The following is a 57671-nucleotide window of genomic DNA, read 5'->3' as shown; positions in this document are numbered from 1 at the left end:
AAGCGGTCAAATTATACGGTGCGCCCTCGTGATTTCAAACAATAAGTAGCTAAAAGGTGAATAAATGTTTAAATATTTTTCCCTGGCCCACATTTATGACTTTTAGCCAAACTGTGAACGATCATGCAAAACTGCAAATAGCGCGTAAACACTGGTGTTAAAGCGTGCTTCAGATCACATATTGAGCATATTCGCGCCGACGGTATTTATTTACTTGGCAAATGATGCCTTTTCAACTTTCTGATATTTAAGCCTAAAATCAATCACTCTTTTAAAAACGACCGATTACATCTCAAAAACCAACCATTGACATTTTTAATAAAAATTCAACACCCGAGAGTGATTCTATGCCTGGATTTTTAGCAGCCTGATATTTTCAGTGTTGACTAATTTTGTCTTTAGCCAAAAAAGCCACGTTGCTCTGTTGATAATAGACAGTAAACGTGGCGTTAAGTGTAACGACTTATATCGGCAAAAATGTCTCAGTGTTTTAACAATAAAAAGACCGATTTTTCTCTATTTTTTTTGATAAATATTAAATTTTGTTTGGCTTAATCACCACCAGATGACGCTCACCTTCCAGATTTGGAACCTGCAGTTTAACCACAGATTCAACGCAAAACACCGGGGGAAGCGACGCAATCTCGTCTTCCGGGAGCTGGCCTTTCAGCGCATAAAAACAGCCCTTCTCGCCCGGAAGGTGGTGACACCAGCTCACCATGTCATTGAGTGAAGCGAACGCCCGGCTGATCACGCCATCAAACGGCGGCTCTGCGGGAAATTCCTCTACACGACTTTGCACTGGCGTGATGTTATCCAGTTTCAGCTCATGCTGGACCTGACGCAGGAAACGCACGCGTTTACCCAGACTGTCGAGCAAGGTGAAATGCGCTTGCGGAAGCACAATGGACAACGGAATGCCCGGCAGCCCTGGTCCGGTACCGACATCAATAAAACGCTCACCCTGTAAATGCGGCGCAACGATAATGCTGTCGAGAATGTGACGAACCAGCATCTCGTTGGGATCCCGCACAGAGGTCAGGTTGTACGCTTTGTTCCATTTGTGCAGCATTTCAACATACGCAATCAACTGATTTTTCTGGTGATCGGTAAGCGAAATGCCGGCGTCTGCCAGCAGGCGTGAGAGTTTGTTGAGCACGGTGATTACCTGTTTTAACTAATTTGCCCGGTAAGCAATGCACCACCGGGCAACGTTCAACACATTAAGCGCTGCGGCGCAGCATACCTTGTTTTTTTAGCCACACCAGCAGAATGGAGATAGCGGCTGGCGTAACGCCGGAGATACGCGACGCCTGACCGATCGAAACCGGTTTGTGATCGTTCAGCTTGGCAATCACTTCGTTCGACAGGCCGGATACCTGGCGGTAATCCAGCGTGGCAGGCAGCAGCGTGTTTTCATTGCGCAGCTGTTTATCAATCTCATCCTGTTGACGCGCGATATAGCCTTCGTACTTGACCTGGATTTCGACCTGCTCAGCAGCCTGCACGTCTTCCAGTGCGGGGGCAAACGGCGTCAGGGTCGTGAGCTGTGCATAGGTCATTTCCGGACGACGCAGCAGATCTTCGCCACTGGCTTCACGAGACAGCGGCGCAGTAAGGTGAGCGTTCACTTCGTTGGCCGATTCCGCCGCAGGCGTCACCCAGGTGGATTTCATGCGCTGACGTTCGCGTTCGATGTTCTCCAGCTTCTCGTTGAAGCGAGCCCAACGCACGTCATCCACCAGACCCAGTTCACGCCCCATTTCGGTCAGACGCAGATCGGCGTTGTCTTCGCGCAACATCAGACGGTATTCGGCACGCGAGGTGAACATGCGGTACGGTTCTTTGGTCCCCAGCGTGCACAGGTCATCAACCAGTACGCCGAGATATGCCTGAGAACGCGCCGGCGCCCACCCCTCTTTGTCTGCGGACAGACGCGCGGCGTTGAGCCCTGCAAGCAGGCCCTGCGCGGCAGCTTCTTCGTAGCCGGTTGTGCCGTTAATTTGTCCAGCGAAGAACAGACCCTGGATAAATTTGCTTTCCAGCGTCGGTTTCAGGTCGCGCGGGTCGAAAAAGTCATACTCAATGGCGTAGCCCGGACGAACGATTTTCGCGTTCTCCATCCCTTCCATGGAGCGGACAATCTGCATCTGCACGTCGAAAGGCAGGCTGGTGGAGATCCCGTTAGGGTAAATTTCGTTTGAGGTTAGTCCTTCCGGCTCCAGGAAGATCTGGTGCTGGTTACGATCGGCAAAGCGCATCACTTTGTCTTCGATCGACGGGCAATAACGCGGCCCGATCCCTTCGATCACGCCGGCATACATTGGGCTACGATCGAGATTATTGCGGATCACGTCATGGGTTTTCTCGTTGGTGTGCGTGATATAGCACGGCACCTGTTGCGGATGCTGGGCAGCATTGCCCATGAACGAGAAGACCGGCATTGGGTTGTCGCCATGCTGCTGCGCCAGTACGCTGAAATTAATCGTGCGCGCATCGATACGCGGCGGGGTGCCGGTTTTAAGACGGCTTACGCGCAGCGGCAGTTCGCGCAGACGGCGAGAGAGCGGAATGGACGGCGGATCGCCAGCACGGCCACCGCTGTAGTTATCCAGACCAATATGAATTTTGCCGTCAAGGAAGGTTCCAACGGTCAACACGACCGCTTTGGCGCGGAATTTCAGCCCCATCTGGGTCACGGCACCAACGACACGATCGTTTTCAACAATCAGATCTTCAACCGCCTGCTGGAAGATCATCAGGTTGGGTTGGTTCTCCAGCGCGGTACGTACCGCCTGACGATACAGCACACGATCCGCCTGAGCACGGGTGGCGCGAACCGCCGGTCCTTTGCTCGCGTTTAGTATCCTAAACTGGATACCTGCCTGGTCGATTGCTTGTGCCATCAGCCCGCCGAGCGCATCCACTTCTTTTACCAGGTGTCCCTTCCCAATACCGCCAATCGCCGGGTTGCAGCTCATCTGCCCCAGTGTGTCGATATTGTGTGTCAAAAGCAGGGTTTGTTGACCCATACGCGCTGCGGCCATCGCGGCCTCAGTGCCTGCATGACCCCCGCCAATGATGATGACGTCAAAAGGATCCGGATAAAACATGGTAATTGCCTCGCATAACGCGGTGTGAAAATGGATTGAAGCCCGGGCGGTGGATTCTACTCAACTTTGTCGGCTTGAGAAAGTCCCCGGGATCCTGGGTATTAAAAAGAAGATCTTTTTATTTAGAGATCTGTTCTATTGTGATCTCTTATTAGGATCGCCATTGGCTGTGGATAAGCCGGATCCAGGTATTAAGATCAATACGTTGGTAAGGATCATTAGCTGTGAATGATCGGTGATCCTGGTCCGTATAAGCTGGGATCAGAATGAAGGGTTATGCACAACTCAAAAACTGAACAACGGTTATTCTTTGGATAACTACCAGTTGATCCAAGGTTCCTGACAGAGTTATCCACACTCGATCGCACGATCTTTACACTTATTTGAGTAAATTAATCCAGGATCCCAGCCAGGCTTCTGCCGGATCTTCCGGAATATCGTGTTCAAGGATGTTGATCTTCAGCGTTTCGCCGATCTGTCTGGCACCGGAATGCTTCAGTTCGGCTTCGATCTTCTCGATAGCGCCACAGAAGGTGTCATATTCGCGACTGCCGATACCGATCGCGCCAAAACGAACCTGCGACAGATCCGGTTTTTGCGCTTGAAGATCTTCATATAAAGGAACAAGGTTATCCGGAATGTCTCCCGCACCGTGCGTGGAGCTGATGACCAGCCAGATCCCGGAGGTTGAAAGATCCTCTAACAGCGGGCCGTGCAGGGTTTCAGTAGAAAAACCGGCATCTTCCAGCTTTTCAGCCAGGTGTTCTGCAACATATTCAGCGCCGCCGAGGGTGCTGCCGCTAATAAGAGTTATGTCAGCCATACGAGCCCATCCTGTTAAAGAAGGGCTATTGTACGCTGTGAGTGAGCTGGGATCTACCTGTGGAAAAATGTGGGATTAAAAAAGGCGATCACGGCTTGATGGTACGCATGATCGGGTTCTGCAGGACGATCAGCGTCTCGGTGGACTGAATTTCATCAATTGTTTGGATCTTGTTGATAAGTACATGCTGGAGCGCATCAATCGACCGGCACATGACCTTAATAAAGATGCTGTAGTGGCCGGTGGTGTAGTACGCCTCAGTGACTTCATCCAGGCTTTCCAGTCTGGCCAACGCTGAAGGATAGTCTTTGGCGCTTTTGAGAATGATGCCGATAAAGCAGCCGACGTCATAACCGAGTTGCTTCGGGCTGACGTCAATGCGCGCGCCGGTGATGATCCCCGCCTGTTTCATTTTCTCCACGCGCACGTGAATAGTCCCCGGACTGACGCCAAACTGTTTTGCCAGTTCGGCATAGGCGGTACGGGCATTTTCCATTAAGGCATCAAGAATGCCGCGGTCCAGATTGTCGATCTGATAATTTTCCATAGGTTTTTCTTATGTGTATTGATGATTCACTCTATTTTAGCGGGTAATTTTAACGAATCAAAATCGAATTCGGCTTTTTGTTTGTTGATTATTGAATGTTGACCCCATTCTGTTGCTTAATCATAGGCAACAGGACGCAGGAGTAAAAAAATGAAAACCGCTTATATTGCCAAACAACGCCAAATTAGCTTCGTGAAATCTCACTTCTCTCGTCAACTGGAGGAGCGTCTGGGTCTGATTGAAGTCCAGGCACCGATCCTCAGCCGTGTAGGGGATGGCACGCAGGATAACTTGTCGGGCTGTGAAAAAGCGGTGCAGGTGAAAGTGAAAGCGCTGCCAGATGCCCAGTTCGAAGTGGTTCATTCGCTGGCGAAGTGGAAGCGTCAAACACTGGGACAACACGACTTCAGCGCCGGCGAAGGGCTTTACACGCACATGAAAGCCCTGCGCCCGGATGAAGATCGTCTCTCCCCGCTCCACTCGGTGTATGTCGATCAGTGGGACTGGGAACGCGTGATGGGCGACGGTGAGCGTCAGTTCTCCACTCTGAAAAGCACGGTAGAGGCTATCTGGGCGGGAATTAAAGCGACCGAAGCGGCGGTAAGCAAAGAATTTGGTCTGGCACCGTTCCTGCCTGAGCAGATCCACTTTGTGCACAGCCAGGAATTACTGAGCCGTTATCCGGGTCTTGATGCAAAAGGTCGTGAACGTGCGATCGCTAAAGAGTTAGGCGCGGTCTTCCTGGTGGGGATTGGCGGCAAGCTCAGCGACGGTCACCGCCATGACGTTCGTGCGCCGGACTATGATGACTGGAGCTCCGCATCCGATCTGGGGTATGCCGGTCTGAACGGCGATATTCTGGTCTGGAACCCGGTGCTCGAAGATGCGTTTGAACTCTCTTCCATGGGGATCCGTGTCGATGCCGACGCGCTGAAACATCAGCTGGCGCTGACCGGTGATGAAGATCGCCTGAGTCTGGAATGGCATCAGGCACTGCTGCGCGGTGAAATGCCGCAGACTATCGGCGGCGGCATTGGTCAGTCGCGCTTAACCATGCTGCTGCTGCAACTGCCGCACATTGGTCAGGTTCAGTGTGGCGTATGGCCTGCGCAGGTCCGTGAAAGCGTTGCTTCGCTGCTGTAATCTTATCGCCGCCAGCGTCTGAGCAGGCGGCTTCGCATCCCGGTATCAAAGCGCCAGATATGATCGAAAATGCGCATGATGCCGGGTTTGCCATGTGCTGACATCGCTACGGCATGAAAGCGATGTTGATGAACACGCTGTAGCTCTCCGACTTTACTCACTATGTCGTCAGGCAACCGCTGGGCGATAAAATCTGAAATCACCACCGCATCGGCATCAAACCACTCCCGTCCCTGCATGCGTTCGATAATGGCGCGAAAACAGCTGGCGATATCCGTACCACCGCGAAAGCGTTGGCTCAGAAAGCGGATTGCCTGCTCAATGCCTTGTGGACCGGAAAGCTCATAGCGCACCACTTCGGTGGAAAACAGCATGATGAAACAACGACGGTTATCGGCAAGAGCAATGCGCATCAGGGCAAGGCAGAAGGCCTTCGCGCACTGTTCATTAAATCCGCCCATTGAGCCGGAGGTGTCAACGCACACAATGAACGGCCCGCGCGGCTGTTCGTCGAAATCCTGATGAATCACCGGCCGTTCAGTGACCTTCTCGCGCCAGGCTTCACCGTGCAGACGATAAGTGAGCAGTTGTTTTTCCACCAGCCGCCGGTAGAACTCATATTCCAGTTCTGTTATGCCGAGCGTGGCCAGTTCCGGCGGCAACAGACGCAGAATATCGTCACTTTGCTGAATACCATCAACCTGCTCAGGAACCGTTGCGGGCTCGCGCACCAGCGTGCGGAAGGTCTCCATCGGCGCATCTTTTCGCGGAACGGATTTGGCTTCTCTGGAACGCCCCAGTTGCTCTGCCAGTCGCATCAATTCCGGCTGTTCACTCAGAAAATCGCCATACTTCACAATCAACTGATAATCACCGCGTTTGAGCTGGCCTGCGCTCATATCCCACAGGCGGCCTGCAGCGGTTTCGTTTTCTGCCAGAACCGGATCCAGTTGACCGCTCAGGGTCATTCGTTCCTGAACTTCACTGAGTAACTGCTCACGCTCCTCTTCAAGTAGCTGCTGATTAAGCGTGGTGGCCTGTACCACCAGACTTAAGCGCCAGCGTTGTAAAAAGAGCGTGTGCAGGGCGGGGGTGAATACCGCATTGCTGTCCACCAGTTGCTGTGCCTGTCCGGCATATGGCGAGTGTAGCCGGTGTAACAGCGTCAATATTTGCGGTAGCTGGACGATGAACTGCGGGGTGGAGAGGAGCTGGCTTTGCTGATAGCACATGACCTCTTCCGTCAGCTCAGGCGGTACGCGTGCATCTTTCAGTCGACTACGAAGCGCTTCGCGCCAGCGCGGCAGATCGTCTGTGATTGCGGCTTTCAGACGGGGAAATTTTTCAAAAAAAACCGCCAGCTGTGGCGAGGCCAGTAGCGCGAGGATCATCTCTTCGATCATCCCCTCTTCACTGACGGCTAACATGACATTGAGTGTATCCAGTGTCAGCATTGTTGCGCCTGACGGATCTGCTCACCAACATCCTGAAGGCTGGCCTCAATACGACCTAACCAGTCGCTATGAATAAACAGGCACTTTTGCTGTTCGCTAAAGCGGGTATGCTGCTGGCGCCAGTCATTTTCCAGCGCTTCCAGTTGTTGCTTGATTTCGCCGGGCATCGCTTCTTCCGACGAACCAGGAAGCGCCAGTCGCGTGCCTTGTAGACTGACATCACGCACTACCAGATGCTGGGCGCTATCGACTTCCATATTCAGCGTCTGGGCAAAACCGATCCCGTTAAGTTTGCCGCGGATTTCGCCCCCTTTCGTCAACCATTGCTCCAGCGCGCTGCGATCAAAAGCGATGTGGATCACTTCCATATCATGCAATTTCAATGGTTTTTGCAGGAGTAGCGTTAGCGTTGTCGCGGTGACCTCGGCGGGCAAATCGTAATGCGGACGACGACTGAACATGCCTCCCTGACGCAGCACGGTAAAAGCGGTTTTATCGCTTTGTTGTTGCTGCAACTGAATGCGTTGCTGAACGATGCCGCCGAGGCGCGTCAGCATGGTTTGCTGTTGCCAGGCGTGTCCGGTCATCAATATTTCGAGCTGTTGCTGCATCAGGTTCAGGCTCTGGGCGTCATACCACAGGCAATCCTTCAGCAGAATGAGATCGATAGGGGCAACAGCGTCACGCCCGCTAAAGAAGGCGCTGGCCTGTAACAGACGAATCGCTTTTTTCCAGCGACGGTCTGAGACGTAAGGCGCATTCGGTAGATTATCCAGTTGCTGGCGCAGCGTAAAAATCAGCTCAAAAACATGATCGGGCAGCGTAATCGCGCCAATCTCCTTCTGCCACCGGTAATACTCTTCATCGCTCACCTGCAGTGAGGTGGGGACCGGGTTTTCGCTTTCGTCCTGTTGGCTGATCAGCAGGGAACGAAAGTTAGCTTTGTCCTGCACTTTGTCCAGCCACAGACGGATCAGCATACGGTCGTACAGCGCTTCCAGACTGCTGTCTGCTTCCGGCAGTTCGTTGGAGGCGGCCACCAGCAGGCGCATGGGGATTTTTTCTTCGTGCGCGCCGTTACGGAAATGACGTTCGTTAATCGCAGTCAGCAGCGTATTGAGGATTGCCGGACCCGCTTTCCAGATCTCATCGAGAAAGACGATTTCCGCTTCGGGAAGATAACCAGTGGTTAAGCGTTCGTAACGACCTTCATCTTTAAGCGCCTGAATAGAGAGCGGGCCAAAAACCTCTTCCGGCGTGGAGAAACGCGTCATCAGATATTCAAACGCGCGCGCATTCTGGAAGGCAAATTTCAGCCGACGGGCGATCAGGCTTTTGGCTATCCCCGGAGGACCAAGCAAGAAAACGCTTTCGCCGCTCAGGGCGGCCAGCAGGCAAAGCCGAATGGCGTGACTGCGCTCATAGAGACCTTTTTCCAGCGCGATGCTCAGGCGGGAAATTCTTTCCGCTAATAAATGTGGGTGAGCCATAATAGAGTGGCGTCCTTTCATAAAATGTACTGCGTTAACAGCGAGTATAGACGTTTCGCTCCAGAGGCTGAACTTGTCTGAGAGGCTGTTTATTTTTCTTTGAGCCAGGTTAATCTGGGCTCATTTAGGGGTACGATTTTGCTTTGAATCGTGCATACTGTGCGCTTTTTGTGGGCCAAGGGACTACGCACACATTTCTTTATATATGAAAGACTAGTCTATGAGCACTGATAATAAGCAATCATTGTCTGCGATAACCCTCGCAGCCATTGGGGTTGTCTACGGTGATATTGGTACCAGCCCACTTTATACACTTCGTGAATGTTTGTCCGGTCAGTTTGGTTTTGGCGTTGAACGCGATGCCGTTTTTGGTTTTTTGTCGCTGATTTTCTGGCTACTTATCTTTGTTGTTTCCATTAAGTATCTGACCTTCGTCATGCGTGCTGATAACGCTGGCGAAGGGGGGATCCTGACGCTGATGTCGCTGGCGGGGCGTAATACCTCCGCTCGAACGACTTCTATGCTGGTCATCATGGGCTTAATCGGCGGCAGCTTCTTTTATGGCGAGGTGGTGATCACCCCGGCCATCTCGGTGATGTCGGCCATTGAAGGGCTGGAGATCGTCGCGCCGCAACTGGATACCTGGATTGTCCCGCTGTCGATAATCGTCCTGACGCTGCTGTTTATGATTCAAAAGCACGGAACCGGGATGGTGGGGAAGTTATTTGCGCCAATCATGCTGGCCTGGTTTTTGATTCTGGCCGTGCTTGGCCTGCGCAGCATTATTGCCAACCCCGAAGTGCTGCAGGCGTTGAACCCGATGTGGGCGGTACATTTCTTTCTGGAATATAAAACCGTCTCCTTTATTGCGCTTGGCGCAGTGGTGCTGTCGATTACCGGCGTCGAAGCGCTGTATGCCGATATGGGGCACTTTGGTAAGTTCCCCATCCGCCTGGCGTGGTTCACCGTGGTACTGCCATCGCTGGTGCTCAACTACTTTGGACAGGGCGCGCTGCTGTTAAAACATCCGGAAGCGATAAAAAACCCGTTCTTCCTGTTGGCGCCGGACTGGGCTTTGATTCCGCTGCTGATCATCGCGGCGCTGGCGACGGTGATCGCCTCTCAGGCGGTGATTTCAGGCGTCTTCTCGTTGACGCGTCAGGCGGTTCGCCTGGGATATCTGTCGCCGATGCGTATCATTCATACGTCAGAAATGGAGTCCGGGCAGATCTACATTCCGTTCGTTAACTGGATGCTCTATATCGCGGTGGTGATTGTGATTGTCAGCTTCGAACACTCGAGTAACCTGGCGGCGGCATACGGGATTGCCGTGACCGGTACGATGGTGCTGACCTCTATTCTCTCGACTACCGTGGCGCGTAAAAACTGGCACTGGAATAAGTACTTCGTGGCGCTGATTCTCGTCGCGTTCCTGTGTATTGATATTCCGCTGTTCTCGGCAAACCTCGACAAACTGCTGTCCGGTGGTTGGTTGCCGCTATCGCTGGGTCTGGTGATGTTTACCATCATGACCACCTGGAAGAGCGAACGTTTCCGCCTGCTGCGTCGTATGCATGAGCACGGTAATTCTCTGGAAGCGATGATCGCCTCGCTGGAGAAATCCCCGCCGGTACGCGTGCCGGGTACTGCGGTTTATATGTCTCGCGCGCTGAATGTGATCCCCTTTGCTCTGATGCATAACCTCAAGCACAACAAGGTATTGCATGAGCGGGTGATCCTGCTGACGCTGCGGACTGAAGATGCGCCGTACGTGCATAACGTCCGTCGTGTGCAGATTGAACAGTTGTCGCCAACCTTCTGGCGCGTCGTCGCCAGCTACGGCTGGCGTGAAACGCCGAATGTTGAAGAAGTTTTCCATCGTTGCGGTCTTGAAGGATTGAGCTGCCGGATGATGGAAACGTCGTTCTTTATGTCGCACGAGTCGTTAATCGTCGGCAAACGCCCCTGGTATTTGCGTCTGCGCGGCAAGCTGTATCTTCTTCTCCAGCGTAACGCGCTGCGCGCGCCTGACCAGTTTGAGATCCCGCCTAACCGCGTGATTGAACTGGGGACACAGGTCGAGATTTAACGTGTTAATCCAGCCGGGCGGCGCAACGCTTGCCCGGCATTTTCCTTCTCCTCCAGCCCTGCTTTGTCTCTGTCTCCATTTCACTTAGCGAAACGTTTCGACGGTGATCACAAATCTGTTACGTTATGATGGTTATTTGCTCACTTCTCAGACTACACTGAATACCAGCGAAACGTTTCGCTAGTGGAGTAAGAAAATGAAGAAAGGCACTGTACTCAATTCAGAGATTTCATCGGTGATCTCCCGTCTGGGACATACCGATACGCTGGTGGTGTGTGATGCAGGTTTACCTATCCCGAACAGTACTACGCGTATCGATATGGCATTAACCCAGGGCGTACCTTCTTTTATGCAGGTACTGGATGTGGTGACCCGTGAAATGCAGGTTGAATCGGCCATTCTCGCGACGGAAATTAAACAACATAATCCGCAGCTCCACGAAACGTTGCTCAGCCACATCGAGCAACTGCAACAACACCAGGGAAATACCATAGAAATTCGTTACACCACGCATGAACAATTTAAAAAACAAACCGCAGACAGTCAGGCGGTAATTCGCAGCGGGGAGTGTTCCCCGTATGCGAATATCATTCTCTGTGCTGGCGTCACTTTCTGAGGCCGTCATGGACGCATTACTGCAACTCAAAGGGATCGATAAAGCGTTCCCGGGCGTGAAAGCTCTATCCGGCGCCGCACTCAATGTTTATCCCGGCCGCGTGATGGCGCTGGTGGGGGAAAACGGTGCCGGCAAATCCACCATGATGAAAGTGCTGACCGGTATCTATACCCGCGATGCCGGTTCGCTGTTGTGGCTGGGTAAAGAAACCACCTTTAGTGGCCCTAAATCGTCCCAGGAAGCCGGTATCGGCATCATCCATCAGGAACTTAACCTGATCCCGCAACTGACTATTGCGGAAAATATTTTCCTCGGCCGCGAATTCGTTAACCGTTTTGGCAAAATCGACTGGAAGAAAATGTATGCCGAAGCGGACATCCTGTTAAATAAACTCAACCTGCGCTTTAAGAGCGACCGCCTGGTCGGTGAGTTGTCAATCGGCGACCAGCAGATGGTTGAAATCGCCAAAGTGCTGAGCTTTGAGTCGAAAGTCATCATTATGGATGAGCCGACGGATGCGCTCACCGATACCGAAACTGAATCTCTGTTCCGCGTGATCCGCGAACTGAAGTCGCAGGGGCGCGGCATTGTCTATATTTCCCACCGAATGAAAGAGATCTTCGAGATTTGCGATGACGTGACCGTTTTCCGCGACGGGCAGTTTATTGCCGAACGTGAAGTGGCCTCGCTGACCGAAGACTCCCTGATTGAGATGATGGTGGGACGTAAGCTCGAAGAACAGTATCCACGCCTGGATAAAGCGCCTGGCGACATCCGTCTGAAGGTCGATAACCTGTGCGGACCTGGCGTGAACGATGTCTCTTTTACTCTGCGTAAAGGTGAAATATTAGGGATCTCGGGGCTGATGGGCGCTGGACGTACCGAACTGATGAAGGTTCTGTATGGCGCGCTGCCACGCACCAGTGGTTATGTCACGCTAGACGGGCATGAAGTGATCACCCGTTCTCCGCAGGACGGACTGGCGAACGGCATCGTCTATATTTCTGAAGACCGTAAGCGCGACGGTTTAGTGCTCGGTATGTCAGTGAAAGAGAATATGTCGCTGACCGCGCTGCGCTATTTCAGCCGCAGCGGCGGCAGTCTGAAGCATAAGGATGAGCAGCAGGCGGTAAGCGATTTTATCCGCTTGTTCAACGTGAAAACGCCGTCGATGGAACAGGCTATCGGTCTGCTGTCCGGTGGCAACCAGCAGAAAGTGGCGATTGCCCGTGGGCTGATGACCCGTCCGAAGGTGCTGATCCTCGATGAACCTACCCGCGGCGTGGACGTGGGGGCCAAGAAAGAAATTTATCAGTTAATCAACCAGTTTAAGGCCGACGGCCTGAGCATCATTCTGGTCTCCTCTGAGATGCCAGAAGTATTAGGTATGAGCGATCGCATTATCGTCATGCATGAAGGGCATCTCGGCGGTGAATTCACTCGCGAGCAGGCCACCCAGGAAGTTCTGATGGCTGCCGCTGTGGGCAAGCTTAATCGCGTGAATCAGGAGTAAAAAAGATGACTACCCAGGCTGTTTCTGGTCGCCGTTATTTCACCAAAGCGTGGTTGATGGAGCAGAAGTCGCTCATCGCCCTGCTGGTGCTGATCGCGATTGTCTCGACGTTGAGCCCTAACTTTTTTACCGTCAATAACCTGTTCAACATTCTTCAACAGACATCCGTGAACGCCATTATGGCGGTGGGGATGACGCTGGTGATCCTGACATCAGGTATCGATTTGTCCGTCGGTTCCTTGCTGGCGCTCGCCGGCGCGGTGGCGGCTTCAATTGTAGGGATTGAAGTTAACGCGCTGGTGGCCGTTGCCGCTGCCCTCGCATTAGGTGCAGCGGTAGGTGCAGTGACAGGCGTAATTGTGGCAAAAGGCCGCGTGCAGGCGTTTATCGCCACGCTGGTCATGATGTTACTGCTGCGCGGCGTGACGATGGTGTACACCAACGGGAGTCCGGTTAACACGGGCTTTACCGATAACGCCGATCTGTTTGGCTGGTTCGGTATCGGTCGCCCGCTGGGGGTTCCGACGCCGGTCTGGATCATGGGGATTGTTTTCCTGGCGGCATGGTACATGTTGCACCACACTCGTCTGGGTCGCTATATCTATGCGCTGGGCGGTAACGAAGCGGCAACGCGTCTGTCTGGCATTAGCGTCAGTAAAATCAAGATTATCGTCTATTCACTGTGTGGGCTGCTGGCGTCGCTGGCGGGCATCATTGAAGTGGCGCGCCTCTCCTCTGCCCAGCCGACTGCCGGTACGGGCTACGAGCTGGATGCCATCGCGGCCGTTGTGCTGGGCGGGACCAGTCTGGCGGGCGGCAAAGGACGTATTGTTGGGACCTTGATCGGCGCATTAATTCTGGGTTTCCTCAATAATGGTTTGAATTTGTTAGGTGTTTCCTCCTATTACCAGATGATCGTCAAAGCGGTGGTGATTTTGCTGGCGGTACTGGTAGACAACAAAAAGCAGTAACAACGACTACAGGACATCTTAAATATGAACATGAAAAAACTGGCTACCCTGGTTTCTGCTGTTGCGCTAAGCGCCACCGTGAGCGCGAACGCAATGGCGAAAGATACCATTGCGCTGGTGGTCTCCACGCTTAACAACCCGTTCTTTGTCTCGCTGAAAGATGGGGCGCAGAAAGAGGCTGACAAGCTGGGTTACAACCTGGTGGTACTGGACTCCCAGAACAACCCGGCGAAAGAGCTGGCGAACGTTCAGGATTTAACCGTACGTGGTACTAAAATTCTGCTGATCAACCCGACGGATTCCGACGCGGTGGGTAATGCGGTGAAGATGGCGAACCAGGCGAATATCCCGGTTATTACCCTTGACCGCCAGGCAACTAAAGGTGATGTCGTTAGCCATATCGCATCTGATAACGTGCTGGGCGGGAAAATCGCCGGTGATTACATCGCCAAAAAAGCCGGTGAAGGCGCAAAAGTCATTGAACTGCAAGGTATTGCCGGGACTTCTGCGGCACGTGAGCGTGGCGAAGGTTTCCAGCAGGCCGTTGCGGCGCACAAATTTAACGTTCTGGCCAGTCAGCCGGCAGACTTCGACCGTACCAAAGGTCTGAACGTCATGCAGAACCTGCTGACTGCGCATCCTGACGTGCAGGCTGTCTTTGCACAGAACGATGAAATGGCGCTGGGTGCGCTGCGTGCTCTGCAAACCGCAGGTAAATCTGATGTGATGGTGGTCGGATTTGACGGTACGCCTGATGGCGAAAAAGCGGTAAATGATGGCAAACTGGCTGCGACTATCGCACAGTTACCGGACCAGATCGGCGCGAAAGGCGTTGAGACGGCAGATAAGGTACTGAAAGGCGAGAAAGTTCAGGCCAAGTACCCTGTTGACCTGAAGCTGGTCATTAAGCAGTAACTGGCGATTCAGGCGACCGCGCGTCGCCTGAGGGACTAAATATAAAGAAAAGTGTGGCATACGCCACCGGGTAATACCGGTGGCGATCTCAGATGGACACCCCGAACATGAAAACCGCAGGCACTCTTGTCGTTCTTGGCAGTATTAATGCCGACCATATCCTGAACCTTAAAACATTCCCAACGCCGGGTGAAACCGTTACCGGAAACCACTATCAGGTGGCTTTTGGCGGCAAAGGGGCGAATCAGGCGGTGGCTGCGGGTCGCAGTGGGGCGAATATTGCGTTCATTGCCTGTACGGGCGATGACGACATCGGAAGTAACATCCGTAAACAGCTTGTCAGTGACAACATTGACGTCGATCCGATCAGTGTCATTAGCGGTGAGGCCACCGGCGTGGCGCTGATTTTTGTGAACGGCGACGGTGAAAACGTTATTGGCATCCATGCAGGCGCGAATGCGGCGCTTTCCCCTGCATTAGTTGAGGCGCAGCGCGAGCGTATTGCTCAGGCATCCGCATTGTTGATGCAACTGGAGTCGCCGATAGAAAGTGTGCTGACGGCCGCGAAAATCGCAAAGCAAAACAACACGATTGTGGCACTGAACCCGGCTCCGGCGCGTGAGTTATCCGACGAACTGCTGGCGCTGGTGGATATCATCACCCCCAACGAAACCGAAGCGGAAAAGCTGACGGGGATCCGTGTTGAAACCGATGAAGACGCGGCGAAAGCATCCCAGGCGATGCATGCGAAAGGCATTCGTACCGTATTGATTACTTTAGGAAGCCGGGGTGTCTGGGCCAGTGTGAATGGCGAAGGCCGTCGGATACCTGGATTTAACGTTGACGCTGTCGATACTATCGCTGCGGGCGATACCTTCAACGGCGCGCTGATCACCGCTCTGCTGGAAGAAAAACCGTTGTCTGACGCGATTCGCTTTGCTCATGCCGCTGCGGCGATTGCGGTGACTCGTAAAGGAGCACAGCCTTCCGTGCCGTGGCGTGATGAAATTGAGGCGTTTTTAGGTCAGCAGAGGTAACGCTTGGCTACCATGAAGGATGTTGCCCGCCTGGCGGGCGTTTCCACTTCGACCGTTTCGCACGTCATTAATAAGGATCGCTTTGTCAGTGAAGCGATAACTGAAAAAGTCGATGCGGCGATCAAGTCGTTAAATTACGCCCCTTCTGCGCTGGCGCGCAGCCTGAAGCTGAATCAGACGCGCACCATCGGCATGCTGATTACGGCGAGTACCAACCCCTTTTATTCTGAACTGGTGCGTGGCGTTGAGCGCAGCTGTTTTGAACGCGGCTATAGCCTGGTGTTATGCAATACCGAAGGCGATGAGCAGCGCATGAACCGTAATCTGGAAACCCTGATGCAAAAGCGGGTGGACGGTTTACTGCTGCTCTGTACCGAAACACACCAGCCATCGCGTGAAATCATGCAGCGCTATCCTTCTATCCCCACCGTTATGATGGATTGGTCGCCTTTTGATGGCGAAGGGGATAGCGATCTTATTCAGGATAACTCGTTGCTCGGCGGCGACCTGGCGACACAGCATTTGATTGATAAAGGCTTTACCCGTATCGCCTGCATTACCGGACCGTTGGATAAAACCCCGGCGCGATTGCGTCTGGAAGGGTATCGCGCTGCGATGAAGCGTGCCGGGCTGGATATCCCTGACGGTTACGAAATTACCGGTGATTTTGAATTTGGCGGTGGGTTTGAAGCCATGCAGAAACTGCTTTCTCATCAACCGCGTCCACATGCGGTTTTCGCCGGCAACGATGCGATGGCGGTAGGCGCTTATCAGGCGTTGTACCAGGCCGGATTGCGAATTCCGCAGGACATGGCTGTGATTGGCTACGATGACATAGAACTGGCGCGTTACATGACGCCGCCGCTTACCACGATTCATCAGCCGAAAGATGAACTGGGTGAGCTGGCCATCGATGTTCTGATTCATCGGATGGCGCAACCCGCCCTACAGCAGCAGCGTTTGCAACTTACTCCTGTTTTGATGGCGCGGGGTTCGGTGTAGGTTTGTGTCGCTCTTTGATCAGGTTGCGGCCATCTTTGGCTCTTAGCAACATGAACATCAGTGCGGATACGATCGTGATAGCACCCATCGTTATAAAGGTGTAGTGGAACTGTTCAACGGTATTGGTTCCTTCCATCCCTTCATAAATGCGCAATACCGCTGCGCTGATAGCCACCCCTAAACTGATGGATAGCTGCTGTGTAACAGCCAGTACGCTGTTGCCGCTGCTGGCGTTGTCATCGGTCAGATCGGCCAGCGTAATGGTGTTCATTGCGGTGAATTGCGTCGACATTGCCATCCCGAGAATGAATAACGGCAGAATCAACATCCAGACGGGCATGGCGGGAGATTGCAGAGAAAACTGCGCAATCATCAGTCCGATAAAGACCGTAATGCCCACCAGTGTGGTTCGATAACCCAGACGGCGCAGTACCTGCGTCACCATCGACTTTGCCAGTATTGAACCCAGCGCGGTCGGCGCCATCATGCAACCGGCAATCAGCGCCGGGAAGCCAAATCCTACCTGTAGCATCAATGGCATCAGGAACGGCACACACCCTGTTCCCAGGCGGGTAGCAAGGTTGCCGGAAATGCCGACAGAGAAAGTGCGGGTCTTAAATAATGATAACGAAATGAGCGGGGTGGGATGGCGTCGCGCATGACGAATATAAGCCAGCAGTAACACAATACTCAGCAGAATAATGGTCAGTGCTATCCAGGTGGCGACAATTTTCTCGCCAAATAACTCCATCCCGCTGGAAAAGAGAACCAGACTCAGGCCGAAAAGAAAGAAGCCAGTCATATCAAATTTGCGCCGAGGGGTGGTGAAGTTCGGCATATATTTGCGCGCATATAAAATGCCAGCGATTCCTATCGGAATATTGATCAGGAAAATCCAGTGCCAACTGGCCCAGGTGACCAGAACGCCTCCCAGTACCGGGCCCAGAATGGGGCCGACCAGTCCAGGCATCGTCACAAAATTCAGCACCGGCAGCAGTTCGCTGCGCGGGTAAGCTCTTAATAACGCCAGGCGAGCAACGGGCATCATCATTGCGCCGCCAATCCCCTGAATTACGCGAAAGATAACCAACTCTGGCAGCATACTGGAAAGCGCACAGGCGAGTGAGCCGAGCGTGAACAAGCTCACGGCGATCATGAATACGCGTCGGGTACCAAAGCGATCGGCCAGCCATCCACTCACCGGAATTAGCATGGCTACCGTCAGGGTATAACTGATAATTGCGGACTGCATTGCCAGCGGGGAGCGATTGAGACTCTGGGCAATGGCGGGTAAAGCGGTATTTAGAATAGTGGCGTCCAGTGCCTGCATGAAGAAAGCCATTGCCGCTATCCACGGCAATCCAGCCATACTGCGTGCTTTTTTGTTGGTCATGCACAATCCTGGTTATTTTCGGGACGTTCATTTGGGGCGAACAGTAGCGCCTGACAGGCCTTAAACGCACCGTCACCGTCGCTTTGTGCAATGGCATCGACAATCGCCTGATGCAAATCCAGCTTCACGACGGTGTTATAGGTGATTGAATTAAAATAGGTGTGGTAGACAGAATGAAACAACGAGGCAAAAGAGGTTAAGAACGGGTTCGCGCTCATTTCATAAATATGTTCATGCCAGGCCATGTCCACTTCAATCCAGCGCTCGCGCTTAAAGTTCTTTTTCAGCGCCACCATCTCTTCCATTAATGTATTCAGATGCGCTTTCTGTTCCGCGGTGCCAATTGTTGCCGCCAGCGCGCACGCCTGAGGCTCCAGGCTGATACGCATCACCAGAAAGTGTTCAATAACCTGCTGAAAGTTCTCTTCAGTCATCCACCAGGTGAGTAACTCCTGATCGAGGAAGTTCCAGTTTGCCTGTGGCATCACGCGGGTGCCAATGCGAGGGCGCGGCAGCACCATCCCTTTGGCTGTTAATGTTTTAACCGCTTCCCGAACGGCGGTCCGGCTCACACCAAACTGTTCGCCAAGCTCAATTTCGCCAGGGAGAATGGCACCAGGGGCATATTCACCTTTGAGGATCTGCTGCGCCAGCTTCTCAGCCAGGACATAGGAAAGGTTTTTCTGTGCAGCCAACTGTTGTGCGCTTAAAGGCATGACTCTTTGTCCTTTATCTTCTTCTTACTCATTAGTATGCCACCAGGAAGTGTGATTGCGGTTGCAAAAACAGCAAAACGCTTATTTTATGGCACGTTAATACCGGTTTTGGTGAAAAAAGGAACACTCGGAAAATTATTTTAAATTTCCCCTTGTCAGCCCGAAATAACTCCCTATAATGCGCCTCCACTGACACGGAACAACGGCACGCAAGCCGCCGGGTCAGCGGGGTTCAGAGATGAACGCCCACAGAGAAAGGCGAAATAAATGCTTGACTCTGAAGCGGGAAAGCGTATTATGCACACCCCGCGCCGCTGAGAAAAAGCGAAGCGGCACTGCTCTTTAACAATTTATCAGACAATCTGTGTGGGCACTCAAAGTGACATGGATTCTTAACGTCGCAAGACGAAAAATGAATACCAAGTCTCAAAGAGTGAACACGTAATTCATTACGACGTTTAATTCTACGAGCATCAAACTTAAATTGAAGAGTTTGATCATGGCTCAGATTGAACGCTGGCGGCAGGCCTAACACATGCAAGTCGAACGGTAACAGGAAGCAGCTTGCTGCTTTGCTGACGAGTGGCGGACGGGTGAGTAATGTCTGGGAAACTGCCCGATGGAGGGGGATAACTACTGGAAACGGTAGCTAATACCGCATAACGTCGCAAGACCAAAGAGGGGGACCTTCGGGCCTCTTGCCATCAGATGTGCCCAGATGGGATTAGCTTGTTGGTGAGGTAACGGCTCACCAAGGCGACGATCCCTAGCTGGTCTGAGAGGATGACCAGCCACACTGGAACTGAGACACGGTCCAGACTCCTACGGGAGGCAGCAGTGGGGAATATTGCACAATGGGCGCAAGCCTGATGCAGCCATGCCGCGTGTATGAAGAAGGCCTTCGGGTTGTAAAGTACTTTCAGCGGGGAGGAAGGGGTTAAGGTTAATAACCTTAGCCATTGACGTTACCCGCAGAAGAAGCACCGGCTAACTCCGTGCCAGCAGCCGCGGTAATACGGAGGGTGCAAGCGTTAATCGGAATTACTGGGCGTAAAGCGCACGCAGGCGGTCTGTCAAGTCGGATGTGAAATCCCCGGGCTCAACCTGGGAACTGCATTCGAAACTGGCAGGCTTGAGTCTCGTAGAGGGGGGTAGAATTCCAGGTGTAGCGGTGAAATGCGTAGAGATCTGGAGGAATACCGGTGGCGAAGGCGGCCCCCTGGACGAAGACTGACGCTCAGGTGCGAAAGCGTGGGGAGCAAACAGGATTAGATACCCTGGTAGTCCACGCCGTAAACGATGTCTATTTGGAGGTTGTGCCCTTGAGGCGTGGCTTCCGGAGCTAACGCGTTAAATAGACCGCCTGGGGAGTACGGCCGCAAGGTTAAAACTCAAATGAATTGACGGGGGCCCGCACAAGCGGTGGAGCATGTGGTTTAATTCGATGCAACGCGAAGAACCTTACCTGGTCTTGACATCCACAGAACTTTCCAGAGATGGATTGGTGCCTTCGGGAACTGTGAGACAGGTGCTGCATGGCTGTCGTCAGCTCGTGTTGTGAAATGTTGGGTTAAGTCCCGCAACGAGCGCAACCCTTATCCTTTGTTGCCAGCGGTTAGGCCGGGAACTCAAAGGAGACTGCCAGTGATAAACTGGAGGAAGGTGGGGATGACGTCAAGTCATCATGGCCCTTACGACCAGGGCTACACACGTGCTACAATGGCATATACAAAGAGAAGCGACCTCGCGAGAGCAAGCGGACCTCATAAAGTATGTCGTAGTCCGGATTGGAGTCTGCAACTCGACTCCATGAAGTCGGAATCGCTAGTAATCGTGGATCAGAATGCCACGGTGAATACGTTCCCGGGCCTTGTACACACCGCCCGTCACACCATGGGAGTGGGTTGCAAAAGAAGTAGGTAGCTTAACCTTCGGGAGGGCGCTTACCACTTTGTGATTCATGACTGGGGTGAAGTCGTAACAAGGTAACCGTAGGGGAACCTGCGGTTGGATCACCTCCTTACCTTAAAGAACCTGCCTTTGCAGTGCCCACACAGATTGTCTGATGAAAAGTGAATAGCAAGGCGTCTTGCGATTGAGACTTCAGTGTCCCCTTCGTCTAGAGGCCCAGGACACCGCCCTTTCACGGCGGTAACAGGGGTTCGAATCCCCTAGGGGACGCCACTTGCTGGTTTGTGAGTGAAAGTCACCTGCCTCAATATCTCAAAACTGACTTCAGAGTCATGTTTGAGATATTTGCTCTTTAAAAATCTGGATCAAGCTGAAAATTGAAACGACACACCGTTAATGGTGTGTTCGAGTCTCTCAAATTTTCGCAATCACGATGATGAATCGAAAGAAACATCTTCGGGTTGTGAGGTTAAGCGACTAAGCGTACACGGTGGATGCCCTGGCAGTCAGAGGCGATGAAGGACGTGCTAATCTGCGAAAAGCGCCGGTAAGGTGATATGAACCGCTATAGCCGGCGATGTCCGAATGGGGAAACCCAGTGCAATTCGTTGCACTATCGTTAACTGAATACATAGGTTAACGAGGCGAACCGGGGGAACTGAAACATCTAAGTACCCCGAGGAAAAGAAATCAACCGAGATTCCCCCAGTAGCGGCGAGCGAACGGGGAGCAGCCCAGAGCCTGAATCAGCATATGTGGTAGTGGAACGGTCTGGAAAGGCCGGCGATACAGGGTGACAGCCCCGTACACAAAACTGCATGTGCTGTGAGCTCGATGAGTAGGGCGGGACACGTGGTATCCTGTCTGAATATGGGGGGACCATCCTCCAAGGCTAAATACTCCTGACTGACCGATAGTGAACCAGTACCGTGAGGGAAAGGCGAAAAGAACCCCGGCGAGGGGAGTGAAAAAGAACCTGAAACCGTGTACGTACAAGCAGTGGGAGCCTCTTTTATGGGGTGACTGCGTACCTTTTGTATAATGGGTCAGCGACTTATATTCTGTAGCAAGGTTAACCGAATAGGGGAGCCGAAGGGAAACCGAGTCTTAACTGGGCGTTAAGTTGCAGGGTATAGACCCGAAACCCGGTGATCTAGCCATGGGCAGGTTGAAGGTTGGGTAACACTAACTGGAGGACCGAACCGACTAATGTTGAAAAATTAGCGGATGACTTGTGGCTGGGGGTGAAAGGCCAATCAAACCGGGAGATAGCTGGTTCTCCCCGAAAGCTATTTAGGTAGCGCCTCGTGAATTCATCTCCGGGGGTAGAGCACTGTTTCGGCTAGGGGGTCATCCCGACTTACCAACCCGATGCAAACTGCGAATACCGGAGAATGTTATCACGGGAGACACACGGCGGGTGCTAACGTCCGTCGTGAAGAGGGAAACAACCCAGACCGCCAGCTAAGGTCCCAAAGTCATGGTTAAGTGGGAAACGATGTGGGAAGGCTCAGACAGCCAGGATGTTGGCTTAGAAGCAGCCATCATTTAAAGAAAGCGTAATAGCTCACTGGTCGAGTCGGCCTGCGCGGAAGATGTAACGGGGCTAAACCATGCACCGAAGCTGCGGCAGCGACACTATGTGTTGTTGGGTAGGGGAGCGTTCTGTAAGCCTGCGAAGGTGTGCTGTGAGGCATGCTGGAGGTATCAGAAGTGCGAATGCTGACATAAGTAACGATAAAGCGGGTGAAAAGCCCGCTCGCCGGAAGACCAAGGGTTCCTGTCCAACGTTAATCGGGGCAGGGTGAGTCGACCCCTAAGGCGAGGCCGAAAGGCGTAGTCGATGGGAAACAGGTTAATATTCCTGTACCAGGTGTTACTGCGAAGGGGGGACGGAGAAGGCTATGTTGGCCGGGCGACGGTTGTCCCGGTTTAAGCGTGTAGGTGTGTGTTCCAGGTAAATCCGGTTCACTTTAACACTGAGGCGTGATGACGAGGCACTACGGTGCTGAAGCAACAAATGCCCTGCTTCCAGGAAAAGCCTCTAAGCATCAGGTAACATCAGATCGTACCCCAAACCGACACAGGTGGTCAGGTAGAGAATACCAAGGCGCTTGAGAGAACTCGGGTGAAGGAACTAGGCAAAATGGTGCCGTAACTTCGGGAGAAGGCACGCTGATAGGTAGGTGAAGCGACTTGCTCGTGGAGCTGAAATCAGTCGAAGATACCAGCTGGCTGCAACTGTTTATTAAAAACACAGCACTGTGCAAACACGAAAGTGGACGTATACGGTGTGACGCCTGCCCGGTGCCGGAAGGTTAATTGATGGGGTTATCCTCGCGGAGAAGCTCTTGATCGAAGCCCCGGTAAACGGCGGCCGTAACTATAACGGTCCTAAGGTAGCGAAATTCCTTGTCGGGTAAGTTCCGACCTGCACGAATGGCGTAATGATGGCCAGGCTGTCTCCACCCGAGACTCAGTGAAATTGAACTCGCTGTGAAGATGCAGTGTACCCGCGGCAAGACGGAAAGACCCCGTGAACCTTTACTATAGCTTGACACTGAACACTGGTCCTTGATGTGTAGGATAGGTGGGAGGCTTTGAAGCGCGGACGCCAGTTCGTGTGGAGCCAACCTTGAAATACCACCCTTTAATGGCTGGTGTTCTAACGTGGACCCGTGATCCGGGTTGCGGACAGTGTCTGGTGGGTAGTTTGACTGGGGCGGTCTCCTCCTAAAGAGTAACGGAGGAGCACGAAGGTTAGCTAATCCTGGTCGGACATCAGGAGGTTAGTGCAAAGGCATAAGCTAGCTTGACTGCGAGCGTGACGGCGCGAGCAGGTGCGAAAGCAGGTCTTAGTGATCCGGTGGTTCTGAATGGAAGGGCCATCGCTCAACGGATAAAAGGTACTCCGGGGATAACAGGCTGATACCGCCCAAGAGTTCATATCGACGGCGGTGTTTGGCACCTCGATGTCGGCTCATCACATCCTGGGGCTGAAGTAGGTCCCAAGGGTATGGCTGTTCGCCATTTAAAGTGGTACGCGAGCTGGGTTTAGAACGTCGTGAGACAGTTCGGTCCCTATCTGCCGTGGGCGCTGGAGAATTGAGGGGGGCTGCTCCTAGTACGAGAGGACCGGAGTGGACGCATCACTGGTGTTCGGGTTGTCATGCCAATGGCACTGCCCGGTAGCTAAATGCGGAAGAGATAAGTGCTGAAAGCATCTAAGCACGAAACTTGCCCCGAGATGAGTTCTCCCTGACTCTTTAAGGGTCCTGAAGGAACGTTGAAGACGACGACGTTGATAGGCCGGGTGTGTAAGCGCAGCGATGCGTTGAGCTAACCGGTACTAATGAACCGTGAGGCTTAACCTTACAACGCCGAAGATGTTTTGGCGGAATAGAGAGAATTTTCAGCCTGGATTCAGATTACGTCACTGCGTGAAAACGGGGTGATAAAACAGAATTTGCCTGGCGGCTGTAGCGCGGTGGTCCCACCTGACCCCATGCCGAACTCAGAAGTGAAACGCCGTAGCGCCGATGGTAGTGTGGGGTCTCCCCATGTGAGAGTAGGGAACTGCCAGGCATCAAATTAAGCAGTAAACTGATGTAAAAATCAGTGGTTGTAGAAAAATTCGGTGGAGCGGTAGTTCAGTTGGTTAGAATACCTGCCTGTCACGCAGGGGGTCGCGGGTTCGAGTCCCGTCCGTTCCGCCACCCTAATTAGGGGCGTAGTTCAATTGGTAGAGCACCGGTCTCCAAAACCGGGTGTTGGGAGTTCGAGTCTCTCCGCCCCTGCCAGAAAATAATCCTTAGCATCTGCTAAGGATTTTTTTTGTCTGTAAAACACACCTCCAGATACCGATCTCTTCCTTTTCTGGCATCCTTGCCAACCTCGTTTTTTCTTACTCTTCCAGCACATCTATCTTTAGAAGATCTTTGATCAGTGCATGTTTATCACTATTTTGCAGCCAAATAGCGTACAACGGACGTGAAAGCGTTGCGCTATCTGCAACGGTATGCAACCCACCTTTCTCTTTTGCCCAACGCGTGGGTAACCAGGTGCAACCGTTCAGAGCGTGAAGTTGCTGTCTGGCCAGTTCAGCAGAACTGGTGGTGAGTACCGGGACTTCATCGGCGGCAATCAAACCCACTTCGTTCTGTTGAAAGTCCGGTCCCCACTCCAGGCGCAGATAGTTCAGAGCCTCTTTCATCGTTGAAGGGCTGGCGCAATATAACGCCAGGGTGAAATACCCCAGTAACTGACTGCTAAACTCATCCATTTTTGGGGCTTCTGTGGTGATAAGCAGATCAAGCTGACGTTCATGCAACTGTTTTACCAGTGACTGGCGCTGCGCAATACGGGCTTCGAATTGCAGACCGTTCTGGGGCTCTTGTGACTGATACAAACGTCCCAACCAGCCGTTGAGCATGCACTCCCACAGAGAGGCGCTGGCGCCGATTGAAAATTCATTATGCCGTGATGTATGGGCGACCTCTTTGCGTGCTGCCTGCCATGTATTCATCAGCGTTTCTGCATAGGGCAGAAGCTTCTCGCCGGCCGCCGTTAAGCGGATATTATTTCTGTGGCGGGTAAAAAGATTCACACCCAGTTGATTTTCCAACTGTCTGATGCGAAAGCTTACCGCCGACTGAGTCAGGTAGAGCGCTTCCGCAGCCCGGCCAAAGTGGCGCGTTCGGCTAACTTCCAGGAAAGTTTTTAACAATTCCGTATCCACAGTGCTCTCCGCAAAATTATTTGTCGTTATGATTTAAATGTTTTGTTTTACACTCTGTCAAGCGTAACTAATACTCCGCGCCATAAATAGCTCGGCCAAAAGAATTAGGAGCGTGCAGGATGGCGGAAAGCTTTACGACGACTAATCGATATTTCGACAACAAATATTATCCACGCGGATTCTCTCGTCATGGTGATTTCACCATCAAAGAGGCGCAACTGCTTGAACGTCATGGTTATGCCTTCAACGAGCTGGATCTGGGCAAACGCGAGCCGGTTACCGAAGAAGAGAAGCTCTTTGTCGCGGTATGTCGTGGTGAACGTGAGCCAGTGACCGAAGCGGAACGCGTCTGGTCCAAATATATGACGCGTATCAAGCGTCCAAAACGTTTCCACACCCTGTCCGGCGGTAAACCGCAGATGGAAGGTGCTGAGGACTACACAGAGTCTGATGACTAATAAAAAAAGGGCGAAGGCCCTTTTTTTATGTCAGTTGTTTCTGCAGGTGAGCAAGCAGTCGATCTATCGCCCGGTAGCTGACGGCTTCCTGCAAGTGTCTCCGTGAAATGTCTTCGGCTTGCGCCAGATCGGCAATAGTCCTCGATACCTTCAATAACCGCTGCCAGGCCCGTATAGACAATCCAAGATGGATGAGTGTCTCTTCAAGCCACTGCGCGTCTTCGTCCGTTAACGGACAGTGTTCACGTATCTCCCTGTTTTGCAGGTGCGCATTCAGTTTTCCCTGGCGTTTATGCTGACGTTCCCGTGCTGCAATGACCCGTTGTTTAACTGTAAGGCTGCTTTCTCCCTTTACACCGGGCTGGCTGAGTATGCCAGGCGGCGGGAGAGGGATCTCAAGAGAAAGATCAAAGCGGTCCAGAAAGGGGCCCGATAGCCGACTGAGATAGCGTAATGTCTGTTCAGGCGTATTGCGGCTATGGTTGCCCTGATAATGACCCGTGGGACTGGGATTCATTGCCGCCACCAATTGAAAGCGCGCAGGATAAGTGATCTTAGCGCGCGTGCGCGAAAGGTGGATCTGACCGGACTCTATCGGTTCACGTAGAGCATCTAATGTCCGTCGTTCAAACTCAGGCAACTCATCAAGAAACAGTATGCCATTGTGTGCCAAAGAAATTTCGCCTGGCGCGGGGATGGTACCGCCACCGACCATCGCGGTCAGGGATGCGCTGTGGTGTGGTGAGCGAAAAGGTCGGTGTTTCCACAATTTTTGCACGCTGGTTGAATTAACCAGACTGAGGATGGCAGCGCTTTCCAGGGCTTCTTCGTTACTTAATGCCGGCAACAGACCATTAAGACGGCTGGCAAGCATCGTTTTCCCTGTACCCGGTGGGCCAACTAACAGCAGATTGTGCCCACCCGCGGCGGTGATCTCAAGACTGCGCTTCCCTTGCTCCTGACCAATAATGTCGCTGAGATCGTCAGATGACACACTGATAGTTTCGTTGCTGACAACAGGATGGCTAAGGTCATGTTTTTCTTCCAGGAAGGCACAGACGGCTTGTAGATGATCGGCAACCAGACATCCTTCACCCTCAATCAGCCCGACTTCTTCTTCGTTCTCTTTTGCCACGATAATGCCCCTTCCCGCCCGTATCGCTTCGGTTGCACTGGATATGGCGCCGGGAACGCCGCGTAACGCACCTGTAAGCGCTAATTCACCCACTAACTCATATTGGTCGAGTTTATGGGTTGTAAGCTGCTCAGATGCAACCAGAAGCGCCACAGCAATAGGTAAATCATATCTCCCGCCCTCTTTGGGAAGATCAGCAGGGGCGAGATTGATGGTGATTTTCTTTGCGGGAAAGTCATATCCGCTATTAATGATCGCGCTGCGTACCCGGTCGCGCGCCTCTTTGACGGTCGTTTCTGGTAACCCCACCAGTGTTAAACCGGGTAAACCGTTGCTGATATGCACTTCGATAGTAATCGCCGGTGCATTGATACCCAGCGCAGCGCGTGTATGAACAATTGACAGTGACATAGCCCCTCCAGATGCCACTATTATGTCTGAACTCTTTTCTGCAATATCATTGCAAAATAATGTTTATTCGCAGCGGATTCCGCACTTTTAATGCAATTTTCCTGGGCTTTCTCTTTTACTGGAAGGGGGCTCGCAGTCAGGTTTCCCCTTTCCCTGGCCTTCTGAAAAAGAGGTTTACTCTCGCCCGGAAAGTGAATTTTTTTCAATTCTTTGTTTTTGTATAAAAAACAATGATTTTTCATTAATCCGTTAGCTGAGTCAGAAAAATGAAAAGAAAAAAATCTTGTGCTATTGGCGAAATCTATGGTAACTCTTTAGGTATTCCTTCGAACAAGATGCAAGAATCGACAAAAATGACAGCCCTTCTACGAGTGATTAGCCTGGTCGTGATTAGCGTGGTGGTGATTATTATCCCACCGTGCGGGGCTGCACTTGGACGAGGAAAGGCTTAAGAATCAAGCCTTAACGAACTAAGACCCCCGCACCGAAAGGTCCGGGGGTTTTTTTTGACCTTAAAAACACAACAGAGGAACAGAAAATGAATAACAGCATAAAATTCTGTTTCTTAAGATTTACGACGGGGAACTAACTATGAATGGAGCACAGTGGGTGGTACATGCGTTGCGTGCACAGGGTGTCGAGACAGTATTCGGCTATCCCGGTGGCGCAATTATGCCGGTCTACGATGCGTTGTACGACGGTGGCGTGGAACACCTCCTGTGCCGACATGAACAGGGGGCTGCGATCGCAGCCATTGGCTATGCCCGTTCCACCGGTAAAACGGGTGTCTGCATCGCCACTTCTGGTCCGGGGGCAACCAACCTAATCACCGGACTTGCGGATGCGCTGTTAGATTCGGTCCCTGTTGTAGCGATCACCGGGCAGGTTGCTGCGCCGCTCATCGGCACTGATGCGTTTCAGGAAGTGGACGTATTGGGGCTGTCGCTGGCTTGTACCAAGCACAGTTTCCTGGTGCAGTCGCTGGAAGAGTTGCCACGCATCATGGCCGAGGCATTTGAGGTCGCTAATACCGGTCGTCCGGGTCCGGTTCTGGTTGATATCCCGAAAGATATCCAGTTAGCCAGCGGAGCGCTGGAGCCGTATTTCACGACCGTCGAAAACGCGGCTGTTTTCCCTCAGGCTGACGTTGAGCAGGCACGAAAAATGCTGGCCCAGGCGCAAAAACCGATGCTGTACGTGGGCGGCGGCGTAGGAATGGCGCAGGCGGTTCCGGCGCTGCGTGAGTTTATTGCGGTAACGCAAATGCCTGTCACCTGCACGCTGAAAGGACTGGGTGCTGTCGAGGCGGATTATCCCTACTATCTGGGGATGCTTGGCATGCATGGCACCAAAGCCGCGAACTTCGCCGTTCAGGAGTGTGATTTGCTGATTGCGGTAGGCGCACGTTTTGATGACCGGGTGACCGGTAAACTGGATACCTTCGCGCCGCATGCCAGCGTGATCCACATGGATATCGACCCGGCCGAACTGAACAAACTGCGCCGGGCGCATGTCACCTTGCAGGGCGATTTGAATGCGCTGCTGCCTGCACTGCAACAGCCGGTCGACATCGATGAATGGCGTCAGCGTAATGCGGAACTGCGTACTGACCACACCTGGCGTTACGATCATCCCGGAGAGGCTATCTACGCGCCGCTGCTGTTGAAACAGCTGTCGGAACGTAAGCCTGAAAACAGTGTAGTAACGACGGATGTCGGCCAGCATCAGATGTGGTCTGCACAACATATGACGTACAGTCGCCCGGAGAATTTCATCACCTCCAGCGGCTTAGGCACGATGGGCTTTGGTTTACCGGCTGCCGTTGGGGCGCAGGTTGCGCGACCGGACGACACTGTTATCTGTATCTCCGGTGACGGCTCCTTCATGATGAATGTTCAGGAGCTGGGCACCGTAAAACGTAAGCAGTTACCGTTGAAGATAGTTTTACTGGATAACCAACGGTTAGGCATGGTTCGACAATGGCAGCAGCTGTTTTTCCAGGAACGATATAGCGAAACCACCCTGACCGATAACCCCGATTTCCTCAGGTTAGCCAGCGCCTTCGGCATCCCTGGCCAACACATCACCCGAAAAGACCAGGTTGAAGCGGCACTCGATACCCTGCTGAACAGCGACGGGCCATACCTGCTTCATGTCTCAATCGACGAACTTGAGAATGTCTGGCCACTGGTGCCGCCTGGCGCCAGCAACTCTGAAATGCTGGAGAAATTATCATGATGCAACATCAGGTCGCCGTAGAGGCTCGCTTTAACCCGGAAACGCTGGAACGTGTTTTACGTGTGGTACGTCACCGTGGTTTTCAGGTATGTGCCATGAATATGGAAGCCGCCCGTGACGCGCAGAATATAAATATCGAATTGACCGTTGCCAGCCCACGGTCGGTCGACTTACTGTTTAGTCAGTTAAGTAAGCTGGTGGATGTGGCACATGTTGCCATCTGCCAGAGCACAACAACATCACAACAAATCCGCGCGTAAGCGTGACAGGAAGAAGAAATGACGACGAAAAAAGCTGATTACATTTGGTTCAATGGCGAGATGGTTCGTTGGGAAGACGCGAAAGTTCACGTAATGTCCCACGCGCTGCACTACGGTACGTCTGTCTTTGAAGGCATCCGTTGCTATGACTCGCACAAAGGCCCGGTGGTGTTCCGTCATCGCGAACATATGCAACGCCTGCATGACTCAGCCAAAATTTATCGTTTCCCGGTCTCTCAGAGCGTGGATGAACTGATGGAAGCCTGCCGTGAGGTGATCCGTAAAAATAACCTGACCAGCGCTTATATTCGCCCGCTGGTATTTGTTGGCGATGTGGGTATGGGCGTGAACCCGCCTCCGGGATACTCCACCGACGTCATCATTGCCGCGTTCCCCTGGGGCGCGTACCTGGGCGCTGAAGCGCTGGAACAGGGGATCGATGCAATGGTTTCGTCGTGGAACCGTGCCGCACCTAACACTATCCCGACCGCGGCAAAAGCGGGCGGTAACTACCTTTCTTCACTTCTGGTCGGTAGCGAAGCGCGTCGTCATGGCTATCAGGAAGGTATTGCGCTGGATGTGAATGGTTATATCTCCGAAGGCGCCGGTGAAAACCTGTTTGAAGTGAAAGACGGTGTGCTATTTACCCCGCCGTTTACCTCTTCCGCGCTGCCGGGGATCACCCGTGACGCCATCATTAAACTGGCGAAAGAACTGGGTATTGAAGTCCGCGAGCAGGTTCTGTCCCGCGAATCCCTGTATCTGGCGGATGAAGTCTTCATGTCTGGTACCGCGGCGGAAATCACCCCGGTTCGCAGCGTTGACGGCATCCAGGTGGGCGAAGGCCGCTGTGGTCCGGTCACCAAACGCATCCAGCAAGCGTTCTTCGGCCTGTTTACCGGTGAAACCGAGGACAAATGGGGCTGGTTGGATCAGGTAAATTCATAACAAAAAAATTATTATTCCCAAAATAATTCGCGTCACAGGAAGGCGGCAACACAGCGAATTCCCTGGAGCTTACCGTTGTAAGTGACAGGGATGAGTGAGGCAGCCAACGCACCTGTGGCGTGAAGTATGAAGGGAAAACAGACACCAGGAGTAAATAACGCATGCCTAAGTACCGTTCCGCCACCACCACTCATGGCCGCAATATGGCAGGAGCCCGCGCGCTGTGGCGCGCAACCGGAATGACGGATGCCGATTTTGGCAAACCGATCATTGCCGTCGTGAACTCATTCACCCAGTTTGTGCCAGGGCACGTGCACCTGCGCGATCTCGGTAAACTGGTCGCTGAGCAGATTGAAGCGTCCGGCGGCGTGGCTAAAGAGTTCAATACCATTGCCGTGGATGATGGTATCGCCATGGGCCACGGGGGCATGCTTTATTCACTGCCGTCGCGCGAGCTGATCGCCGACTCGGTGGAGTATATGGTGAATGCCCATTGCGCCGATGCGATGGTCTGTATCTCCAACTGCGACAAAATCACCCCGGGGATGCTGATGGCCTCCCTGCGCCTGAATATTCCGGTGATCTTCGTTTCCGGCGGTCCGATGGAGGCCGGGAAAACTAAGCTGTCTGACAAAATCATCAAGCTCGATCTGGTTGATGCCATGATTCAGGGTGCAGACCCGAAAGTGTCTGACGATCAGAGTAATCAGGTTGAACGTTCCGCCTGTCCGACCTGCGGTTCCTGTTCCGGGATGTTTACCGCAAACTCGATGAACTGCCTGACCGAAGCATTGGGCCTGTCGCAGCCGGGTAACGGTTCTCTGCTGGCGACCCACGCCGACCGTAAACAGTTGTTCCTCAATGCCGGTAAACGCATTGTTGAGCTGACTAAACGTTATTACGAGCAGGATGACGCCTCCGCGCTGCCGCGCAACATTGCCAGCAAGGCGGCGTTTGAAAACGCCATGACGCTGGATATCGCGATGGGCGGTTCCACCAATACCGTTCTGCACTTACTGGCGGCGGCGCAGGAAGCGGAGATCGACTTCACGATGAGTGATATCGACAAGCTTTCCCGTAAAGTGCCGCAGCTGTGCAAAGTGGCGCCGAGTACGCAGAAATACCACATGGAAGATGTTCACCGTGCGGGCGGGGTGCTGGGGATTTTGGGAGAGCTGGATCGCGCGAGCCTGTTGAACCGGGACGTGAAGAACGTGCTGGGGCTGACGCTGCCGCAAACCCTTGAGCAGTATGACATCACGGTGACGCAAGATGACGCCGTGAAGCAGATGTTCCGCGCAGGCCCTGCGGGTATTCGTACCACAGAAGCGTTCTCGCAGGATTGCCGCTGGGACTCGCTGGATGACGATCGCGCTGAGGGTTGTATTCGTTCGCTGGAACATGCCTACAGCAAAGATGGTGGTCTGGCGGTACTTTACGGTAACTTCGCGGAGAATGGTTGCATCGTCAAAACCGCCGGCGTGGATGACAGCATTCTGAAATTCACTGGCCCGGCCAAAGTGTATGAAAGCCAGGATGAGGCGGTTGACGCTATTCTCGGCGGCAAAGTGGTAGCAGGCGATGTGGTTGTGATCCGCTACGAAGGGCCGAAAGGCGGACCGGGGATGCAGGAAATGCTCTACCCGACCACCTTCCTCAAATCGATGGGCCTCGGCAAAGCGTGCGCGCTGGTTACCGATGGTCGTTTCTCTGGCGGCACTTCTGGTCTCTCCATTGGTCACGTTTCACCGGAAGCGGCCAGCGGTGGCAATATCGCGATCATTGAAGACGGTGACATGATTGCTATCGATATTCCGAACCGTGGCATTCAGCTGCAACTGAGCGATGCGGAAATTGCGGCGCGTCGTGAAGCACAGGAAGCACGCGGCGACAAAGCCTGGACACCGAAAGATCGTCAGCGTCAGGTGTCGTTTGCGCTGCGCGCCTATGCCAGTCTGGCGACCAGCGCCGATAAAGGCGCGGTCCGCGATAAATCGAAACTGGGAGGCTGATGATGGCCGAATCACAACCTCTGTCAGCGGCCCCGGAAGGGGCAGAATATCTGCGTGCGGTACTCCGCGCGCCGGTATACGAGGCGGCGCAGGTGACGCCGCTACAAAAAATGGAAAAGCTCTCATCGCGCCTGGATAACGTGATTCTGGTGAAACGCGAAGACCGGCAGCCGGTGCACAGCTTCAAGCTTCGTGGCGCTTACGCGATGATGGCAGGGCTGACCGAGGCGCAAAAAGCTCACGGGGTCATCACCGCTTCTGCGGGCAACCATGCCCAGGGCGTGGCGTTTTCCTCCGCTCGTCTGGGCGTGAAGGCGCTGATCGTGATGCCTGTTGCGACGGCGGATATCAAAGTCGATGCCGTTCGTGGCTTCGGCGGTGAAGTACTGCTGCATGGCGCAAACTTTGATGAAGCGAAAGCGAAAGCGATTGAACTGTCGCAGCAGCAGGGTTTTACCTGGGTTCCGCCATTCGATCATCCGATGGTGATTGCCGGTCAGGGGACGCTGGCGCTGGAATTACTTCAGCAAGATGCTCATCTCGATCGTGTGTTTGTGCCGGTCGGCGGCGGCGGTCTGGCGGCGGGCGTTGCGGTACTGATCAAACAGCTGATGCCGCAAATCAAAGTGATTGCGGTGGAAGCAGAAGACTCCGCCTGTCTGAAAGCGGCGCTGGATGCGGGTCATCCGGTCGATCTCCCGCGCGTTGGGCTATTTGCCGAAGGCGTGGCGGTGAAGCGCATTGGCGATGAAACCTTCCGTCTGTGCCAGGAATATCTCGACGACATCATCACCGTGGATAGCGATGCGATATGTGCGGCGATGAAAGACCTGTTCGAGGATGTGCGCGCAGTGGCAGAACCTTCCGGCGCGCTGGCGCTGGCGGGAATGAAAAAGTACGTCGCTCAGCACAACATCCGCGGCGAACGTCTGGCGCATATCCTTTCCGGCGCTAACGTCAATTTCCACGGTCTGCGCTACGTTTCCGAGCGTTGCGAGTTGGGCGAACAGCGTGAGGCGCTGCTGGCCGTGACCATTCCGGAAGAAAAAGGCAGCTTCCTGAAGTTTTGCCAGCTGCTGGGCGGTCGCTCGGTCACTGAATTTAACTATCGCTTTGCCGATGATAAGAACGCCTGCATTTTCGTCGGTGTCCGGCTGAGCAGGGGGATGGAAGAACGCACCGAGATCCTGAATCTGTTGCGCGACGGTGGCTACAGCGTGGTCGATCTCTCTGACGACGAAATGGCGAAGCTGCACGTGCGTTACATGGTGGGTGGACGTCCGTCGAAACCGCTACAGGAACGTTTATTCAGCTTCGAGTTTCCGGAATCACCCGGCGCGCTGCTCAAGTTCTTGCATACGCTGGGGACCCACTGGAATATCTCGTTGTTCCATTACCGCAGCCACGGCACGGACTATGGTCGCGTCCTGGCCGCGTTTGAACTGGGCGATCACGAACCCGATTTCGAAACGCGACTGCAAGAACTGGGCTATGAGTGTCACGACGAAACGCATAACCCGGCATTTCGCTTTTTCCTCGCGGGTTAAGCGTGTTGGTATGACCGGATGGCGCAGGGCTTTGCGCCGTCCGGCAATTATTTTAGAGGCAAGCAGATGGCTGGACGCTTTCAGGGATTTGCGCAGGAAGGGCTGACGTTTCTTCAGCAGGTAAAAATTGAAAATGATAAAACGTGGTTCGAGGAGCACCGTTTTATTTATGACCGCAGCATACTCACGCCGTTCCGGGCGCTGGTGGATGACTTAGCGCCAGTGATGCTGGAAATTGACCCACTGCTGGAAACCCGTTCCGCCATCGGCAAGACGCTGTCGCGCATTCACCGTGATACCCGCTTTTCCCATGACAAATCGCTTTACCGTAGCCGGATGTGGCTGACCTTCAAACGTTCAGCCAAAAACTGGACCGATGCGCCCGCGTATTTTTTTGAGATCAGCCCCGATACGTTGCGCTATGGACTGGGTTACTACAGTGCCAGTAAGCCGACGATGGATCTGTTTCGTCATACGCTAAAACAACGGCCCACGCAGTTTCTGGAAGTGGCTGACTGTTGTCGGGCACCGTTTGAGCTGGTGGGAGAGCGCTATAAGCGGCTGCTGGTAAAGGATCTTGAACCGACGATTTCCGACTGGTATCACCGCAAATCCTTTGCGGCAATGGCAACGGATACCGACGTGGAAAAACTCTTCCATGCCGATCTGGTGACGCTGTTGGCCGACGGTTTCCGCCAGCTGGAACCGCTGTACCAGTGGCTCATGCAGGTGGAAACGCTGAAGCAAATTGACCCGGCGGATCTGTAACCATTACCGTCCTTCGTCGATTTTCCTTTCGAGGACTATTTTCCAGAACGCATCGATGAGCGGCTCATGCAGCCGCTTTTTCGGCGCACAGACGCCCAGTTCGAACGGGGTTTTCTCGTCGCTGCGTTCTAAAATCATCACGCGATTACGCACCGGTTCGGGGCTGTTTTCCAGCACCACTTCGGGCAGTAGCGCCACGCCACAGCCGAGCGCGACCATCGACACCATCGCTTCATGCCCGCCCACGGTGGCGTAAATCTGCGGATTGCTGATTTTATGGCGACGGAACCACAGTTCAATGCGACGGCGCACGGGTCCCTGATCGGCCATGATGAATGGCACCGTAGACCAGTCGGGTTTCTCCACCGAAACCTGATTGCGTACCGGGCAGGGTAGCGCCGGGGCAATGAGTACCACCGCCAGATTCTCCAGCATTGAAAACGCCACCGCACCGGGCAGCGTCTCCGGCTTTCCGGCAATCGCCAGATCCGCTTCGCCGGTTACCACTTTTTCCATGGCATCGGCGGCGTCGCCGGTGGTGAGCTTAATTTCTACTGAGGGATGTTCAGCGCGAAAGCGATCGAGGATGGGCGGCAGATGGCTATAGGCAGCGGTCACCGAGCAGAAAATATGCAGTTCCCCCGACAGCGACGGACCTTGCTGATCGAGAGTGTGGCGCAATTGCTGATACTGCAACAGCGTCTGTTGGGCAAACGTTCGTAGCTCTTCGCCGGCTTCGGTCAGCGTAACCGTGCGATTATCGCGGACAAACAACGGTTGGCCGAGGTCTTCTTCAAGGCGCTGGATCTGTCGTGACAGTGTGGAAGGGCTGACATGCATCGCCCGCGCGCTGCGACCAAAGTGGCGGCTTTCCGCCAGATGCAGGAACATTTTCAGATCGCGTAAATCCACCGGCGAACCTCTTCATTTTTACGTTGCAGTTATTGCAACGTGACGTTGTGAATATATCAATTTCCGCAATAAATTTCCTGTCATATAGTGGATTCATTCTCGCAAAAGCGAACCGAATAATAAGCACCACAACACAACATCACGGAGTACACCACTATGGCTAACTACTTTAATACACTGAACCTGCGCCAGCAGCTGGCACAGCTGGGTAAATGTCGCTTTATGGGCCGCGATGAGTTCGCCGATGGCGCGAGCTACCTTCAGGGTAAAAAAGTGGTCATCGTCGGCTGTGGCGCTCAGGGTCTGAACCAGGGCCTGAACATGCGTGATTCCGGTCTGGATATCTCCTACGCACTGCGTAAAGAGGCGATTGCTGAGAAGCGCGCGTCCTGGCGTAAAGCGACTGAAAACGGCTTCAAAGTCGGCACGTATGAAGAACTGATCCCGCAGGCGGACCTGGTGGTTAACCTGACGCCAGACAAACAGCACTCCGACGTGGTGCGTTCCGTACAACCGCTGATGAAAGACGGCGCGGCGCTGGGTTACTCTCATGGTTTCAACATCGTTGAAGTGGGCGAGCAGATCCGTAAAGACATCACCGTGGTGATGGTGGCGCCGAAGTGTCCGGGTACCGAAGTACGTGAAGAGTACAAACGTGGTTTCGGTGTGCCGACGCTGATCGCGGTTCACCCGGAAAACGATCCGAAAGGCGAAGGCATGGCGATTGCTAAAGCCTGGGCTGCAGCGACCGGCGGTCACCGTGCGGGCGTGCTGGAATCTTCTTTCGTGGCGGAAGTGAAATCTGACCTGATGGGCGAGCAGACCATTCTCTGCGGCATGCTGCAGGCCGGTTCTCTGCTGTGCTTCGATAAACTGGTGGAAGAAGGTACCGATCCGGCGTATGCCGAGAAACTGATTCAGTTCGGCTGGGAAACCATTACTGAAGCGCTGAAGCAGGGCGGTATCACGCTGATGATGGACCGTCTGTCCAACCCGGCGAAACTGCGCGCTTACGCACTGTCCGAACAGCTGAAAGAGATTATGGCGCCGCTGTTCCAGAAACACATGGATGACATCATCTCCGGTGAGTTCTCTTCCGGCATGATGGCTGACTGGGCCAACGACGATAAGAAACTGCTGACCTGGCGTGAAGAGACCGGTAAAACCGCGTTTGAAACCGCACCGCAGTTTGACGGTAAGATCGGCGAGCAGGAGTACTTCGATAAAGGCGTGCTGATGATCGCCATGGTGAAAGCAGGCGTTGAGCTGGCGTTCGAAACGATGGTGGATTCTGGCATCATCGAAGAGTCCGCGTACTACGAGTCACTGCACGAGCTGCCGCTGATCGCCAACACCATCGCGCGTAAGCGTCTGTACGAAATGAACGTGGTTATTTCTGATACTGCAGAATACGGTAACTACCTGTTCTCTTACGCTTGCGTACCGCTGCTGAAAGAGTTTATGACGACGCTGCAGACCGGCGACCTGGGTAAAGCGATTGCTGAAGGCGCAGTGGATAACGCTCAACTGCGTGATGTAAACGATGCGATTCGCAGCCATGCTATCGAGAAAGTCGGCCAGAAACTGCGTGGCTATATGACCGATATGAAGCGCATTGCCGTTGCTGGCTAAGATGTTGCTGAATGGCCGGATGGCGGCGTGAACGCCTTATCCGGCCTACAAAAAGAGAGGATTTCGCAGGCCGGATAAGCGTCGCGCCATCCGGCAAAAAAAGCCCAGAGTCTGAATGCTCTGGGCTTTTGCTTAGTTACGGTACAGCACTTTGATGATGTGGTAGCCGAACTGGGTGTGCAGTGGGCCGGTAGGTTCCAGCACCGGGCAGGAAAAGACCACTTTATCGAACGCCGGGACCATTTGGCCCTGGCGGAATTCACCTAAGTCACCGCCTCTTTTGCCGGACGGGCAGATAGAGTGTTTCTTCGCCAGCTTGCCGAAGTCGGCGCCGTTTTTAATCTGCTCCAGAAGATCCAGTGCCAGTTTCTCTTCTTTAACAAGAATATGCAGTGCTGCTGCGGTTTTTGCCATTATTTCGTTCTCATGTCTCAAAGGTTGCCCGCCACTTTATCATTCCTCAGGGCGTCAGACATATACTCTTCGCCAGCGCAGGACAGATGTCTCATCGGGTTTATCGAATCGGGAGATAGATAGCATTTTCATCCAGTGTATTCCTGAGGGAGCGGGACAGCGGTCCTGTCTTTCCGTCAGAGGGACGCGATAACATGAACACAATGAAAAAAGCAGATTTTTCAGGCGACTGGCTGGTCGGATTGACTCAGGTTGTAGACGACCCCCTGTTGTATGAACTCCTCAAATACTGCCCGCTGGAGGTCATGCAGCGCTGGCGTTTTGACGATATCGCGTGCGGCGCGCTGATTTGCCGTCAGGGGGAGGTCTGTCGACAGTTTTCCCTGATCGTATCGGGTGAAGTGGATGTCTTTTACGAGGCTGAAGATGGTCGTCGTTATCGACAGGCACATTACTGCAAAGGCGACATGCTGGGTGAACTGGAGATATTTGAGTCGCGGCATTACATCTGCTCGGTGGTGGCGGTGGGAAATGTCCAACTGTTAAGTCTGTCGCAGGAACATTTTAATCACTGGCTGGCGCTGGATAATCATTTCAACCAGCGAATATTACGCTTCTTCAGTCAGCAATATTATCAACTGTCGAAAAAGGCCAGTAGCGACAATTTATATTCGCTGCACCAGCGGGTATGCCAGGCATTATGGCAGCGATATCAACATAATAAATCGACGTCTATTTTGCTGGATAAGCAAAATCTGAGTCAGGAATTTGCGGCGACGACACGCAGTATTAACCGTATTTTGCACGATCTTAAGTCACTGAAAATTATTGATACCGATGGGGATCGTATTGTTCTGCTGGCTCCTGAAAAACTGAAGCGGGAGGCGGAAAGTTAAGCGCCAGGGGCGTAAGGAGACAAGAGATGCAACCCCATATTCGATTAAGCAAAAACATGACGAGCGCAAGGTATGCGCTATTGCCTGGCGATCCCGAACGCGTGGATCGAATCGTTCGTTTTCTGGATAAGCCCGAAATGCTGGGGCAAAACCGGGAGTTTCGCGCGGCGCGTGGTGAGTATAAGGGCGTTGAAATTCTGGTGCTATCGACGGGAATCGGTGGACCATCAACGGCTATTGCGATTGAAGAGTTACGCCAGATTGGCGTCAACACGCTGATCCGAATCGGAAGTTGCGGAGCATTGCAGGATACGCTGGCGCTGGGCGAGGTGATTATTGCCCATGGTGCGGTCGCGGATGATGGCACCAGTAAAACCTATGCGCCTGTCAGCTATCCGGCATGCGCGGATCCGCAGCTCACGGCAACGCTGATGCAACTGGCGTTGCAAATGAACATTCCCGCCCGTTGCGGACTGGTACGCAGCCATGACAGTTTTTATACCGACCGCGAGGCTGAACTGGATGCGGAATGGTCTGCTCGCGGCATTCTTGGCGCAGATATGGAGACGGCCGCACTGATGGTGGTCGGTGCGCTACGCGGGCTGCGAACGGCGTCGTTGCTCAATGTGGTTGTCACCCATAACGGCTGTCTGGACAGCAGCATCAATAATTATGTGCAACAAGAAATGCGGTGTCAGCAGGGTGAAATTCATCAGGTTTCTCTGGCGCTACAGGCCATTTACTTTGATAGTCAGCAAGGAGAACAGTGATGGATTTTTTCAGTATTAACAACGTAATGGTCAACATTCCTCTCGGAGAGGGTGGGTATGCGCTCTCGTGGATTGAGGCTATCGGTACGGTCTTTGGCTTACTGTGTATCTGGTACGCCAGCAGGGAAAAAATTATAAATTACCTGTTCGGACTGATTAACGTCACTCTGTTTGCCGCGATCTTTTTCCAGATCCAACTGTATGCCAGTTTACTGCTTCAGGTGTTCTTCTTTGCGGCGAATATCTACGGCTGGTATGCGTGGAGTCGCCAGAATGAGGAACAAGAGGCGACGTTGAAAGTTCGCTGGCTTTCCCGACAACAAACGCTGGCGCTGGGTGGTGTTTGCATTGTTGCTATCCTGTTGATGACACTGTTTATTGATCCGGTATTTGCGACACTCACCCGTATCATGCTTGCGCTGTTGCACACTGTGGGAGTGTCGGTGGCAATGCCAGAGCTACAGCCGGATGCTTTCCCGTTCTGGGATTCCACCATGCTGGTGTTGTCGATTGCCGCAATGGTGTTGATGACCCGCAAGTATGTGGAAAACTGGTTGCTGTGGGTGCTTATTGATGTCATTAGCGTCGTGATTTATGCGGTTCAGGGCGTCTATGCCATGTCGCTGGAGTATGTCCTGCTGACAGCCATTGCGGTGATGGGTTCTTACAGTTGGATTCTGAGCGCAAAACGTAACGGCTATTCGCCGCTCGCGGCCAGCGCATCCTGATGGATATTTTTCAGGCTGCCTGACGGGCAGGCAGCCTGTTACTCCCTTGGCCTCGCTTTCTGCTACAATTCGTCCCCCGTTCGAAGATTGAGCACTTTTTCCTATGCGTTTAAACCCCGGCCAACAACAAGCTGTCGAATTCGTCACCGGACCGTGCCTGGTGCTGGCGGGTGCGGGTTCCGGTAAGACACGCGTTATCACCAATAAAATCGCTCACCTGATCCGTGGCTGCGGCTACCAGGCGCGACATATTGCGGCGGTGACCTTTACTAACAAAGCGGCGCGCGAGATGAAAGAGCGTGTCGGACAGACGCTGGGACGCAAAGAAGCGCGCGGGTTGATGATCTCCACTTTCCATACGTTAGGGCTGGAGGTGATTAAACGCGAATACGCCGCGCTGGGGATGAAATCGAATTTCTCGCTGTTTGATGACACGGACCAGGTTGCGCTGCTCAAAGATCTGACGGAAGGGCTGATTGAAGACGACAAAGTTGTACTGCAACAGTTGATCTCGACGATCTCGAACTGGAAGAACGATCTCAAAACACCCGCACAGGCGGCCGCCGGTGCGAAAGGCGAGCGCGATCGTATCTTTGCGCACTGTTACGGGCTGTACGATGCGCATATGAAAGCCTGTAACGTCCTCGACTTTGACGATCTGATTTTGCTGCCGACGCTGCTGTTGCAGCGTAATGAAGAGGTGCGTGAGCGCTGGCAGAACAAGATTCGCTATCTGCTGGTGGATGAATATCAGGACACCAACACCAGTCAGTACGAACTGGTGAAACTGCTGGTAGGAAACCGGGCGCGATTCACCGTCGTGGGGGACGACGATCAGTCGATTTACTCCTGGCGCGGGGCGCGTCCGCAAAACCTGGTGTTGTTAAGTCAGGATTTCCCGGCATTACAGGTGATCAAACTGGAGCAGAACTACCGCTCCTCCGGGCGGATCCTGAAGGCGGCGAACATCCTTATCGCCAATAACCCGCACGTCTTTGAAAAACGGCTTTTTTCCGAGCTGGGATATGGCGCGGAACTCAAAGTTCTGAGTGCGAATAATGAGGAGCACGAAGCCGAGCGGGTGACCGGGGAACTCATCGCCCATCACTTTGTGAATAAAACGGAATATAAAGATTACGCCATTCTGTATCGCGGCAACCACCAGGCGCGGGTGTTCGAAAAATTCCTCATGCAGAACCGTATTCCCTACAAAATTTCCGGCGGCACCTCGTTCTTTTCGCGTCCGGAAATTAAAGATTTGCTGGCCTATCTGCGGGTGTTGACCAATCCGGATGATGACAGCGCGTTCCTGCGTATCGTGAATACGCCAAAACGTGAAATCGGCCCCGCCACGCTGCAGAAACTGGGCGAGTGGGCGATGACGCGGAACAAGAGCCTGTTTACCGCCAGTTTTGATCTGGGGCTGAGCCAGACGCTCACCGGGCGTGGCTATGACTCGCTCACCCGTTTTACCCACTGGCTGGGTGAGGTTCAGCGGTTGGCTGAACGTGAGCCGATTGCCGCCGTTCGCGATCTCATCCACGGAATTGATTACGAATCCTGGCTTTACGAAACCTCGCCGAGCCCAAAAGCCGCTGAAATGCGCATGAAAAACGTTAACCAGCTGTTTAGCTGGATGACCGAAATGCTGGAAGGTAGCGAACTGGATGAGCCGATGACGCTCACTCAGGTTGTCACCCGCTTCACACTACGTGACATGATGGAGCGCGGCGAGAGCGAGGAAGAGCTGGATCAGGTGCAACTGATGACGCTGCATGCCTCGAAAGGGCTGGAGTTCCCGTATGTGTTTATGGTGGGTATGGAAGAAGGTTTCCTGCCGCACCAGAGCAGCATCGATGAAGACAACATTGATGAAGAGCGCCGTCTGGCCTATGTCGGCATCACCCGAGCGCAGAAAGAGTTGATTTTTACGCTGTGTAAAGAGCGACGTCAGTACGGTGAACTGGTGCGCCCGGAGCCGAGTCGCTTCCTGCTGGAGTTACCGCAGGACGATCTGATCTGGGAGCAGGAGCGTAAAGTGGTGAGCGCCGAAGAGCGAATGCAGAAAGGGCAGAGCCATTTGGCGAATCTGAAAGCCATGATGGCGGCGAAAAGAGAAAAATCGTAGGTTGTAGGCCGGATAAGGCGTTTACGCCGCCCTCCGGCTGTGAATCATTCACACACTTCTAAAGGCCAGTGGACATAGCTCTGCCACTGGCTTTCTTGTTCAATCAACTCTTTCCCCAGCGGATGCTGTTCCAGCCAGTCCGGCGGCAGCGTTAAGGCGAGAATTTCATTTGACGCCTGTAACGTAATGGCTGGCACCAGATCGTCACGACGGCGGCTGGCAAAGATAATCGCCAGTCTGAGCAGACGACAAAGATGCTCCGCCACACGCGGTGGTACGGCATTTTGCTGATGCAACGACGAGAGATCGACCGGGTTGGTCTGATTTAACAATAGTGTGGCGAGCAGTTTTTTCTGTGCCGGCGTGAAGCCCGGCAGATCCAGATTACGGACCAGATAGGCGGCATGCTGAGGCGCTTGCTTAAAATCAACGCTCAGGCCAATCTCGTGCAACTGGCAGGCGCTGATCAGCAGTTCGCGGCTGATCGGCTCAAGATGCCACTCATTTTCTACCTGATCGAGAAAACTGACCGCCAGATTCGCAACGCGATGCGCCTGTTCGGTATCCACCATAAACCGGCGCTGAATGTTACGCAGCGTGCGGCTGCGAATATCCTGATCCACCGCGAGATGCAGCATCCCGTAGACCAGCCCTTCACGCAATGCCCCACCGGCCAGGGTCATACACTGAATATTGAGCTCGGTGAAGATGGCGATCAGAATGGCCAGCCCGCTGGGGAACACCAGCGCGCGTTCCAGGGTTAAGCCTTCAATTTCCAGTTCTTCCAGACGACCGCAATGAATCGCCCGCTGTTTCAACTGCTGCAATTTCGCCAGCGTGATGCGCTCATCCATCCCTTGCGCCATCATGATTTCCTGCAACGCCTGAACGGTACCGGAGGCACCGACGCAGACTTTCCAGCCGTGATAGCGAAGTTCATCGGCGATCGGGCGCAGCACATCGCGCGCGGCTTTTTCCGCTTCGTCGAAATTCTCTTGTGCCAGATTGCGATCGGTAAAGTAGCGTTCGAGCCAGGTGACACAGCCCATCGACAGGCTGAACAGGGAGGTGGTTTGCGCCCCCGTTCCGGTGACCAGTTCGGTACTGGCGCCGCCAATATCGACGACCAGACGCTGATCCGCTCCGCCAGTGGTGTGCGCCACGCCCTGATAAATCAGGCGCGCTTCTTCTTCACCACTGATGACCTGAACCGGACAACCGAGAATTTCCTGCGCTTTAGCGATAAACTCGCTGGCGTTCACCGCGATACGCAAGGTTGCCGTGGCGACCACGCGGATTTGCGGCAGCGGAATATCCTGAAGGCGCTCGGCGAACAGACGCAGACATTGCCAGCCGCGTTCCATTGCTTCAGCAGAAAGAACATTGCTGCTGTTCAGACCGGCGGCCAGACGCACTTTGCGTTTAATGCGCGTGAGCGTCTGGATGCTACCCGCTACCTCGCGTACGACCAGCATATGAAAACTATTGGAACCGAGATCGATAGCGGCGTACAACGAGGTAGAATTCATACACTTCATCCTTCAACCTGTATCTGTGTTGGCGGCGTTCTCTCACCCGAATCACTGACTACAGTGAGCTCATCGGGATTCGTTTTCTTGCTGCCTTGATACGGGCTGAATGATTTTGTGTATGGCATAACTTTTCTTAACCTGAACGACGACGATTACGCGGGGCACCGCCAGAGCGACGCGGGCCATTGCCAGGACGCGTGCGCGTCAGACGCAGCGGTTTCGGCAGATTGTTCATCAACGCATCCGGATTATATTTACTGACCGGAATAGAGTGACCAATGTAGGTTTCAATCGCGGGCAGGTTCAGGGCGTACTCTTCACAGGCCAGGCTGATGGAGTGACCGCTTGCGCCAGCACGGCCTGTACGACCGATACGGTGTACGTAGTCTTCGCAATCGTCCGGCAGATCGTAGTTAAAGACGTGCGTGACGGCAGGAATGTGCAGGCCGCGCGCGGCAACGTCGGTTGCGACCAGAATATCCAGATCGCCGCGGGTGAATTCATCGAGAATACGCAGACGTTTTTTCTGCGCCACATCGCCGGTCAGCAAGCCAACGCGATGACCATCGGCGGCCAGATGGCCCCAGATATCTTCGCAGCGGTGTTTGGTGTTCGCGAATACGATGGCGCGATCCGGCCATTCTTCTTCGATCAGCGTTTGCAGTAAGCGCATTTTCTCTTCGTTAGACGGATAGAAAAGCTCTTCTTTAATACGGTGACCCGTTTTCTGTTCCGGCTCGACTTCAACGTATTCGGCGTTGTTCATTTGTTCGAACGCCAGTTCACGAACGCGGTAAGAGAGGGTGGCAGAGAACAACATGTTCAGGCGCTGGTTGGCCGGCGGCATGCGGCGGAACAGCCAGCGGATATCTTTAATAAAGCCCAGATCGTACATGCGATCGGCTTCATCGAGGACCACCACCTGGATGGCGCCCAGGTTGATGTGATTCTGTTTCGCGTAGTCGATCAGACGACCCGTGGTGCCGATGAGAATATCGACGCCGCTTTCCAGCACTTTTAGCTGTTTGTCGTAACCGTCACCGCCGTAAGCGAGACCCAGCTTCAGACCGGTCGTCTGTGCCAGTGGCTCGGCATCGGCGTGGATCTGCACGGCTAACTCACGCGTCGGCGCCATAATTAAGGCGCGTGGCTGGTTCACCTTGCGATCGTCAATCGCGGGATGAGAGAGAAGATAATGAAACGTTGACGTCAGGAACGCCATCGTTTTTCCGGTACCGGTTTGCGCCTGCCCTGCAACATCGCGACCAGCCAGCGTAAGCGGCAGTGCGAGGGCCTGAATGGGCGTGCAGTTATGAAAGCCTTTATTTTCAAGGGCTTCGATAACCTTTGGGTGCAGGGCGAAGTCGGAAAACTTCTGTTCTGTTAAATGTGTTTTGCTCATAGTGTGGTAGAATATCAGCTTACTATTGCTTTACGAAAGCGTATCCGGTGAAATAAAGTCAACCTTTAGTTGGTTAATGCTGTACACAAATCATTCATGATGCGTCGAGGCGGCAAGCGAACGCGTTCACAAAAGCGTACAGAGTACGTGACCGGAGCGATGAGCGCAGCCAACAAAGAGGCAGCTTAAAGGATGATGTGTATACACCAACACACCAGGCTTATTCCTGTGGAGTTTATATGAGCGATAAAATTATTCACCTGACTGACGACAGTTTTGACACGGATGTACTCAAAGCGGACGGGGCGATCCTCGTTGATTTCTGGGCAGAGTGGTGCGGACCGTGCAAAATGATCGCCCCGATTCTGGATGAAATCGCTGACGAATATCAGGGCAAATTGACGGTTGCTAAACTGAACATTGACCAAAACCCAGGCACTGCGCCGAAGTATGGTATCCGTGGCATCCCGACCCTGCTGCTGTTCAAGAACGGTGAGGTTGCAGCGACCAAAGTGGGCGCACTGTCCAAAGGTCAGCTGAAAGAGTTCCTCGACGCTAACCTGGCGTAAGCCGGGTGTCTCATGTTCGGGTGCCCAGTATCCTAATTGATTCGGATGACTGGACGCCCGACTTGAGTCGTGCTAAGTTAGTGTTGACTTCGTATTAAACATACCTTATTAAGTTTGAATCTTGATAACTCCAATACTTCCCGTTTTTTCTCGCACGCGAAGTGGACAGATTCCTGGCTTATCATTCAATCCGTCTTGTCGTTTCAGTTCTGCGTACTTTCCTGTGACCAGACAGCGAACAGACATGAGTTGATGGCCGTAAACAGGCATGGATGACCCTGCCATACCATTCACAACATTAAGTTCGAGATTTACCCCAAGTTTAAGAACTCACACCACTATGAATCTTACCGAATTAAAGAATACGCCGGTTTCTGAGCTGATCACTCTCGGCGAAAATATGGGGCTGGAAAACCTGGCTCGTATGCGTAAGCAGGACATTATTTTTGCCATCCTGAAGCAGCACGCAAAGAGTGGCGAAGATATCTTTGGTGACGGTGTGCTGGAGATATTGCAGGATGGATTTGGTTTCCTCCGTTCTGCAGACAGCTCCTACCTCGCCGGTCCTGATGACATCTACGTTTCCCCCAGCCAAATCCGCCGTTTCAACCTCCGCACTGGTGATACCATCTCTGGTAAGATTCGCCCGCCAAAAGAAGGCGAACGCTACTTTGCGCTGCTGAAAGTTAACGAAGTTAACTACGACAAACCGGAAAACGCCCGTAACAAAATTCTCTTCGAAAACTTAACCCCGCTGCACGCAAACTCTCGTCTGCGTATGGAACGTGGTAACGGTTCGACCGAAGACTTAACGGCGCGCGTTTTGGATCTGGCTTCACCAATCGGTCGTGGTCAGCGTGGTCTGATCGTCGCGCCGCCGAAAGCCGGTAAAACCATGCTGCTGCAAAACATTGCGCAGAGCATCGCTTACAACCATCCTGACTGTGTGCTGATGGTGCTGCTGATTGACGAACGTCCGGAAGAAGTGACCGAGATGCAGCGTCTGGTGAAAGGTGAAGTCGTTGCTTCTACCTTTGACGAGCCAGCATCCCGTCACGTTCAGGTGGCGGAAATGGTGATCGAGAAAGCGAAACGTCTGGTTGAACACAAAAAAGACGTTATCATTCTGCTCGATTCCATCACCCGTCTGGCGCGTGCTTACAACACCGTGGTTCCGGCCTCCGGTAAAGTGCTGACCGGTGGTGTGGACGCTAACGCCCTGCATCGTCCGAAGCGTTTCTTCGGTGCGGCGCGTAACGTGGAAGAGGGCGGCAGCCTGACCATCATCGCAACGGCGCTGATCGATACCGGCTCTAAGATGGATGAAGTCATCTACGAAGAGTTTAAAGGCACCGGTAACATGGAACTGCATCTCTCTCGTAAGATTGCTGAAAAACGCGTCTTTCCGGCTATCGACTACAACCGTTCCGGTACCCGTAAAGAAGAGCTGCTCACCACTCAGGAAGAGCTGCAGAAAATGTGGATCCTGCGCAAGATTATTCACCCGATGGGCGAAATCGACGCAATGGAATTCCTCATTAATAAACTGGCGATGACCAAGACTAACGACGATTTCTTCGACATGATGAAGCGCTCGTAAACGTGCTCTCAGCCGAAAACGCCACGTTTTTACGTGGCGTTTTGCTTTTATGTCTGTAATCTTAACGACAAGTTAACAAATCAGGGGTTATCGTCCTCCGCTGCACGTGCGTCAGCCATCAAGTGCGACACGTGGTTAATAATTATACAAAACAGACGGTTCGGAGTGGAGTTTCCCTTCTGAATACAGGCCTTCGTGGTTATACTTCTGCTTATAATTTTCTCTGAGAGCACGCATTGTGAATTTACTGACAGTCAGTACTGATCTCATCAGTATTTTTTTATTCACGACACTGTTCCTGTTTTTTGCGCGGAAGGTCGCAAAAAAGGTCGGTTTAGTGGATAAACCCAACTTCCGTAAACGCCACCAGGGATTGATACCGTTGGTTGGGGGCATCTCAGTTTATGCGGGGATTTGTTTCACATTTAGCATTGTGAATGTCTATATCCCCCACGCTGCTCTCTATCTGGCTTGTGCCGGTGTCCTGGTCTTTATCGGCGCACTGGACGATCGCTTTGATATTAGCGTAAAAATTCGCGCCACCATTCAGGCTGCTATCGGCGTAATTATGATGGTGGTGGGCAAGCTCTATCTCAGCAGCCTGGGTTATATCTTTGGCCCGTGGGAGATGGTGCTCGGGCCGTTTGGTTATTTCCTCACGCTCTTCGCCGTATGGGCTGCGATCAACGCCTTCAACATGGTGGATGGTATCGATGGTTTATTAGGCGGACTCTCAAGCGTCTCATTTGCCGCAATGGGGCTTATTCTGTGGTTTGATGGACAGACCAGTCTGGCTATCTGGTGCTTTGCCATGATCGCCGCCATCCTGCCCTATATCCTGTTGAACCTCGGTGCGCTTGGCCGTCGCTATAAAGTGTTTATGGGTGATGCCGGCAGTACGCTGATTGGTTTTACCGTTATCTGGATCCTGCTTGAAACCACCCAGGGGAAAACGCACCCGATAAGCCCGGTTACCGCGCTGTGGATCATCGCCATTCCGCTGATGGACATGGTGGCCATCATGTATCGTCGTCTGCGTAAAGGGATGAGCCCCTTCTCGCCAGACCGCCAGCATATTCATCATTTGATCATGCGTGCAGGGTTTACTTCCCGTCAGGCGTTTGTCCTGATCACACTTGCCGCCGCAATACTGGCCTCGATTGGCGTGCTGGCGGAATATTCTCATTTTGTCCCGGAATGGGTCATGCTGGTGCTCTTTTTGCTAGCATTCTTCCTCTACGGTTACTGCATTAAGCGTGCATGGAAGGTGGCGAGGTTTATTAAGCGCATGAAGCGCAGATTACGAAGAAACCGTGATAACAATCCAAAATTAACCAAGTAAATGAGGGTGCGATGACTCAACCATTACCGGGGGCACACGCTGTGAGCGCTGAAAATGAACTGGATATTCGTGGGTTGTTTCGTACCTTGTGGGCCGGGAAGGTGTGGATTGTCGGTATCGCGCTGTTATTCGCGCTGATCGCGCTGGCGTATACTTTTTTTGCTCGTCAGGAGTGGAGCGCGACCGCGATCTCCGATCGCCCCACGGTGAATATGCTGGGGGGTTACTATTCTCAACAGCAGTTTTTGCGGAATCTGGATACGAAAGCGGACAACGCGTCAGGCGATCAACCTTCGGTGATGGATGAAGCCTATAAAGAGTTCGTGATGCAACTGGCCTCCTGGGATACGCGTCGCGACTTCTGGCTGCAAACCGACTATTACAAGCAGCGGATGGTTGGCAACAGCAAGGCCGATGCCGCCATGCTGGATGAGATGATCAATAACATTCAGTTCACCCCCGGTGATTTTGCCCGCGCAATTAACGACAGCGTCAAGCTCATTGCCGAAACCGCGCCTGATGCGAACAATCTGCTGCGTCAGTATGTGGCGTTCTCCAGTCAGCGTGCGGCAAGCCATCTCAACGAAGAACTGAAAGGCGCGTGGGCTGCGCGGACCGTGCAAATGAAGGCGCAGGTCAAACGTCAGGAAGAGGTGGCGAAAGCGATTTTCTCCCGCCGCGTGAGCAGCATTGAACAGGCGCTTAAAATCGCGGAACAACACAATATCTCCCGCAGTGCAACCGATGTACCGGCGGATGAATTACCGGATTCGGAGCTGTTTCTGCTCGGACGTCCAATGCTCCAGGCGCGCCTTGAAAATTTACAGGCGGTCGGCCCCTCTTTCGATCTGGACTACTTCCAGAATCGAGCCATGCTAAATACATTGAATGTGGGTCCAACTCTGGACCCGCGTTTTCAGACCTATCGCTATTTGCGTACACCGGAAGAACCGGTAAAACGCGATAGCCCGCGCCGTGCCTTCCTGATGGTGATGTGGGGCATCGTGGGGGGGCTTATCGGCGCAGGTGTTGCGTTAACCCGCCGCCGCACGATTTAGCACGACTGCCGCAGTGAGGGGCTGGGCCCTCACTGACTATTCGAAGAGAATCGATGTGAAAGTACTGACTGTATTTGGCACGCGACCGGAAGCCATAAAAATGGCACCTCTGGTGCATGCGCTGGCAAAGGATCCTGATTTCGACGCAAAAGTCTGCGTCACCGCGCAGCACCGTGAGATGCTCGATCAGGTATTGAATCTCTTTTCTATTGTTCCTGACTACGATCTCAACATCATGCAGCCAGGTCAGGGATTGACAGAGATAACCTGTCGGATACTGGAAGGGCTGAAGCCTATCCTCGCTGACTTCAAGCCGGATGTGGTACTGGTACACGGAGATACCACCACCACGATTGCGACCAGCCTGGCCGCTTTTTACCAACGTATACCGGTCGGCCATGTCGAAGCCGGGTTACGCACTGGCGATCTCTATTCCCCGTGGCCGGAAGAGGCAAACCGTACGCTGACCGGGCATCTGGCGATGTATCACTTTGCGCCGACGGAGAACTCGCGACAAAACCTGCTGCGCGAGAATATTGCCGACAGCCGCATCTTTGTTACCGGCAATACGGTGATCGATGCGCTGATCTGGGTGCGCGATCGCGTTCTGGCGAGCGATACGCTACGTTCCGAACTGGCCGAACAGTATCCCTTCCTCAGCTCGGATAAAAAGCTGATCCTGGTGACCGGTCATCGTCGCGAAAGTTTTGGTCGCGGATTTGAGCAGATTTGCCATGCGCTGGCGGAGATTGCGGCCGCCAATCAGGATGTGCAGATTGTCTATCCGGTGCACCTGAACCCGAACGTCAGCGAGCCGGTCAACCGCATTCTCGGCCATGTTAACAACGTAACGCTGATTGAACCGCAGGACTATCTGCCCTTTGTCTGGCTAATGAATCACGCCTGGCTGATTCTGACGGACTCCGGCGGGATTCAGGAAGAGGCGCCGTCACTGGGTAAGCCGGTGCTGGTGATGCGTGAAACCACCGAACGACCCGAGGCCATTACGGCGGGCACGGTGCGTCTGGTGGGGACCGACTCACGGCGTATTGTTGAAGAAGTCACGCGCTTGCTGCATGACGAAAACGAATATCAGGCCATGAGCCGCGCCCATAACCCTTACGGTGACGGGCAGGCCTGTGGCCGCATTTTACACGCGTTAAAAAACAATCGGGTATCACTATGAGTTTTTCTACCATTTCTGTTATTGGGTTGGGCTATATCGGTTTGCCGACGGCGGCTGCCTTTGCTTCGCGCCAAAAGCAGGTGATTGGGGTGGACGTTAACCCGCATGCAGTGGAGACCATCAACCGCGGTGAAATCCATATTGTTGAGCCGGATCTGGATAACGTCGTGAAAACGGCGGTGGAAGGCGGTTTTCTGCGCGCCACCACGACCCCTGTCGATGCCGATGCGTATCTGATTGCCGTACCGACGCCGTTTAAAGGTGAGCATGAGCCGGATATGACCTATGTCGAAGCAGCGGCGAAATCCGTTGCGCCGGTGCTGAAAAAGGGCGCGCTGGTGATCCTCGAGTCGACCTCTCCGGTTGGCGCGACCGAACAGATGGCGGCGTGGCTGGCCGAAATGCGTCCGGATCTCACTTTCCCGCAGCAGGCGGGCGAGCAGGCGGATGTGAATATCGCCTATTGCCCTGAGCGCGTTCTGCCGGGTCAGGTAATGGTTGAACTGATCAAAAATGACCGGGTCATCGGCGGCATGACGCCAGTGTGCTCGGCGCGTGCCAGTGAGCTGTACAAAATATTCCTTGAAGGCGAGTGCGTGGTGACCAATTCCCGTACGGCCGAAATGTGCAAGCTGACGGAAAACAGCTTCCGCGACGTCAATATCGCCTTTGCTAACGAACTGTCGCTGATTTGCGCCGAGCAGGGGATTAACGTCTGGGAACTGATTCGCCTGGCGAACCGCCATCCGCGCGTCAACATTCTCCAGCCGGGACCGGGTGTGGGCGGGCACTGTATTGCTGTCGACCCGTGGTTTATCGTGGCGCAGAATCCGCTGCAGTCGCGTCTGATCCGTACCGCGCGTGAAGTGAACGACGGTAAACCGCACTGGGTTGTCGATCAGGTCAAAGCCGCCGTTGCGGACTGCCTGGCGGCGACGAACAAGCGCGCCAGCGAAGTGAGAATCGCCTGTTTTGGCCTCGCATTTAAACCTAATATCGACGATTTGCGTGAAAGCCCGGCAATGGGGATCGCAAAAAGCATCGCCCAGTGGCACAGCGGTGAAACGCTGGTGGTGGAACCGAACATTCACCAGTTGCCGAAAAAGCTGGACGGTCTTTGCACTCTTGCCGAACTGAACGACGCGCTGGCGACTGCCGACGTGCTGGTGATGCTGGTCGATCATAGCCAGTTTAAAGCCATTCAGGGCGATGCGGTGCCGCAGCAGTACGTCGTGGATACCAAAGGAGTGTGGCGTTAATGAAACGGATTCTGGTGACGGGTGGCGCAGGTTTCATCGGCTCAGCGGTGGTACGGCATATCATTAATGAGACGGCAGATGCGGTCGTGGTGGTGGATAAACTCACCTACGCCGGCAATCTGATGTCGCTGGCGCCGGTTGCGCAGAGCGAGCGCTTTGCTTTCGAGAAAGTGGATATTTGCGATCGCGCTTCGCTGGATCGGGTTTTTCAACAGTATCAGCCAGACTGCGTGATGCACCTGGCCGCCGAAAGCCACGTCGATCGCTCTATCGACGGTCCGGCGGCGTTTATCGAAACTAACATTGTTGGCACCTACACGTTGCTGGAAGCGGCGCGGGCGTACTGGAGTGAACGGGCTGACGAGAAAAAATCGGCGTTTCGCTTCCACCACATCTCGACGGACGAGGTGTATGGCGATCTGCACTCAGCGGATGATTTCTTTACCGAGACGACGCCGTACGCCCCAAGCAGTCCCTATTCCGCATCAAAAGCCAGCAGCGATCACCTGGTGCGCGCCTGGTTGCGTACCTACGGTTTCCCGACGCTCATTACCAACTGCTCCAACAACTATGGCCCATATCACTTCCCGGAAAAACTGATCCCGCTGATGATTCTTAATGCGCTGGCGGGCAAACCGCTGCCGGTGTATGGCAACGGACAGCAGGTCCGCGACTGGCTGTATGTGGACGATCATGCGAGAGCGCTGTACTGCGTGGCGACCACCGGAGAAGTCGGTGAAACGTATAACATTGGCGGCCATAACGAGCGTAAGAATCTGGACGTGGTTGAGACGATTTGCGACCTGCTGGAAACGCTGGCGCCGAACAAACCGCAGGGTATCGCACACTACCGCGACCTGATTACCTTTGTGGACGATCGTCCTGGTCACGACTTACGTTACGCCATTGATGCGTCCAAAATCGCCCGTGAGCTTGGCTGGACGCCGCAGGAAACCTTTGAAAGCGGTATGCGTAAAACCGTGCAGTGGTATCTGGCGAATGAGGCCTGGTGGAAGCCCGTGCAGGACGGTAGCTATCAGGGGCAACGTTTAGGTCTGAAGGGCTAATTTCCCGGAGGAGGAAGGCATGAAAGGTATCATTCTGGCGGGCGGCTCCGGCACCCGTTTGCATCCTATCACGCGCGGCGTGTCGAAACAGCTGCTCCCCATTTACGATAAGCCGATGATTTATTATCCGTTATCGGTGCTCATGCTGGCAGGTATTCGTGAGATCCTGATTATCACCACGCCGGAAGATAAAGGGTATTTTCAGCGTCTGTTAGGCGACGGTTCTGAATTTGGCATTCATTTGCAGTATGCCGAACAACCGAGTCCGGATGGCCTGGCGCAGGCGTTTATCATCGGTGAGACGTTCCTTAACGGCGAACCTTCCTGCCTGGTGTTAGGCGACAATATCTTCTTCGGCCAAGGGTTCAGCCCTAAATTGCGCCATGTCGCAGCACGTACCGAAGGGGCGACCGTGTTTGGCTATCAGGTGATGGATCCAGAACGGTTTGGCGTGGTGGAGTTTGATGATCATTTCCGCGCCATCTCGTTAGAAGAGAAACCGAAGCAGCCTAAATCTAACTGGGCGGTGACCGGACTCTATTTCTACGACAGCAAGGTGGTGGAGTACGCAAAGCGTGTGAAACCGTCTGAACGCGGCGAACTGGAGATCACGTCTATCAATCAGATGTACCTTGACGCAGGCAATCTGACCGTTGAGCTGCTGGGGCGCGGTTTTGCCTGGCTTGATACGGGAACGCATGACAGCCTGATTGAGGCGAGCACCTTTGTGCAGACGGTTGAAAAGCGTCAGGGATTCAAAATCGCCTGTCTGGAAGAGATTGCCTGGCGCAATGGCTGGCTGGATGATGACGGTGTGAAACGTGCCGCCAGCGCGCTGGCGAAAACGGGCTACGGCCAATATTTACTGGAGCTGCTTCGTGCACGTCCACGCCAGTATTGAGCCGCTGGGCTGGGAAAACCACTTCTTTGGCGTCAACAGCGCCATTGTCCGACTGGATCCGGCGGCACCGTTATTGACCGCAGACGCCTTACAGGCCTGGTCACGGGTACAGGCTAAAATTCCGGCGGCTGATACCGCCGGGCTGGATGCCCTGCAACAACTGGGTTTCGCGCTAGTGGAAGGGGAAGTGGATCTTGCCGTCAGCGTCGGGGAAATGGGTGGGCAAACTGGCGCAGAAATTGCACAACTGACGGACATTCCGGCGTTGCGCCAGCTCGCGGCGGCGGCTTTTGCGCAAAGTCGCTTTCGCACGCCGTGGTACGCGGCTGACGCCAGCGCCCGCTTTTATGCGCAGTGGATTGAAAACGCGGTGCGCGGCACGTTCGATCATCAGTGTCTGGTTCTTCGCACCTCAAACGGGGATATTCGCGGCTATGTCTCGCTGCGTGAACTGGATGATCGCGAGGCGCGAATCGGCTTGCTCGCCGGGCGTGGCGCTGGGGAAGAGCTGATGCAGGCGGCGATTGGCTGGGCGCAGGCGCGCGGCAAAACAACATTGCGGGTGGCGACCCAGATGGGCAACACCGCCGCGCTTAAACGTTATATACAAAGCGGTGCGAATGTAGAAAGCACTGCATACTGGTTATACAGGTGACAACATGATTCCGTTTAACGCACCGCCGGTGGTGGGAACCGAACTCGACTATATGCAGTCCGCGATGGGCAGCGGCAAACTGTGCGGCGATGGCGGCTTTACCCGCCGTTGCCAGCAGTGGCTGGAGCAGCGTTTTGGCAGCGCGAAGGTGCTGCTGACGCCTTCCTGTACCGCCTCACTGGAGATGGCGGCACTGCTGCTGGATATCCAGCCGGGTGATGAAGTGATCATGCCGAGTTACACCTTCGTGTCGACCGCGAATGCCTTTGTGCTGCGCGGCGCTAAAATCATCTTTGTGGATATCCGCCCGGATACCATGAACATCGACGAAACACGCATTGAAGCGGCGATCACCGAAAAAACGCGGGCGATTGTGCCTGTGCATTATGCGGGCGTGGCCTGTGAGATGGACGCCATCATGGCGCTGGCGGATAAGTACAACCTGTTTGTGGTAGAAGACGCCGCGCAGGGGGTGATGTCGACTTACAAAGGTCGGGCGCTGGGAACGATTGGTCACATCGGCTGCTTCAGTTTCCACGAAACCAAAAACTACACCGCCGGCGGCGAAGGCGGCGCAACGCTGATTAACGATCGTCACCTTATCGAGCGTGCGGAAATCATTCGTGAAAAAGGCACTAACCGCAGCCAGTTCTTCCGTGGCCAGGTCGACAAATATACCTGGCGCGATATCGGTTCCAGCTATTTGATGTCCGATCTACAGGCCGCTTATCTCTGGGCGCAACTGGAAGCGGCGGACCGCATTAATCAGCAACGTCTGGCGTTGTGGCAGACCTACTACGATGCCCTCGCACCGCTGGCGCGTGCGGGCAGAATTGAATTGCCATCCATTCCGGATGACTGCAAACAGAACGCCCATATGTTTTATATCAAGCTGCGCGACATTGACGATCGTAGCGCGCTGATTAACTTCCTGAAAGAAGCCGAGATTATGGCGGTGTTCCACTACATTCCGCTGCATGACTGCCCGGCTGGCGACAAGTTTGGTGAATTCTCCGGCGAGGACCGCTACACCACCAAAGAGAGCGAACGTCTGCTGCGCCTGCCGCTGTTCTATAACCTGTCGGCAGTGAATCAGCGCACGGTGATCACGACATTGCTGAACTATTTCGCCTGATATGTCGCTTGCGAAAGCGTCCTTGTGGACGGCGGCCAGCACGCTGGTCAAAATTGGCGCGGGGTTACTGGTCGTTAAGCTGCTGGCGGTGTCATTCGGCCCGGCTGGCGTCGGGCAAGCGGGAAATTTCCGTCAGATGGTCACCGTGCTCGGTGTCCTGGCGGGGGCCGGGATTTTCAACGGCGTCACCAAATACGTTGCGCAGTCTCACGATAACCCCGAACAACTGCGGCGGGTGGTCGGGACATCCTCGGCCATGGTGCTGGGTTTTTCGACGCTGCTGGCGTTGGTGTTTCTGCTCGCGGCGGCACCGATTAGCCAGGGACTGTTTGGACATACTCAGTATCAGGGGTTAGTGCGCTTAGTAGCGCTGGTGCAGATGGGAATTGCCTGGGCCAACCTGCTGCTGGCGTTGATGAAAGGATTTCGCGATGCGGCCGGGAATGCGCTGTCACTGATTGTTGGCAGTCTGGTGGGCGTTGTCGCCTATTATGGCTGTTACCGGCTGGGCGGCTATGAAGGCGCGCTGCTCGGCCTGGCGCTGGTGCCCGCACTGGTGGTGATCCCGGCAGCAGCCATGCTGATGAAGCGCGGGATGATCCCGCTGCACTATCTGCGGCCATCCTGGGACAAGGGACTGGCGGGTCAGCTCAGCAAGTTTACCCTGATGGCGCTGATCACCTCCGTCACGCTGCCGGTGGCGTATGTGATGATGCGAAACTTGTTGGCGGCGCACTACAGTTGGGATGACGTCGGGATCTGGCAAGGGGTGAGCAGTATCTCGGATGCTTACCTACAATTTATTACCGCCTCGTTCAGCGTTTACCTGTTGCCGACGCTGTCGCGCCTTACCGAAAAGCGGGACATCACACGGGAAGTGGTGAAGTCGCTGAAGTTTGTTCTGCCTGCGGTGGCTGCCGCGAGTTTCACCGTCTGGCTGCTGCGTGATTTTGCTATCTGGCTGCTGTTCTCTGAGAAATTCACCGCCATGCGCGATCTGTTTGCCTGGCAGTTGGTCGGAGATGTGCTGAAAGTCGGGGCATATGTCTTCGGTTATCTGGTGATCGCCAAAGCGTCACTGCGGTTTTATATTTTGGCTGAAATCAGCCAGTTCATTTTATTGACGGCATTTGCGCACTGGCTGATCCCAGCACATGGCGCGCTGGGTGCGGCACAGGCCTATATGGCCACGTATGTCGTCTATTTCTCTCTGTGTTGTTGCGTATTTATACTCTGG

General features: G+C 53.7%; 48 protein-coding genes, 3 tRNA genes and 3 rRNA genes (1 of these 54 running past the window's edge). 40 read left to right on the top strand and 14 right to left on the bottom strand.

All coding sequences use genetic code 11. From position 1 onward, the window contains the following. Positions 1-535 precede the first annotated feature (535 nt). The 4 genes from rsmG to asnC all read right to left on the bottom strand — a co-directional run bounded on the left by rsmG (position 536) and on the right by asnC (position 4483). Positions 536-1159, bottom strand: a complete 624-nt coding sequence (gene rsmG, locus AL479_RS08835) for a 16S rRNA (guanine(527)-N(7))-methyltransferase RsmG (RefSeq protein WP_061075810.1) — start codon at positions 1157-1159, stop codon at positions 536-538. A gap of 64 nt (positions 1160-1223) precedes the next feature. Further along, on the bottom strand, positions 1224-3113 hold the full coding sequence (gene mnmG / locus AL479_RS08830) for a tRNA uridine-5-carboxymethylaminomethyl(34) synthesis enzyme MnmG (protein ID WP_061075809.1): 1890 nt from the start codon (positions 3111-3113) through the stop codon (positions 1224-1226). A gap of 379 nt (positions 3114-3492) precedes the next feature. Next, positions 3493-3936, bottom strand: a complete 444-nt coding sequence (gene mioC, locus AL479_RS08825; protein ID WP_061075808.1) for an FMN-binding protein MioC — start codon at positions 3934-3936, stop codon at positions 3493-3495. Between the two features lie 88 nt (positions 3937-4024). Then, on the bottom strand, positions 4025-4483 hold the full coding sequence (gene asnC, locus AL479_RS08820; RefSeq protein WP_042323573.1) for a transcriptional regulator AsnC: 459 nt from the start codon (positions 4481-4483) through the stop codon (positions 4025-4027). A 150-nt stretch (positions 4484-4633) separates the two neighbouring features. On the opposite strand from asnC, the gene asnA reads away from it, so the two are divergent. Beyond that, the gene (gene asnA, locus AL479_RS08815; protein ID WP_061075807.1) at positions 4634-5626 is read left to right on the top strand and encodes an aspartate--ammonia ligase; all 993 of its coding nucleotides are present in this window, start codon (positions 4634-4636) and stop codon (positions 5624-5626) included. Positions 5627-5628: 2 nt separating this feature from the next. On the opposite strand, the gene viaA is transcribed toward asnA, so the two are convergent. Next, the gene (gene viaA, locus AL479_RS08810; protein ID WP_061075806.1) at positions 5629-7080 is read right to left on the bottom strand and encodes an ATPase RavA stimulator ViaA; all 1452 of its coding nucleotides are present in this window, start codon (positions 7078-7080) and stop codon (positions 5629-5631) included. Continuing rightward, positions 7074-8570: an ATPase RavA gene (ravA, locus tag AL479_RS08805; RefSeq protein WP_061075805.1), complete on the bottom strand. Its 1497-nt coding sequence runs from the start codon at positions 8568-8570 to the stop codon at positions 7074-7076. Before ravA ends, viaA begins: the two co-directional genes overlap by 7 nt. Before the next feature lie 220 nt (positions 8571-8790). Here ravA and kup point away from each other — a divergent pair, with 220 nt between their 5' ends. The 7 genes from kup to rbsR all read left to right on the top strand — a co-directional run bounded on the left by kup (position 8791) and on the right by rbsR (position 16713). Continuing rightward, positions 8791-10659, top strand: coding sequence for a low affinity potassium transporter Kup (gene kup / locus AL479_RS08800; protein WP_061075804.1), 1869 nt, complete (start codon positions 8791-8793; stop codon positions 10657-10659). A 196-nt stretch (positions 10660-10855) separates the two neighbouring features. Continuing rightward, positions 10856-11275, top strand: a complete 420-nt coding sequence (rbsD, locus tag AL479_RS08795; RefSeq protein ID WP_061075803.1) for a D-ribose pyranase — start codon at positions 10856-10858, stop codon at positions 11273-11275. Positions 11276-11282: 7 nt separating this feature from the next. Further along, positions 11283-12788, top strand: coding sequence for a ribose ABC transporter ATP-binding protein RbsA (rbsA, locus tag AL479_RS08790; protein WP_061075802.1), 1506 nt, complete (start codon positions 11283-11285; stop codon positions 12786-12788). A gap of 5 nt (positions 12789-12793) precedes the next feature. Then, complete coding sequence (gene rbsC, locus AL479_RS08785) at positions 12794-13759, top strand: ribose ABC transporter permease (RefSeq protein ID WP_105291737.1); 966 nt, start codon at positions 12794-12796, stop codon at positions 13757-13759. Positions 13760-13783: 24 nt separating this feature from the next. After that, on the top strand, positions 13784-14674 hold the full coding sequence (gene rbsB / locus AL479_RS08780; RefSeq protein WP_042998766.1) for a ribose ABC transporter substrate-binding protein RbsB: 891 nt from the start codon (positions 13784-13786) through the stop codon (positions 14672-14674). A 107-nt stretch (positions 14675-14781) separates the two neighbouring features. Next, complete coding sequence (gene rbsK, locus AL479_RS08775; RefSeq protein ID WP_061077951.1) at positions 14782-15711, top strand: ribokinase; 930 nt, start codon at positions 14782-14784, stop codon at positions 15709-15711. Between the two features lie 3 nt (positions 15712-15714). After that, on the top strand, positions 15715-16713 hold the full coding sequence (gene rbsR / locus AL479_RS08770; protein WP_081093651.1) for a ribose operon transcriptional repressor RbsR: 999 nt from the start codon (positions 15715-15717) through the stop codon (positions 16711-16713). On the opposite strand, the gene mdtD is transcribed toward rbsR, so the two are convergent. Then, positions 16679-18106, bottom strand: coding sequence for a multidrug transporter subunit MdtD (gene mdtD, locus AL479_RS08765; RefSeq protein ID WP_061075800.1), 1428 nt, complete (start codon positions 18104-18106; stop codon positions 16679-16681). The two genes, rbsR and mdtD, sit on opposite strands and share 35 nt — an antisense overlap. After that, positions 18103-18822: a FadR/GntR family transcriptional regulator gene (locus AL479_RS08760; protein WP_061075799.1), complete on the bottom strand. Its 720-nt coding sequence runs from the start codon at positions 18820-18822 to the stop codon at positions 18103-18105. Before AL479_RS08760 ends, mdtD begins: the two co-directional genes overlap by 4 nt. A 481-nt stretch (positions 18823-19303) precedes the next feature. Between AL479_RS08760 and AL479_RS08755 the strand changes: the two genes are divergently transcribed. From AL479_RS08755 to AL479_RS08730, 6 genes are all read left to right on the top strand, one after another. Then, positions 19304-20845 (top strand): 16S ribosomal RNA (locus AL479_RS08755). Positions 20846-20930: 85 nt separating this feature from the next. Next, positions 20931-21006, top strand: a tRNA-Glu gene (locus AL479_RS08750). A 194-nt stretch (positions 21007-21200) separates the two neighbouring features. Then, positions 21201-24107, top strand: a 23S ribosomal RNA gene (locus AL479_RS08745). A 95-nt stretch (positions 24108-24202) separates the two neighbouring features. After that, positions 24203-24318, top strand: a 5S ribosomal RNA gene (gene rrf / locus AL479_RS08740). The 16S, 23S and 5S rRNA genes sit together here with 3 tRNA genes alongside, the layout of an rRNA operon. 54 nt (positions 24319-24372) lie before the next feature. Further along, positions 24373-24449, top strand: a tRNA-Asp gene (locus tag AL479_RS08735). Positions 24450-24457: 8 nt separating this feature from the next. Then, positions 24458-24533 (top strand) — tRNA-Trp (locus tag AL479_RS08730). 104 nt (positions 24534-24637) lie between these two features. On the opposite strand, the gene hdfR is transcribed toward AL479_RS08730, so the two are convergent. Further along, positions 24638-25471, bottom strand: coding sequence for an HTH-type transcriptional regulator HdfR (gene hdfR / locus AL479_RS08725; protein WP_061075798.1), 834 nt, complete (start codon positions 25469-25471; stop codon positions 24638-24640). A 119-nt stretch (positions 25472-25590) separates the two neighbouring features. On the opposite strand from hdfR, the gene maoP reads away from it, so the two are divergent. Continuing rightward, entirely contained in the window at positions 25591-25929 is a 339-nt protein-coding gene (gene maoP, locus AL479_RS08720) for a macrodomain Ori organization protein MaoP (RefSeq protein WP_042326051.1), read from the top strand. Between the two features lie 25 nt (positions 25930-25954). Here maoP and AL479_RS08715 read toward each other — a convergent pair whose 3' ends face one another. Next, positions 25955-27475: a YifB family Mg chelatase-like AAA ATPase gene (locus AL479_RS08715; RefSeq protein WP_061075797.1), complete on the bottom strand. Its 1521-nt coding sequence runs from the start codon at positions 27473-27475 to the stop codon at positions 25955-25957. Positions 27476-27828: 353 nt separating this feature from the next. Here AL479_RS08715 and ilvL point away from each other — a divergent pair, with 353 nt between their 5' ends. The 8 genes from ilvL (at position 27829) to AL479_RS08675 (ending at position 35248) form a co-directional block, all read left to right on the top strand. Then, positions 27829-27927, top strand: a complete 99-nt coding sequence (gene ilvL / locus AL479_RS08705; protein ID WP_001311244.1) for an ilv operon leader peptide — start codon at positions 27829-27831, stop codon at positions 27925-27927. An 86-nt stretch (positions 27928-28013) separates the two neighbouring features. Next, entirely contained in the window at positions 28014-28064 is a 51-nt protein-coding gene (gene ilvX, locus AL479_RS24025) for a peptide IlvX (RefSeq protein WP_193388322.1), read from the top strand. Positions 28065-28066: 2 nt separating this feature from the next. After that, positions 28067-29713 carry an acetolactate synthase 2 catalytic subunit gene (gene ilvG / locus AL479_RS08700; RefSeq protein WP_061075796.1) on the top strand — a complete coding sequence of 549 codons (1647 nt, stop codon included), beginning with the start codon at positions 28067-28069 and terminating at the stop codon, positions 29711-29713. Then, positions 29710-29973 carry an acetolactate synthase 2 small subunit gene (gene ilvM / locus AL479_RS08695; RefSeq protein ID WP_042326055.1) on the top strand — a complete coding sequence of 88 codons (264 nt, stop codon included), beginning with the start codon at positions 29710-29712 and terminating at the stop codon, positions 29971-29973. The genes ilvG and ilvM overlap by 4 nt, the downstream gene beginning before the upstream one ends. An 18-nt stretch (positions 29974-29991) precedes the next feature. Then, positions 29992-30921, top strand: a complete 930-nt coding sequence (ilvE, locus tag AL479_RS08690; RefSeq protein ID WP_061075795.1) for a branched-chain-amino-acid transaminase — start codon at positions 29992-29994, stop codon at positions 30919-30921. Between the two features lie 161 nt (positions 30922-31082). Then, positions 31083-32933 (top strand): dihydroxy-acid dehydratase, encoded by a 1851-nt coding sequence (gene ilvD, locus AL479_RS08685; protein WP_061075794.1) that lies wholly within the window; start codon positions 31083-31085, stop codon positions 32931-32933. A 2-nt stretch (positions 32934-32935) separates the two neighbouring features. Then, positions 32936-34480, top strand: coding sequence for a threonine ammonia-lyase, biosynthetic (ilvA, locus tag AL479_RS08680; protein ID WP_043001785.1), 1545 nt, complete (start codon positions 32936-32938; stop codon positions 34478-34480). A gap of 66 nt (positions 34481-34546) precedes the next feature. After that, complete coding sequence (locus AL479_RS08675; protein ID WP_061075793.1) at positions 34547-35248, top strand: DUF2461 domain-containing protein; 702 nt, start codon at positions 34547-34549, stop codon at positions 35246-35248. A 3-nt stretch (positions 35249-35251) separates the two neighbouring features. On the opposite strand, the gene ilvY is transcribed toward AL479_RS08675, so the two are convergent. Further along, positions 35252-36160: an HTH-type transcriptional activator IlvY gene (ilvY, locus tag AL479_RS08670; RefSeq protein WP_042326059.1), complete on the bottom strand. Its 909-nt coding sequence runs from the start codon at positions 36158-36160 to the stop codon at positions 35252-35254. A 156-nt stretch (positions 36161-36316) separates the two neighbouring features. On the opposite strand from ilvY, the gene ilvC reads away from it, so the two are divergent. After that, a complete protein-coding gene (gene ilvC, locus AL479_RS08665) occupies positions 36317-37792 on the top strand; it encodes a ketol-acid reductoisomerase (protein WP_061075792.1) in 1476 nt (491 codons plus the stop codon). Between the two features lie 132 nt (positions 37793-37924). On the opposite strand, the gene ppiC is transcribed toward ilvC, so the two are convergent. Next, on the bottom strand, positions 37925-38206 hold the full coding sequence (gene ppiC / locus AL479_RS08660) for a peptidylprolyl isomerase PpiC (RefSeq protein WP_001140251.1): 282 nt from the start codon (positions 38204-38206) through the stop codon (positions 37925-37927). A 194-nt stretch (positions 38207-38400) separates the two neighbouring features. Here ppiC and AL479_RS08655 point away from each other — a divergent pair, with 194 nt between their 5' ends. The 4 genes from AL479_RS08655 to rep all read left to right on the top strand — a co-directional run bounded on the left by AL479_RS08655 (position 38401) and on the right by rep (position 42728). After that, positions 38401-39102 carry a Crp/Fnr family transcriptional regulator gene (locus AL479_RS08655; RefSeq protein WP_061075791.1) on the top strand — a complete coding sequence of 234 codons (702 nt, stop codon included), beginning with the start codon at positions 38401-38403 and terminating at the stop codon, positions 39100-39102. 26 nt (positions 39103-39128) lie between these two features. Continuing rightward, positions 39129-39872 carry a nucleoside phosphorylase gene (locus AL479_RS08650; RefSeq protein ID WP_061075790.1) on the top strand — a complete coding sequence of 248 codons (744 nt, stop codon included), beginning with the start codon at positions 39129-39131 and terminating at the stop codon, positions 39870-39872. Continuing rightward, positions 39872-40600 (top strand): nicotinamide riboside transporter PnuC, encoded by a 729-nt coding sequence (gene pnuC, locus AL479_RS08645; RefSeq protein ID WP_061075789.1) that lies wholly within the window; start codon positions 39872-39874, stop codon positions 40598-40600. The genes AL479_RS08650 and pnuC overlap by 1 nt, the downstream gene beginning before the upstream one ends. Positions 40601-40703: 103 nt before the next feature. Beyond that, positions 40704-42728, top strand: a complete 2025-nt coding sequence (rep, locus tag AL479_RS08640; protein WP_042326068.1) for a DNA helicase Rep — start codon at positions 40704-40706, stop codon at positions 42726-42728. Between the two features lie 44 nt (positions 42729-42772). On the opposite strand, the gene gppA is transcribed toward rep, so the two are convergent. Both gppA and rhlB read right to left on the bottom strand, forming a co-directional pair. Continuing rightward, complete coding sequence (gene gppA, locus AL479_RS08635; protein ID WP_061075788.1) at positions 42773-44257, bottom strand: guanosine-5'-triphosphate,3'-diphosphate diphosphatase; 1485 nt, start codon at positions 44255-44257, stop codon at positions 42773-42775. A 136-nt stretch (positions 44258-44393) separates the two neighbouring features. Beyond that, positions 44394-45662 (bottom strand): ATP-dependent RNA helicase RhlB, encoded by a 1269-nt coding sequence (gene rhlB / locus AL479_RS08630; protein ID WP_061075787.1) that lies wholly within the window; start codon positions 45660-45662, stop codon positions 44394-44396. A 239-nt stretch (positions 45663-45901) separates the two neighbouring features. On the opposite strand from rhlB, the gene trxA reads away from it, so the two are divergent. From trxA to wzxE, 12 genes are all read left to right on the top strand, one after another. Further along, a complete protein-coding gene (trxA, locus tag AL479_RS08625; protein ID WP_001280776.1) occupies positions 45902-46231 on the top strand; it encodes a thioredoxin TrxA in 330 nt (109 codons plus the stop codon). A gap of 133 nt (positions 46232-46364) precedes the next feature. Further along, positions 46365-46484, top strand: coding sequence for a rho operon leader peptide (locus tag AL479_RS08620; RefSeq protein ID WP_071887707.1), 120 nt, complete (start codon positions 46365-46367; stop codon positions 46482-46484). Between the two features lie 87 nt (positions 46485-46571). Continuing rightward, on the top strand, positions 46572-47831 hold the full coding sequence (gene rho / locus AL479_RS08615) for a transcription termination factor Rho (protein ID WP_002437993.1): 1260 nt from the start codon (positions 46572-46574) through the stop codon (positions 47829-47831). A gap of 238 nt (positions 47832-48069) precedes the next feature. Then, the gene (gene wecA, locus AL479_RS08605; protein ID WP_061075786.1) at positions 48070-49173 is read left to right on the top strand and encodes a UDP-N-acetylglucosamine--undecaprenyl-phosphate N-acetylglucosaminephosphotransferase; all 1104 of its coding nucleotides are present in this window, start codon (positions 48070-48072) and stop codon (positions 49171-49173) included. Between the two features lie 11 nt (positions 49174-49184). Then, positions 49185-50231 carry an ECA polysaccharide chain length modulation protein gene (gene wzzE, locus AL479_RS08600; protein WP_061075785.1) on the top strand — a complete coding sequence of 349 codons (1047 nt, stop codon included), beginning with the start codon at positions 49185-49187 and terminating at the stop codon, positions 50229-50231. Between the two features lie 55 nt (positions 50232-50286). Beyond that, the gene (gene wecB, locus AL479_RS08595; RefSeq protein WP_061075784.1) at positions 50287-51417 is read left to right on the top strand and encodes a non-hydrolyzing UDP-N-acetylglucosamine 2-epimerase; all 1131 of its coding nucleotides are present in this window, start codon (positions 50287-50289) and stop codon (positions 51415-51417) included. Further along, the gene (wecC, locus tag AL479_RS08590; RefSeq protein WP_061075783.1) at positions 51414-52676 is read left to right on the top strand and encodes a UDP-N-acetyl-D-mannosamine dehydrogenase; all 1263 of its coding nucleotides are present in this window, start codon (positions 51414-51416) and stop codon (positions 52674-52676) included. Before wecB ends, wecC begins: the two co-directional genes overlap by 4 nt. Next, positions 52676-53743 (top strand): dTDP-glucose 4,6-dehydratase, encoded by a 1068-nt coding sequence (gene rffG / locus AL479_RS08585; RefSeq protein ID WP_061075782.1) that lies wholly within the window; start codon positions 52676-52678, stop codon positions 53741-53743. The genes wecC and rffG overlap by 1 nt, the downstream gene beginning before the upstream one ends. 19 nt (positions 53744-53762) lie before the next feature. After that, positions 53763-54644 (top strand): glucose-1-phosphate thymidylyltransferase RfbA, encoded by an 882-nt coding sequence (rfbA, locus tag AL479_RS08580; RefSeq protein ID WP_061075781.1) that lies wholly within the window; start codon positions 53763-53765, stop codon positions 54642-54644. Next, entirely contained in the window at positions 54622-55299 is a 678-nt protein-coding gene (gene rffC, locus AL479_RS08575; RefSeq protein WP_061075780.1) for a dTDP-4-amino-4,6-dideoxy-D-galactose acyltransferase, read from the top strand. The genes rfbA and rffC overlap by 23 nt, the downstream gene beginning before the upstream one ends. 4 nt (positions 55300-55303) lie before the next feature. Then, positions 55304-56434, top strand: coding sequence for a dTDP-4-amino-4,6-dideoxygalactose transaminase (gene rffA / locus AL479_RS08570; RefSeq protein WP_061075779.1), 1131 nt, complete (start codon positions 55304-55306; stop codon positions 56432-56434). Position 56435: 1 nt separating this feature from the next. After that, positions 56436-57671 carry the 5' portion of a lipid III flippase WzxE gene (wzxE, locus tag AL479_RS08565; RefSeq protein WP_061075778.1) on the top strand. 15 nt of this gene lie beyond the right edge of the window, so 1236 of the gene's 1251 nt are visible here — the first part of the coding sequence; its start codon is at positions 56436-56438; its stop codon lies off the right edge, out of view.

This window comes from Citrobacter amalonaticus (assembly GCF_001559075.2).
Taxonomy (GTDB): domain Bacteria; phylum Pseudomonadota; class Gammaproteobacteria; order Enterobacterales; family Enterobacteriaceae; genus Citrobacter_A; species Citrobacter_A amalonaticus_F.
The sequence above is the reverse complement of the archived record's forward strand: the minus strand, read 5'-3'. Positions and strand labels throughout refer to the sequence as shown.

Bases quoted from the DNA above. Each gene is read 5' to 3' on its own strand.
- mnmG (WP_061075809.1), bottom strand. From the start codon at position 3,113: ATGTTTTATCCGGATCCTTTTGACGTCATCATCATTGGCGGGGGTCAT.
- mioC (WP_061075808.1), bottom strand. From the start codon at position 3,936: ATGGCTGACATAACTCTTATTAGCGGCAGCACCCTCGGCGGCGCTGAA.
- asnC (WP_042323573.1), bottom strand. From the start codon at position 4,483: ATGGAAAATTATCAGATCGACAATCTGGACCGCGGCATTCTTGATGCC.
- asnA (WP_061075807.1), top strand. From the start codon at position 4,634: ATGAAAACCGCTTATATTGCCAAACAACGCCAAATTAGCTTCGTGAAA.
- viaA (WP_061075806.1), bottom strand. From the start codon at position 7,080: ATGCTGACACTGGATACACTCAATGTCATGTTAGCCGTCAGTGAAGAG.
- ravA (WP_061075805.1), bottom strand. From the start codon at position 8,570: ATGGCTCACCCACATTTATTAGCGGAAAGAATTTCCCGCCTGAGCATC.
- kup (WP_061075804.1), top strand. From the start codon at position 8,791: ATGAGCACTGATAATAAGCAATCATTGTCTGCGATAACCCTCGCAGCC.
- rbsD (WP_061075803.1), top strand. From the start codon at position 10,856: ATGAAGAAAGGCACTGTACTCAATTCAGAGATTTCATCGGTGATCTCC.
- rbsA (WP_061075802.1), top strand. From the start codon at position 11,283: ATGGACGCATTACTGCAACTCAAAGGGATCGATAAAGCGTTCCCGGGC.
- rbsC (WP_105291737.1), top strand. From the start codon at position 12,794: ATGACTACCCAGGCTGTTTCTGGTCGCCGTTATTTCACCAAAGCGTGG.
- rbsB (WP_042998766.1), top strand. From the start codon at position 13,784: ATGAACATGAAAAAACTGGCTACCCTGGTTTCTGCTGTTGCGCTAAGC.
- rbsK (WP_061077951.1), top strand. From the start codon at position 14,782: ATGAAAACCGCAGGCACTCTTGTCGTTCTTGGCAGTATTAATGCCGAC.
- mdtD (WP_061075800.1), bottom strand. From the start codon at position 18,106: ATGACCAACAAAAAAGCACGCAGTATGGCTGGATTGCCGTGGATAGCG.
- AL479_RS08760 (WP_061075799.1), bottom strand. From the start codon at position 18,822: ATGCCTTTAAGCGCACAACAGTTGGCTGCACAGAAAAACCTTTCCTAT.
- maoP (WP_042326051.1), top strand. From the start codon at position 25,591: ATGGCGGAAAGCTTTACGACGACTAATCGATATTTCGACAACAAATAT.
- AL479_RS08715 (WP_061075797.1), bottom strand. From the start codon at position 27,475: ATGTCACTGTCAATTGTTCATACACGCGCTGCGCTGGGTATCAATGCA.
- ilvL (WP_001311244.1), top strand. From the start codon at position 27,829: ATGACAGCCCTTCTACGAGTGATTAGCCTGGTCGTGATTAGCGTGGTG.
- ilvG (WP_061075796.1), top strand. From the start codon at position 28,067: ATGAATGGAGCACAGTGGGTGGTACATGCGTTGCGTGCACAGGGTGTC.
- ilvM (WP_042326055.1), top strand. From the start codon at position 29,710: ATGATGCAACATCAGGTCGCCGTAGAGGCTCGCTTTAACCCGGAAACG.
- ilvE (WP_061075795.1), top strand. From the start codon at position 29,992: ATGACGACGAAAAAAGCTGATTACATTTGGTTCAATGGCGAGATGGTT.
- ilvD (WP_061075794.1), top strand. From the start codon at position 31,083: ATGCCTAAGTACCGTTCCGCCACCACCACTCATGGCCGCAATATGGCA.
- ilvA (WP_043001785.1), top strand. From the start codon at position 32,936: ATGGCCGAATCACAACCTCTGTCAGCGGCCCCGGAAGGGGCAGAATAT.
- AL479_RS08675 (WP_061075793.1), top strand. From the start codon at position 34,547: ATGGCTGGACGCTTTCAGGGATTTGCGCAGGAAGGGCTGACGTTTCTT.
- ilvC (WP_061075792.1), top strand. From the start codon at position 36,317: ATGGCTAACTACTTTAATACACTGAACCTGCGCCAGCAGCTGGCACAG.
- ppiC (WP_001140251.1), bottom strand. From the start codon at position 38,206: ATGGCAAAAACCGCAGCAGCACTGCATATTCTTGTTAAAGAAGAGAAA.
- AL479_RS08655 (WP_061075791.1), top strand. From the start codon at position 38,401: ATGAACACAATGAAAAAAGCAGATTTTTCAGGCGACTGGCTGGTCGGA.
- AL479_RS08650 (WP_061075790.1), top strand. From the start codon at position 39,129: ATGCAACCCCATATTCGATTAAGCAAAAACATGACGAGCGCAAGGTAT.
- pnuC (WP_061075789.1), top strand. From the start codon at position 39,872: ATGGATTTTTTCAGTATTAACAACGTAATGGTCAACATTCCTCTCGGA.
- rep (WP_042326068.1), top strand. From the start codon at position 40,704: ATGCGTTTAAACCCCGGCCAACAACAAGCTGTCGAATTCGTCACCGGA.
- gppA (WP_061075788.1), bottom strand. From the start codon at position 44,257: ATGAATTCTACCTCGTTGTACGCCGCTATCGATCTCGGTTCCAATAGT.
- rhlB (WP_061075787.1), bottom strand. From the start codon at position 45,662: ATGAGCAAAACACATTTAACAGAACAGAAGTTTTCCGACTTCGCCCTG.
- trxA (WP_001280776.1), top strand. From the start codon at position 45,902: ATGAGCGATAAAATTATTCACCTGACTGACGACAGTTTTGACACGGAT.
- rho (WP_002437993.1), top strand. From the start codon at position 46,572: ATGAATCTTACCGAATTAAAGAATACGCCGGTTTCTGAGCTGATCACT.
- wzzE (WP_061075785.1), top strand. From the start codon at position 49,185: ATGACTCAACCATTACCGGGGGCACACGCTGTGAGCGCTGAAAATGAA.
- wecC (WP_061075783.1), top strand. From the start codon at position 51,414: ATGAGTTTTTCTACCATTTCTGTTATTGGGTTGGGCTATATCGGTTTG.
- rffG (WP_061075782.1), top strand. From the start codon at position 52,676: ATGAAACGGATTCTGGTGACGGGTGGCGCAGGTTTCATCGGCTCAGCG.
- rfbA (WP_061075781.1), top strand. From the start codon at position 53,763: ATGAAAGGTATCATTCTGGCGGGCGGCTCCGGCACCCGTTTGCATCCT.
- rffA (WP_061075779.1), top strand. From the start codon at position 55,304: ATGATTCCGTTTAACGCACCGCCGGTGGTGGGAACCGAACTCGACTAT.